This is a genomic window from Kitasatospora sp. NPDC018619 (genome assembly GCF_044391605.1).
In the GTDB taxonomy this organism is placed as follows: Bacteria; Actinomycetota; Actinomycetes; order Streptomycetales; family Streptomycetaceae; genus Kitasatospora.
The window spans coordinates 121,130-176,225 of record NZ_JBISAI010000007.1; the positions used below are offsets into that span (position 1 = coordinate 121,130).

Genomic DNA, 55,096 nt, shown 5'->3' on the forward strand with positions numbered 1-55,096 from the left:
CCGCAGCGCCGGGTCCCGCCCTCGGGGGGGTCCGCCGCGCGGTGCCGCGGGGGCGGGGGGGGGGGGGCCCCCCCGCCCCCGGGGGGGGGGGGGGGGGGGGGGGGGCGCCCCCCCCGGCCGGGGGCGGTGCGGCCGGTCAGCCCAGCAGTGCGGGCAGTTCGGCGATCGAGCCGAGGACGTGGGTGGCGCCGTCGGCCCGCAGCCGGGCCTCGTCGTGGGCGCCGGTGAGGACGCCCGCCACGACGGAGGCGCCGGCCCGGGTGCCGGACAGCATGTCGTAGCCGGTGTCGCCGGCCACGGCGATCTGGCGCACGGAGTCGGTGCCGGTGCGCAGCAGCGCGGTGAGCACCATGTCGGGGTACGGCCGGCCGCGGCCGGCGTCGGCGGGGCAGAGCGTGAGGTCGGCGACGGACTGCCAGCCGAGGGCGTCCAGGATGCGGTCCTGGGTGGTCCGGGAGAACCCGGTGGTGAGGACCACCGTACGGCCCCGGCCGCGCAGTTCGGCGATCGCCTCGGCGGCGCCGGGCAGGGCGGCGCAGTGGCCGGCGCCGACCAGGTCGTCGTAGGCGGCCTCGAAGGCGGCGTTGGCCAGCCGGGCCTTCTCCTCCTCGCCGAACAGGTGCCGGAAGACGGAGATCTTGGACTCGCCCATGGTGGCCCGGACGTGGGCCAGCATCGGGTCGAACTCCGGGCTGCCGGCCTCGACGCCGAGCTTCGCGGCGGCCGCGGTGAAGGCCTGCTCGACCAGGCCGTCGTCGGCCACGGTGGTGCCGGCCATGTCGAGCACGACCAGGCGGATGTCGGTAGTCACAACAACGTTCCTTACAGGTTGGCGAGTTCGGCGGTGGTCTCGGCGATGGCGGGCGAGCAGGTCATGCCGCGGCCGCCGGGGCCGGTGACCAGCCAGACGCCGTCGCGCACGCGCTCGCGGTGGACGACGCGGGTGGAGTCGACGCACTGCGCGTACACCCCGGCCCAGCGGCGGCGGATCCTCGGCACCGGGCGGCCGAGCAGCTCCTCGACGACGCCCACCAGGTGGTCGTACGGGTCCTCGACGACGTCGAAGCCGAAGGGCTGGTCGTACTCGTGGGTGTCGCCGATGGTCAGGCCGCCGTCGCGGCGCTGGACCATCAGCAGCTGCATCCGGTGCTCGGCGGCGACGGGCGGCTGCGGCTGGGTCTCGCGCAGCCGGTCCAGGGCGGTGCCGGCGAAGGCGGGGTAGTAGCGGAAGCTGTCGCCGTCGGCGACGGAGGTGGTGAGGGTCTCGCCGAGCGGGTCGGTCTGCATCATCTGGAGCCGCACCCGGCGGACCGGCAGGGCGGGGGCCAGTTCGCGGACCAGGCCGCCGAGCCAGGCGCCGGTGCACAGGACCACCAGGTCGCCGGTGTGGACGTCGCCGTGGTCGTCGCGGACGGCGTTCTCGCCGACGACCTCGCGCACCTCGCGTCCGGGCAGGAAGGTGTACCGGCCGGTGGACTCCAGGTACGCGCGCAGCGCGGGCTGGGCGGTGCGCGGTTCGACGGCGGCGTCGCGCTCGCACCACAGGGCGCCGAGCAGCTTGCCGCGCAGGGCCGGGTTGGCGGCGCGGGTCTCGTCCGGGTCGAGCAGCCGGTACCCGCGGGCGGCGGCGTCCGGCAGGGTCAGGGCCTGCTCGGCGACGGCGAGTTCGGCCTCGGTGCGGATGGCGGTGAGCGATCCGTTGGCGCGGAAGCCGAGGTCCGGGACGCGGGCGCCGATGGACTCCCACAGCTCCCGGGCCCGCAGCGCGGTGTCCAGTTCCTCGCCCTGGGCCCGGCCGCTGACCCAGACCAGGCCGAAGTTGCGCACCGAGGCGCCGCGGGCCTCGGTCTCGCGCTCCAGGTGGACGACCTCGTGGCCGCGCTGGACTGCCTGCCAGGCGTGCATGCTGCCGAGCACGCCTGCTCCTACGACGATGACTCTCATGCGTCCAGGCTGGTGCGCCCAGGTGTCCGCGGGGCGTCGGGCTGCCGTCCCGCAGATGAACCACCCGGGAAGTTGTACAGACAACCCGACCGTCCCTCCTCTGCCGCGGCCCCACGTCAGGGGCGCACCACCCGCGCCCGCAGGTAGTTGCGCCGCCCGAAGTTCGGCTCGTCCACCGCCGTCAGCTCCTCCACCTGGAACCGGTACAGCGCCGCCGCCCCGCCCCCGGTGAGGAACTGCCGCCGGACCTCCTCGTCCTGCGCGAAGGCCGGGTAGCGCCCCTGGTAGGCGGCCAGCGCCGCCTCGGCCTGCCGGCCCCAGGCCTCGCCCGCGCTGCCGGTCAGCTGGAGCCCGCGCAACTGCTCGCCGAAGACCGGCGGCGGCAGGAAGACGGTGGCGGCGGCCCGGGCCTCCTCGGCCAGGTGGTGGCTGTGCCGGGTGGAGCGCTCGCTGACGAAGTAGAGGACGAGGTCCTCGTCGTACGCGAAGAAGGCCAGGTTGGCGTGCGGGCCGTGCTCGTGGCCGGCGGTGGCGAGGGTGAGCACCATCGCCTCGGCCAGCAGCCCCTCGACGCCCTTGTACAGCAGGTCGCCCGGCCAGTCCCCCTGCGTGATGTCGAGTCGGTACGGCATTCGGCACTCCCTCCGCTGGCACGCCCGGCGCCCGCGCGCCCGAGCACGACTGAGCCGGGCGGGCGCCCCCTTGTGACAGGCCCCACGCCCGGCTCACATGCTCCACCCGCCGTCCGAAACCGGACAAGGGGCGGGGCGGCTCCGGCCCGGCCGCGGCCGGTGCGCCCGCGAGGAGGCGCCGGGACGCGGCTACGCCGAGTAGCCGTGGTGCGCCAGCGGCCGCGACCGCCCCGGCCCGAGCAGCGGCCGCAGCGCGCCCGCCCGCATCCGGTCCACCAGCGGCCCGCAGCGCCCGGCGAGCGGCGCCAGCACCACCGCGACCAGCAGGCCGACCAGCGCGCCCACCGCCACGTCGTGCGGGTAGTGCACGCCCACCCAGACCCGGGAGGCGGCCATCAGCACCGCGAACAGGCCCGCCACCCAGCCGAGCCGCCGGTTCACGAACCAGAGCGAGGCCGCCGCGGCGAAGGCGATCACCGAGTGGTTGCTCGGGAAGGACCAGTCCCCGGTGCCCGGGCAGGTCTCCAGTGCGACGCTGCCGGGGATCTGCGCGCACGGCCGCAGCTCCTCGACCGCGCCCTTGAACACCGAGTTGACGGCGTACGCGACGACCACGACGACCGGCGAGGCGAGCACCCGCGCCATCGCGGCCGGCTCCGCGCCGCGCGCCCGCCACCAGGCGTAGAGCATGAAGACCGCGAACAGCCCGAGGCCGAGCGCCGACCAGACCTTGACCAGCTCGTCCAGCCAGTGCGGCGCCGCCTGCGCCCAGCCGTTGACCCGGGTGTACAACCCGCCGTCGATTCCGCTGCCGTCGTACACGGCGAGCACCCGGGAGGACATCACGTGTCACCTCCGTGACGTCGCGCCTTACGGGCGCGGAACAGTTCGAGAACAATGGGGAACACGGAGACAACTACTACCAGACCGATGATCGGCAGCAGGTATCCGTCGATGCCGGGCACGGAGGACCCGAGCCCGTACCCGGCGAGCACCACGCCCACCGTCCAGACCGCGCCTCCGAGCACCTGCCAGAGGGTGAACGAGCGCACCGGCACGTCGAGCACGCCGCAGAGCGGATTCAGCACCGTTCGGACCACCGGGATGAACCGGGCGAGCACGATCGCCTTGCCGTGGCCGTACCGGGCGAGCAGTTCCTCGGCCCGCGCCACGCCCTCCAGCAGGCTCCTGCGCCTGCTCCGGGCCAGCAGCGCCCGGCCGCCGCGCCGGCCGACGAGGTAGCCGACCTGGGCCCCGCCGAGCGCGCCGGCCAGGGCCGCGGGCAGCACCTGCCACAGCTCCAGCTGCGGGCCCCCGGTGGCGCCGGGCACGCAGAGCAGTCCGGCGGTGAACAGCAGCGAGTCGCCGGGCAGGAAGAAGCCCACCAGCAGGCCGGTCTCGGCGAACAGCACCACGGCGATGCCGAGCGCGCCGAAGGCGGCGAGCAGTGAGGACGCGTCCAGCGGGTTCACCGCGAGGTGAACGGCCGGATCGGCGGGGAACTGGAGCAAGGCCGACGGACCTCCCGTACGTTGGAGGGCGGTCCGCACCCGGGACCCGCCCCGTCCGTCTACAGTTACGTAGACGGTCTACATGACTGTAGACGATACTTGGAGGAAGCGCCGCCATGCCCGACGTACCGTCCGCCCGCCGGCCCGCCGGGGAGTTGGAGGCCGAGGTGCTCGCCGCCCTGTGGTCCGCCCGGCAGCCGATGACGCCGCAGGACGTCCAGGCCGCGCTCGGCGGGGACCTCGCCCGCACCACCATCGCGACGATCCTGGCCCGGCTCTTCGACAAGGGCACGGTCGAGCGCACCCGGGCCGGCCGCGCCTACGCCTACACCCCGACCGTCCAGGACACCGCCGGGCTCGCCGCCCGCCGGATGCACACCGAGCTCGGCCGCGAGGCCGACCGCTCCACCGTGCTGGCCCGCTTCGTCTCCGACCTCTCCGCCGAGGACGAGCAGCTGCTGCGCGACCTGCTCGGCGACGGCGGCCCCGGGCCGCAGGCCCCGGGAGCGGCGGGCCGATGATCCTCGCCGTCTGGGTCCCCCTGGTGCTGCCCTTCCTGGCCGCTCCGCTGGCCCGCCGCCTCGCCGAGGCGCTGGCGCCGCGGGCCGCCGCCTGGCTGCTGGCCGGCAGCGCCGCCGTCCTGGCCGGCGGCACCCTCTGCTCACTCGGCCTGCTGGCCGCCGCCGGGCTGCTCCAGCTCCCGCCGGTCGCCGCCCTCGGCCACCTCTCGCTGCCCTGGCTCACCGCGGCCGCCCCCGACGCCCCGTTCGCCGCCGCGCTGGCCGCCCTGGCGCTGCTCGCGCTCGCCGCGCTGGCCGTGCGCACCGCCCGCCGGCGGCTGCACGAGCTGCGCACCGCCCGGGCCGCGCTCCCGGCCCCCCGCCACCGCACGGGGCCGCGCGACGGGCGCCGTACGGACCGGCCCGGCGCCCGCCGTCCGTCCAGCGCCCCCTCCCCTGACCGGCATCCGGACATGCGCCTCCCGCGCGCCTCCGTGCGCCGGTCACGCCCCTGGGCCTGGCCGAGCGCCCTGCACCGGCCCACCGCCCTGCACTGGCGCACCGCCCTGCACCGGCCCACCGCCCTGCACTGGCGCACCGCCCTGCGCCGCCCCGCCGCCCTGCTCCGCCCCGCCGACCACCCGCTCACCGTCCTGGACGACGACCGCGCCGACGCCTTCGCCCTGCCCGGCCGCCTGCGCCGCCCCGGCCGACCGGGCGAGCCGGGCCGGATCGTGGTCACCTCCGGCATGCTGCGCGCCCTCAGCGGCCCCGAGCGCTCCGCCCTGCTCGCCCACGAACGGGCCCATCTGACCGCCCGCCACCACCTCTTCCTCGCACTCGCCGAGCACGCCGCCGACGTCCACCCGGCGCTCCGCCCGCTGCGCGCACCCCTCGGGTACCACCTGGAGCGCTGGGCCGACGAGGTGGCGGCGGCCCGGGTCGGCGACCGCGCCGTCACCGCCCGCGCGGTCGGCCGGGCCGCCCTGGCCGCGAGCCGTTCCCCCTGGCCGGCCCGCCCCCGGTTGGTCGCTGCCGCCCACTCCGGCCCGGTCCCGCGCCGGGTCGCCGCGCTGCTCCACCCTCGCCCCTCCGCCTCCCCCGGCACCTGGCTGCGGGCCGCCGCCGTGGCCCTGGCCGCCTGCCTGGCGCTGAGCGCCGGCACCGCCCTGGAGGCCACCGCCGACCTGCACCACACCGTGGAGGCCGCCCAGCAGGGCTCCGCCGCCCGGCGCTGACCGGGCCCGCTGCCGGCCGCACCCCAGTGCCCTCCCCGCCGGGCCCCCAGGGGCCCGGGGGCACGGCCGGAGCCCGGCCCGCGGTTTCGTACCGCCGGGTATGCGGACTTGCCCGACCCCGTCCCCAGCGGCCCACCGCCCCCGTACGCTTTCGTCAGCGCGTCGGCCCCGGCGCGTCCTCGAACGGCGGCGAGGAGCGAGGCGAGTGCGGCAGACCGGACGGCAGTCCCGACGACCAGAGCGCCGCACCCCGCCGACCGCGGCGGAGCTGGCGAGGGTCCACGAGCGCACCCTCGCCGACGCCGCCGCCCGGGAACTGGCCGCCCCCGCCCTCGCCGAGGAGGCCGGCGGCCCCGGCCTGCTCGACCCCCGCCCCGAGATCGGCGACTCCTGGGCCCGGCTGCGCCGCCTCGGACTCGACCCCGACACCGGCGCCGCCGCCGCCCTGCTCGGCCCCGGCGAAATCGAACAGCGCCGCCGCAGCAGCGGGCTCGACGCCGTCCTGCCGGTGCTCCGGGAGACCCTGCTGGGGCCGGGCGGCGCCGCCCCGCTGCTGCTGGCCGTCGCCGACGCCGAGGGCCACGTGCTCTGGCAGGAGGGCGAGCGCCGCCTGCGCCGCAGCGCCGACCGGATCGGCTTCATCACCGGCGCCCGCTGGATCGAGGAGAGCGTCGGCACCAACGGCATCGCGGTCGCGCTGCGCGCCCGTCGCCCGATGCACGTCCACTCCGCCGAGCACTACCTGCGCAGCCACCACGCCTGGACCTGCGTGGCCGCACCGGTGCGCGACCCGGGGACGGGGCAGCTGGTCGGCGCCATCAACCTGAGCGGCCCGGCGCACACCGTCCGCCCCTACCTGCTCCAGCTCGCCGCCACCGCCGCCCGGCTCGCCGAGACCGAACTGCGCGCCCGCCGGCTGGAGGCCCTGCACCAGCTGCGCGCCCTGGCCGCCCCGCTGCTCGCCCGGGTCGGCGGCCCGGCGCTGGTGGTGGACGCGGCCGGCTGGACCGCCGCCGCGGCCGGCCTGCCGCCGCCCAGCCGGCTGCGGGTGCCCAGCGAGGGCTGGAACCCGGCCGGCGTGCACTGGGTGCCCGGCCTCGGCGAGTGCGCCCTGGAGCCGCTCGCCGACGGCTGGCTGGTGCGCCCGGTCCGGCCGCCCGAGGAGGGCTCCGGCACGGTGAGCGCCGAACAGGCCGAGGGCGCCCACCTCCGGCTCGACCTGCGCCGCCCGGACCGCCCCGAGCTGTCCGTCCGGGGCGCGGCCGACAGCTGGTCGCACCCGCTCAGCCCGCGCCACGCCGAACTGCTGCTGCTGCTCGCCACCGGGCGCGAGGGCAGCACCGCCGCCCAGCTCGCCGAGGCGCTGTTCGGCGACGCGGGCCGGACGGTGACGGTCCGCGCCGAGCTGTCCCGGCTGCGCCGCTACCTCGGCGGGCTGCTGGCCCACCGGCCGTACCGGATCGCCGAGTCGGTGCTGGTCACGGTGGAGGGGCCCGAGGACCCGTACGACCTGCTGCCCGCCTCCTCGGCCCCGGCCGTCCGACGGCTGCGGGCCGCGCTGGCCGCGGGCACGGTTCGGCTGCCCGGGGCTCCGCCGCCCCCGCCGCCGCGCGCGGACGGGCCGCCGGAGCGCCGCTGACGGCCGTCCGGGCGGGGCGCGCCGGCCGGGCGCTCAGCCCTCGGCGAGCAGCGCGGCCAGTTCGGCGTCGGTGGGGCCGCAGCGGCGCTCCTGGTCCTCGGAGACCAGCGCGTAGGTGCGGTCCAGCCAGGCCTGCACCCGCGGCTTGGAGGCCTCCAGCAGCGCGCTGCCGTGCGGGGATTCGAGCGCCAGGTGCAACGTCGAGCCGTGGCAGGGGCAGTACGCCGGCCACAGTTTGACGTCGCCCTGGCCGCTGAGCGCGCGCAGGCCGTCGCGCAGCAGCTCGCGCGAGAACACCCAGTCGGCCTCGTCCGGCCGTCCCAGATGGAAGGTCAGCAGCACCTCGTACGGGCGCGCGGCCGTGAACCGGAAGCGGGTGCGCACCTCGCCGACCATGTCCTCGCCCAGCGAGATCCGCAGGGTCAGCACCTCCTCCACCGCCGCCGGAGCGGCGGTGGAGCCGTCCCCATCGCCGCCCGTGGGGGTGGCGGCGAGGGGTGCACTTGAGGCTGCGGACAGCGGGTCGGGCGGCATGACGGTCTCTCCGGGACGGCGTGGGATGCCCTCAGCGTGCGCCACCCCCGGTATGCCGGGCAAGGGTTGCAAGGGGGTTGCAACAGCCCCCGTCCAGGACAACCGCCCCCTGCCGCGCCAGTCGGACGGAACGTCAACTTCCGCGTGGCTGGCGGATGTCCACGACGTGGATGGCAGCCGGCCGGCATGCGGTCGCCCGCTGGTAGGCTCTCCCCTCTTCTCCCCGTGCGGGCCCGCGCGGGACCGGCCCGCCACGGCCGGAGCCGGGCCCGGCGGCGGCGCGTGGGAGAATACGGCGACGCGACGGCGGCTTCGGGGAGGGAGGGGTCCGGTGGCTGTGCGCGAGGACACCGGGCGGGACGAGCGCTACGAGCCCGCACGGCAGGGGCGGCACGGGCGGCCGCGCCCGTTCGGCGGCCGGTTGCGGCTGCCCACCCTGCGCTTCTCCGGCGCCGCGATGGCGATGTCCACCGTGGTCGGCATCAGCATCGCCACCACCCTGCTGCTCAACGAGCAGCAGGGGATCGGCCGCCGGGCCGGCGTCGCCCGGGTCGGCACCACCCCGCCGCCCACCACGGACGCCACAGACGAGGCCGAGGCGGTCTCCACGCGGACCCCGACCGACGAACCGTCGTCCGCCCCCGCCGCGGGGCGGCCCTCGGCGCACCCCTCCGTGCACCGCCCGGCGCACCCGACCGTCGCCGCCACTCCGCCCGCTCCCCGGCCCCCGGGCCCGGGCGTGCCGCAGACCGGCGGCCAGGCCTCGGCCGGCCGGGACGCCCCGGCCCCCGGCACCCAGCTCGCCGGCACCGAGGCCGGTGTCCCGGCCCCGGCCGGCCCCTCGCCCTCCCCGTCCGGCTCCGGCCGGCCCGCGTCCGCCAAGCAGCCCGGCTACGGGACGGCCGCCACCGGGCAGTCGCCGAACACCCCCGGGCTGGGGGCGGACGGACCGGGCCGCCCGGTGCCGCCCCCCGCGGCCCTCCCGGACCCCGACGACGCCACCGACGTCTCCCCCGACACCGACCAGGCGGACGACGCGGACGGCGCGGACGACAGCGCGGACACCGACCGCGCGCTCGCCGGCTCCGGCGGGGTCTCGCCGCTGGGCCGCGACGGCCTGCGCCACCGGCTGGCCCTCGCGACGACCGAGCCGGTCACCGCGTTCCAGGCCGAGTTCCGGCTCGTCCCGGGCGAGTCGGCCGCCGGCCCCGGCAGCGCCTGGACCGACCTGCCCGGCGCCGTGGTGACCGTCCAGCAGGAGCGCGGGACCCTCGTCTACCGCTTCACCACCCCGCCCGGCACCGACGTGCGCCCCGGCCACTACACCTTCGGCGTCCGCGGCGTCCGTCCGGCGGCCGACCCGTCCGCGGCGCGCAAGCCCGCCCCGGCGGAGAGCTGGAGCGTCTCGGCCTTCGCCCTCGACCGCCCCCGCGCGGTCGCCGCGCTCGGCGGCTTCTGCCCGCTGCCGGCCGTCCCCGCCGAGCCCTCGGCGGCCGGCGCACCGCTGACCGCGCCGGGGCCCGCGTCGCCGCGGTCGGCGCCAGCCACCACCGCCGCCACCGCCCCGGCCTTCGCGGCACGCTGACCGGCCGTCGGCCGGGGTACGGCGGCCGTCCGCCCCGCCTGCCGTACCCGTCCGACGGGCCGGCAGCCGGGCCCGCCCGAGGGGCGCGTCCCCGCACCCCCGTTCGTTACTGTGGGCAGCACCCGGCCCGGCGCCCCCGACGGCCCGGCCGGGCCGTCGTTCCGCACCCGAGGAGGAGTCCGTGTCCACCGTCCTGACCCAAGGCGGCAACGCACCGCTGACCGCCGCGCGAGTGACCGTCGAGGTCACCGCGCCCAAGGCGCTGGACGTCTCCGGCCTGTTGCTGACCGAAGCCGGGAAGGTCCGCACGGACGACGACTTCGTCTTCTTCAACGCCCCGCACGGCCCCGGCGTCAGCCACCGCCCGGCCACCGCGGGCGCCCCCGACGCGATCACCGTCGACACCCGGGCCGTGCCGGCCGGCATCACCAAGATCGTGGTCACCGCGAGCCCCGCCGACCAGGTCTCCACCTTCGCCGGAACGGAGCCCACCGCCACCGTCCGCGACACCGACACCGGCGAGGTGCTGGTCACCTTCACCCCGCCCCGGCTGGGCCTGGAGACCGCGCTCATCGTGGTCGAGGTCTACCGGCGGGGCGACGCCTGGAAGGTGCGCGCGGTCGGCCAGGGCTACGCCGACGGCCTCGCGGGCATCGCCACCGACTTCGGCGTCACCGTCGACGACTCCCCGGCCCCCAACCCGGCCACGCCCTCCGCGGCCACCCCGGCCCCGGCGGACCGGACCGTCCACCTCCCGGCCCCGCCGCCTGTACCGCCCGCGCCGCCTGTACCGCCCGCGCCCCCCGTCCCGCCGGCCGCCCCGCCCGCGCCCCCCACCCCGCCGGCCGCCCCGGTCGACCCCCGGATCGCGCTCGCCGCCGGCCAGCCCACCACCGCCGCGGCCCCGGCCCCGGCTGCCCAGGCCCCGGCCGCTCCGGCCGCCCCCGCCAAGGTGACCCTGGACAAGGGCCGGGTCAACCTGGTCAAGGGCAGCTCGGTCTCCCTGGTCAAGAACGGCCGCCCGTTCCTCTCCTCCGTCCGGATGGCCCTCGGCTGGAAGTCCGCCGCCCGCGGCCGCGACATCGACCTGGACGCCTCCTGCCTCGCCTTCGACGCCCGGCACCGGCGGCTGGAGACGGCCTGGTTCATGAAGCTGAACGTCTTCAACGGCGCGATCTCCCACTCCGGCGACAACCTGGTCGGCGGCGAGGGCGGCGACGACGAGGTGATCACCGTCCACCTGGAGGGCCTGCCGGCCGAGGTCCACGCGCTGGTCTTCGTCGTCAACTCCTTCTCCGGCCAGAAGTTCACCGACGTCCGCGACGCCTACTGCCGCCTGCTGGACGCCCGGACGGAGGAGGAACTGGTCCGCTTCGACCTCACCAACTCCGAGGCCCGCACCGGGGTGATGATGTGCAAGCTGGTCCGCGAGCCGGGCGGAGTCTGGGAGATGACGGCACTCGGCGAGTACGTCGACGGCAAGACCGCGCGGGCGATGGTCGAGCCCGCCGCCGCGACGCTCTGACCCCCGGCGTCACCTTCACGCCCACGGAATCACCCTCCTGAGGCATCAAGTCGTCCACGAAGCGGCTCGATTGACTCTCAGGGGGGTGAACCTCACTCTCCACCCGCACCCCGAGGAGGAGAGCCGTGCCACGCTTCCTGTCCCGCCTCGCCGTCGCCGGCACCGCCACCGTGCTCGCCGCCGGGCTGATCACCCCGACCGCCGCCCACGCCGCCACCCGCCCGGGCGACCGCACCGGCACCCTGCGCTGGACGGCCCTCGGCGACTCCTACACCGCCGGGGTCATCGAGGCCACCGGCGCCGAGACCGCGCCCCGCGACGGCTGCGCCCGCACCGTCGGCTCCTACCCCGAGGTCATCCGCCGCGACCTCGGCTCCCTGGTCGACCTGCGCAACGCCAGTTGCAGCGGCGCCACCACCGACGGCGTCGACACGAGCTCCCAGGCCCCGCTCGGCCGCCCGCTCCCCCCGCTCGGCACCGACCCGAACGGCCCCTACCCGGCCGTCCCGCCGCAGATCGACGCCGTCGACCCGGCCACCGGCCTGGTCACCCTCGGCATCGGCGGCAACGACCTCGGCTTCGCCGAGATCCTCAAGAGCTGCATCGAGCTCGGCGCCCTCCAGCTCGGCCAGGGCACGCCCTGCAAGGACAAGTTCGACGCCACCCTGCCCGACCGCTTCGCCCGGCTGCGCAACAGCTACGACCGGGTGCTGAACGCCCTGCACGCCAAGGCGCCGTCCGCCCGGGTCGTCACCGTCGGCTACCCGCACCTCTTCCCCGAGACCGCCGAGCTCTGCCAGTACGGCAACCCCCTGCAGTTCGCCACCTTCACCACCGGCGACCTCCGCTGGGCCCGCACCGCGATCGTGGAGCCGCTCAACGCGCTCGTCGCCCGGGCCACCGCCGCCCACGGCGACACCTTCGTGGACCTCTACCCCGCCAGCGCCGGCCACAGCGTCTGCGACGCCGACCACTGGCTGGACGGTGTCCTGACCAGCGTCCTGCCCCTCGAGTACGCCGTGGTGCACCCCAACGCCGCCGGCCAGGCCCACACCGCGGCCCTGGTCGAGAACGCCCTCCTCGGCGGCTGACCCGTGACGGCCCGTCCCGTCGGCCCCCGGCCCCTCCCCCGGTCGCGGCACACGCCGAAAACCGGTGGTCCGTGCACGCCTCGGGCCCCATCCTGGTCCGATGCCCATCGAGATCCGTGACGCCCTCCCCGAGGACTGGCCGGCCGTCTGGCCGTTCTTCCGCACCGTCGTCGCCGCCGGCGAGACCCTCCCCTACCCCCTGGACATGGACTCGGACCTGGGCCGGGAGTGGTGGATGCTCCCCGCCCCGAACCGCACCGTGGTCGCGGTGGCCGAGGACGGGCGGATCCTCGGCACCGCCAACATGACCCGCAACCGCCCCGGCAACGGCTCGCACGTGGCCAGCGCCACCTACCTGGTCGACCCGGCCCACCACGGCCGGGGCATCGGGCGGGCCCTGGTCGAGCACTCCCTCGACTGGGCCCGCCGCAGCGGCTACCGCGCCATGCAGTTCAACGCGGTGGTCGCCACCAACCACCACGCCGTGAGGCTCTACGAGTCGCTCGGCTTCGCGATCGTCGGCACCGTCCCCGAGGCCTTCCGCCACCCGGTGGACGGCTACGTCGGCCTGCACGTGATGCACCGGCCGCTGTAGCCGTCCTACTCCTCGATCGCCCCGCCGATCCGCCGCAGGTGCTGCCGGAAGCTGTACCCCGGGTCGGCGGCGCGCCGCTCCAGGTACTCGTCGAAGGCGGTCTGCCGGCGCAGCGTGTCCCCGGCCGCGATCCGCCCGGCCTGCGCGCGCTCGGTCCGGGCGATCGAGCCGGCCGTCTCCAGCACCTCGGCGACCCGCTCGCCGGGCACGAACAGCACGCCGTCCGGGTCGGCGAACACCACGTCCTCGGCACTCACCGGGTGCGGTCCGAACTTCGCCGTCAGCAGCGCCTCCGGCTCCCGGCCGTCCAGCCGCACCGGGCCGAGCGGCAGCGCCCCGTAGCTGAACACCGGCAGCCCGATCTCCCGCAGCTCGGGGGTGTCCCGATGCAGCCCCCACACCACGATCCCGGCCACCCCGGCGGCCCGCGCCTCCAGCACGGCGAGGTCCCCGATGCAGGCCTCGTCCGTCCGCCCGCCGTTGTCGACCACCAGCACGTCCCCGTCCCGGGCCGCCCCGTACGCCTCCAGGAAGACGTCCACGCTCCCGTAGTGCCGCACCGGCAGCACCCGCCCCGCGACCCGGCTCCCCGCGACCACCGCGCCCACCCCGGTCGGCGCCACCCGCAGCCCCACCCCGAGCCGCACGCAGGCGTCCGCCACCAACGGCGTGGACAGTTCCGCGAATTCCCTCAGCATCCCAACTCCTCTCGCCAACAGCCCAGTTCAGCAGGTCAGGATCCTATGCCGGGCCTTAAACTCACACCATCGAGTGAAAGTCCGCCGTATACGGCACAGCACCCCTGATCAGCGAATAGCGTGACGGTCCTCTGAAGGAGGGGCATCATGAGTGCTGTGGCGCATGAGCAACCGATCACGGGCTCCCCATCGCAGGCCGACATCCTGCTGGAGAGCTTCCTGAGCCTGCACTCCCCCGAAGGCTTCCGAGCCGAGCTCATCGAGGGAGAGATCATCGTGGCACCACCGCCGGACGGCGATCACGAGGACTACATCAATCACGTGCTCAAGCAGGTGATCCGGCGTTCCAAGACCGACATGAGTGTCTCCGGCGGCAAGGGCCTGCGTCTCGTGAGTGGCGGTCTCTGCCCGAAGAACCACGTCATCCCGGACGTCACGTTCGCGCCCGAGGCACTCCGCCTCTTCCGAGGCGCCCCGTCCTGGATGGAACCGGACGGCGTGGCCATGGTCGCCGAGATCACGTCCACCAAGCCCGATCAGGACCGGATCACCAAGCGGCACTGCTACGCCCGGGCCGGCATCCCCCTGTACCTCCTCGTCGACCGTGACAAGTCCCAGGTCAGCCTCTTCGGCAAGCCGCACCGCGAGGAGTACACCGAGGTCCACCTGGCCGCCTTCGGTGAACCGCTCGCCCTGCCCGAACCGTTCGGCTTCGACCTCGACACGAAGCCCTTCCTCTAGCGCCCGGAACGCGCGACGGCCCGCACCCCCCGTCAGGGGTGCGGGCCGTGGTCCGTGGGCGCCGGGTCAGCCGCGGGTGGCCATGGCGCGCAGGAAGAAGGCCAGGTTGGCCGGGCGCTCGGCGAGGCGGCGCATGAAGTAGCCGTACCACTCCTGGCCGTACGGGAGGTAGACCCGCATCGTGTTGCCCTCGCCGGCGAGGCGCAGCTGCTCCTCGGGGCGGATGCCGAACAGCATCTGGTACTCGAAGGAGTCCCGCTTGCGGCCGTTCCACTGGGCCAGCTGGCCGGCGATCTTGATCATGTTCGGGTCGTGCGAGGCGACCATCGGGTAGCCCTCGCCCGCCATCAGGACCTTCAGGGCCCGGACGTACGCGAGGTCGACCTCGTGCTTGCCCTGGAAGGCGACCGACTCGGGCTCCTTGTAGGCGCCCTTGCAGATCCGCACGCGCGAGCCCGCGCCGGACAGGTCGCGGCAGTCGGCCTCGGTGCGGCGCAGGTAGGCCTGGAGCACGACGCCCAGCCAGGGGAAGTCCGCCCGCAGCTCCCGCGCGATGGCGAGGGTGGAGTCGGTGGTGGTGTGGTCCTCCATGTCGAGGGTCACCGTGGTGCCCGCGTCGGCGGCGGCCTCGCAGATGCGGCGGGCGTTCTCCAGCGCGATCTTCTCGCCGTCCACCGGGAGGAACTGGCCGACGGCCGACAGCTTGACCGAGACCTCGGCGCCGGCCGCGAGGCCGGTCTCCTTGAGGGCCTTGAGCAGGTGCTCGTAGGCCTCGGCGGTGCCGGCGGCCTGGGCCGCGTCCTGGGTGTCCTCGCCGAGGTGGTCGAGGGTGACCTTGCGACCGGTGGCGATCAGGTCGTCGGTGGCGGTGACGGCGTCGTCGAGGACGTCGCCGGCGACGAAGCGCTCGACTATCGCGTGGGTCGGCGGGAACTTCTCGACCACGGTGCGGACCTGCGGGGACCGGGAGGCCGCGAGAAGGGCGGAACGGAGCATCGTGACTCCTGGAGCTGGTGTTTCCAAGGGTGGCAGGAGGGCCGGGGCGGCGGTACGGGGGTGGGTGGCCGCCGCCCCGGCGGGGCGGCGCCCGGCTGCGGGACCGGGCGTCGCCGGTGACCGGTGGCTACGGGAGGAGCCGTGCGATCACGGGCACGGGGCTGGTCAGCCCATGTGCGGGTAGCGGTAGTCCGTCGGCGGGACGAAGGTCTCCTTGATCGAGCGGGTCGAGGTCCAGCGCGCCAGGTTCTGCTTGGCGCCGGCCTTGTCGTTGGTGCCCGAGGCCCGGCCGCCGCCGAAGGGCTGCTGGCCGACGACGGCGCCGGTCGGCTTGTCGTTGATGTAGAAGTTGCCGGCCGCGAAGCGCAGCTTGTGCATCGCGTCCTGGGCCGCGGCGCGGTCCTGGGAGATGATCGAGCCGGTCAGGCCGTAGGCCGACACCGACTCCATCTGCGCCAGCATCTCCTCGTACTTCTCGTCCTCGTAGACGTACACGGCCAGGATCGGGCCGAAGTACTCGTCCTTGAAGTACTCGCTGGACGGGTCCTGGCAGACCAGGACGGTCGGGCGGACGAAGTAGCCGACCGAGTCGTCGTAGGTGCCGCCGGCCAGGACCTCGACCTGCGGGTCGGCCTGGGCGCGGTCGATCGCGGCCTTGTTCTTCGCGAAGGAGCGCTCGTCGATGACGGCCGACATGAAGTTGGACAGGTCGGTGACGTCGCCCATGGTGAGGCCCTCGACCTCGGCGGCGAACTCGTCCTTGAGGCCGGCCCAGATCGACGCCGGGACGTAGGCCCGCGACAGCGCCGAGCACTTCTGGCCCTGGAACTCGAAGGCGCCGCGGGTCATCGCGGTCTTGAGGACCTTCGGGTCGGCGGACGGGTGGGCGACCAGGAAGTCCTTGCCGCCGGTCTCGCCGACGATCCGCGGGTAGGTGCGGTAGCCGGAGATGTTGTTGCCGACCTCGCGCCACAGGTGCTGGAAGGTGGCGGTGGAGCCGGTGAAGTGGATGCCGGCCAGCGCGGGGTGCTTGAGCGCGACCTCGGAGACGGCCAGGCCGTCGCCGGTCACCATGTTGATGACGCCCTTGGGCAGGCCGGCCTCCTCCAGCAGCTGCATCAGCAGGTGCGCGGAGTACTGCTGGGTCGGGGACGGCTTCCACAGCACCACGTTGCCCATCAGCGCGGGCGCGGTCGGCAGGTTGCCGGCGATCGCGGTGAAGTTGAACGGGGTGATCGCGTAGACGAAGCCCTCCAGCGGGCGGTGGTCGCTGCGGTTCCACACGCCGTCCGAGGAGATCGGCTGCTCGGCCATGATCTGGCGGGCGAAGTGCACGTTGAAGCGCAGGAAGTCGACCAGCTCGCAGGGGGTGTCGATCTCGGCCTGCTGGGCGGTCTTGGACTGGCCGAGCATGGTGGCGGCGGCCAGGGTCTCGCGCCAGGGGCCGGCCAGCAGGTCGGCGGCCTTGAGGAAGATCGCGGCGCGGGAGTCGAAGGAGAGCGCCTGCCAGGCCGGGGCAGCGGCCAGGGCAGCGTCGATGGCGTCCTGCGCGTCGGCCTGGGTGGCGTTGCGCAGGGTGCCGAGCCGAGCCGCGTGGTTGTGCGGCTGGACGACGTGGATCTCGGTGCCGCCGCCCATCCGGCGCTCACCGTTGATCGTCATGGTCAGCTGGACCGGCTCCTGGCCGCCCAGCTCCTTCAGCTTGGCCTCCAGACGGGCCCGTTCCGGGCTCCCGGGGGCGTAGCTGTGGACCGGCTCGTTCACCGGCGCGGGGACCTGGGTCACAGCGTCCATAGAGCGCACGCTCTCCTTCGTTCATTGCGGGGGGATTGCCGGCGCGGGTTGCACGCCGACCACAGCACGAACGCTATTCCTGGCCACCGGGCCACATGATTGGCCGCGCGGCTAAATTCCCCCGTACGGCGTTGTCCGGCCCGACGAACGTGGTCACGCCACGGTCACGAACCGCCTCGTCACGCCCCACCGTTCACACCACCTTGTGCCACCCCGCGCCCCCGGGCTCGCGCCCCACGGCGCCGGCCACCGGCTCGCACTCCGGCGCCCGCCCTCCGACGAGGGCGCGGAAGGCGCGCCCCGGGCACCGGAGGCCCGCCCGGGGCCACCCGCGCCCTGCCGTCCGGCGACGGGGCCGCACACTGTCCGCCCGGCTAAAATCGAGCGCGCAACGTCGTCCGGACGGATGAGGGAGGACCGGCGTGACCACCCCCGGCCTGCCGCTCCGCCAGCTCCTGATGTCCCTCGGCGAGCCGCTGGTCGAGCTCCAGGCCGCCCCGCTGGGCCTGGACGTCCCGGTGCGCGACGTCGCCATCCTCGACCCGGAGGACCCGCCGACCGCCGCCGCCGGCGAGCTGGTGCTCGCGATCGGTGCCCGCGGCCGCGCAGCCCTGCCCGCCCTGCGCGCGGCGGGCCGTGCCGGAGCCGCCGCCGTGGCCGTCAAGCTGGACGGCCCCGGCCAGGCCGACGCGCTGCGCGAGGCCGCCACCGACGCGGGCGTCGCCCTGCTCTCGGTGCGCCGCGAGACCCGCTGGGAGCACCTCGACTCGCTGGCCCGGGCGATCATCGCCGGCCCGGACGCCCCGGACGCCCCCGGCGCCCCCGAGCCCAACGCCGGCGACCTCTTCTCCCTCGCCCAGACCGTCGCCGTGCTCACCAACGGCATCGTCTCGATCGAGGACACCTCCAGCCGGGTGCTGGCCTACTCCCGCTCCTCCGACTCCGACGAGGTCGACGACCTGCGCCGGCTGTCCATCCTCGGCTGGCAGGGCCCGGAGCCGTACCTGTCCAAGCTCCGCGAGTGGGGCATCTTCCAGCACCTGCGCAGCTCGGACACCCCGATCGCGGTCGAGCCCCACCCCGAGCTGGGCCTGCGCCGCCGCCTGGCGGTCGGCATCCGGGCCGGGGCGCAGCCGCTCGGCACCATCTGGGTCCAGGAGGGCTCCCAGCCGCTGGCCCCGCTGGCCGAGCAGGCCCTGGTGGGCGCCGCCCGGGTCGCGGCCGCCCAGTTGGTGCGCCGCCGCCGGGAGCTGTCCGCCGACGTCCGGCTCACCCGGACGCTGCTCACCGGCCTGCTGGAGGGCTCCACCGGCCCCCAGTCGCTCGCCACCCACCTCGGCCTGGACCTGCGCCGCCCGGCCACCGTGCTGGCCTACAGCGCGCGCACCACCGACGCGCTGCACCGCTCCGACGTCACCGGCCTGATCTCGGTGCACACCGCCGCCCGGCACCGCACCGCGCTGCTCGCCCCGATCGACTCCCGGGTGTACGTGCTGCTGCCGGAGCTCCCGGCCGGGCTGCCGATGGCCACCGTGCGCGGCTGGGCCGCCGAGGTGGTTTCGGCCGCCCGGGACCACCTGGGCGTCCCGCTGCGCGCCGCGATCGGTTCGACCGTCGACGGCCTGGCCCACGTCCCCGAGTCCCGCGCGCAGGCGGACCGCATCCTGGACGCGATGGGCCGCGGCGGGGTCGGCCTGGAGGTCGCGGCGCTGATCGACGTCCAGGCGGAGGTGCTGGTCAGCGAGGTGCTCGCGCTGCTCCAGGAGCGCACCGGGCTGCGCGACCCCCGGCTGACCGCGCTCACCGAGTACGACCGCCGGCACGGCACCCGGCTCGCCGAGTCGGTGCTGGCCTGGCTGGACGCGCTGGGCGAGGTCCGGGTGGCCGCGGACGCCCTGCACATCCACCCCAACACCCTGCGCTACCGGGTGCGCCGTGCCGAGCAGCTGACCGGCATCGACCTCGCCCAGCCGCAGCAGCGCCTGCTGGCGATGCTGCAACTGCGGCTGCCCGCGGACGAGTGGTCCGCGGACAGCCGCAGGTCGCCGGACGGGCCGGATCAGGCGCCGTAGCCCTGGCCGCGCTTGTGCTCGTTCAGCCGGCGCCACGGGCCGCTGATGGCCAGCTGGATCCCCGGGGTCTGGATGTTGGCGAACAGGGTCCTGCCGTCGTCCGAGAAGGTCACCCCGGTGAACTCGCTGAACTCGGGCTTCTCGGCGGAGCCGATGTTCAGCTCGTTGCGGGCGATCGGGAAGACCAGGCCGTCCTCGGTGGCGCCGAACAGGTGCGAGATGCCGTCGCCGTCCTCGGCGATCACGATGCCGCCGTACGGCGAGACGGTGATGTTGTCCGGGCCGTCGAAGTTGTCGTGGTCGCCCCAGACGTCGTTGTTGACGCCCAGCAGCACCTTCAGCGTGATGGTGCGGCGGTTCGGGTTGTAGAACCAGACCTGGCCGTCGTGCTGGACCGGGCTCTCCGAGCGGGCGTAGCTGGAGACGAAGTAGAAGCCGCCGTCACCCCACCACATGCCCTCCAGCTTGCGGGCGCGGGTGACCTCGCCCTCCTTGAACTGCTTGCGCACCGAGACGGTCCTGGCGTCGCGGTCCTGGACCTTGACCCAGTCCACGCCGTAGGTGGTGCCGACCTTGGTGGCGCGGGACAGGTCGTCGACGAACTTGCCCTGCGCGTCGAAGACCTTGAAGGCCTCCAGCACGCCGGCGTCGGCCTCCAGCTTGCGCAGCTTGTAGCGGCCGTGCTTGAAGCCCGCCGGCGGGGTCCAGCGGAACAGCAGGCCGTTCGGGTTCGAGGCGTCCTCGGTCAGGTAGACGTGGCCCTTCTTCGGGTCCACCACGACGGCCTCGTGCGCGTACCGGCCGAAGGCCTTGATCGGCTGCGGGTCGCGGTTGTAGTCGTCGTCGAAGGGGTCGACCTCGAAGACGTAGCCGTGGTCCTTGGTGAAGCCGTTCTTGCCGGCCTTGTCCTCGGTCTCCTCGCCGGACAGCCAGGTGCCCCACGGGGTCACGCCGCCGGCGCAGTTGGTGGCGGTGCCGGCGATGCCGACCCACTGCTCGACCGAGCCGTCCCGCTTGGCGTGCACGATGGTGCAGCCGCCGGCCGCGCCCGGGTCGTAGACGTGGCCCTCGATCAGCGGCACCGGGTGCGGCCAGTTGGCGCGGGCGCCGGCCAGCTCGTGGTTGACGACCATGAGGTTGCCGCCGCGCTCGTCCTCGAACGCGGAGGTGCCGTCGTGGTTGCTCGGGGTGAACTCCCCGGTGCGCAGCTTGGTGACGCCGGCCCGGTTGAGGACCTTGTACGAGAAGCCCTTCGGCAGGGACAGCAGGCCGGCCGGGTCCTGGACCAGCGGGCCGTAGCCGACGGCGGTGCCGGCGGCCGAGTTGGTCCCGGCGGCCGAGGCGGCCGGGGCCTCGCCGCCGACCGGGGCGGCGATCGCGCCCGGGGCGCTGGCCAGCGCCTCCGCGCTGCCGGCGATCAGCACGCCGGCCCCGACGAGGGTGGAACGGTTGACGAAGTCCCGGCGGGACAGCGACATGGCAGCAACTCCTGAGATGGGCTGAGCGTCGGTGCGGGATGCCGACGCCCAGCAGGCTCCGCCGGACGGGTGAACCCGGAATGACGCCCACCTCACGCCCAGGCGGCGTTTTGCTGACCGATGACCTTCGTATGACCTCTGCTTTACCAGCGCCCCCGCCGCGCCCGCGCCGTTGCCCCGCGCCGTTGCCCCGCGCCCTCGTCCCGCGCCTCGGCCCGTGCGTCGGACCGTCAGCGCCGCGCCGCCCGCCACTGCTCCCAGGCCGACAGCCAGCGCTGCTCGGCCAGCCGCTGCTCCTCCCAGACCCCCGCCCCGCCGCCGCCCGGCCGCTCCCGCCACAGCTGCTCCCAGGCCCGCTGCGCCGGCAGGCTCGCCACCTCGCTCGCGAACACCGTGTACCGGACGACCTCCTCGACGGCCGCCTCCCCCTCGGGGGTGCCGACCAGCCAGTGGGTCTGCTGGGACAGCCGGTTGACGTGGTTCACCATCGAGGCCACCGCCGCGGTGGCCTCCGCCCGGGTCTCGGTGGCCAGCCTCATCTGCTGGCGCACCGCCGTCTCCCAGCGCACCGCGCCGGCCTCGCCGCGCAGCCCGCGCGGCAGCCTCGGCGTGCGCCCCACCCGCACCTGGGCCTCGATCGCGGCGGACTCGGCGACGGCCTGCGCGATCAGCGCCCGGTGCGCCTCCATCCCGACGGCGGGCGGCAGTTCGCGCTCCTCGACCGGCACGTGCCGGGCCCGCCGGGCGGCCAGCTCGCGCAGCAGCTCGGTGCGGCCGCGCAGACAGCGCTCGAAGTCGCCGATCCGGCCGAGCTCCACCGCGCCGGGGGCGACCCCGCGCCCGCACAGCGTCACGGTCAGCCCGCCGACCCTCAGCCGCCCGGCCCACACCGGCTCCGGGCCGGCCGCCGCCGGGGCGCCGGGCTCCGGCACCGGGCGGTCCTCGTGCACCTCGATCGGGCAGGGCTCGCCGTCCACCGTGATCCACGCACGCAGCGCCCGTACCCGGCCGGGCCCGTCGCCCTCGTCGACGCCCGTCTGCTCGTAGACGCGGTCCCGCTCGTCCTCGACGAGGTCCTCCAACTCGGGCAGCGGCTCGCCCAGTTCGGCACCCGGCCGGTAGGTGCGCACGGTCAGGTACGGGCCGGCCGCCGAGCGCCAGTCGCCGCACTGGACCTCGACCCAGCGCAGTTCGCCGCCGGAGGTCTCGAAGGCCGCCAGCGCCTCACCGGTCGGCGCCCCGCCGGCCCCGTCGGCCCCGTCGGCCGAATCCCGGCCGGCCCCGGCTCCTCCGGCCGCCGCCCGGCCGGCCCCGTCGGCCGCACCGGCCACGCCGTACACCGGGAAGTCGGCCGCCGCCAGCGTCCGGCGGGAGAACTCCTCCTGGTCGACGGGCCGCTCCAGCGGCCGCTCGGCGGGCCGGCCGGCGAACCGGCCCTCCCGGACCGGCCGGTCCGGAGCCGGGGCGGCCCCCGGGGCCCCGGTGTTCCGCTTCTGGTGCATGCCGCCGCTCTCCCGCACCATCCTGTGCCGCACCCCCGAGTCCTCGCACCCGCACCGCTGACGCCACCTTACGTGCCCACAGCTGCCGGGTCATCAGCTCGGCCGCCGGACGGGGGCGGTGGCCGTGTCAGCGGGCCCGGTTGTCAGCCGCCCTCCCTACCCTGGCGGCATGACAGCACAGAACGACGCGGCGCAGGCCGCCGCCCGCCCCGGCGAGGACGCCTTCCCCGCCCGGATCAGCATCGTCACCCTCGGGGTGGCCGACCTCGACCGCAGCGCCCGCTTCTACGAGGCGCTCGGCTGGCAGCGCTCCGCCGCCTCCAGCCCGGAGATCGTCTGGTTCCGCACCGCCGACTCGGTGCTCGGCCTCTTCCCCGCCGACGAACTGGCCGCCGACGCGGGCGTGCCCGCCACCGGCGAGCCGTCCTTCCGCGGCGTCACCCTCGCGGTGAACCTGGAGTCCCCCGCGCTGGTGGACGCCGCGCTGCGGACGGCCGTCGAGGCCGGCGCCGTGGTGGTCAAGCCGCCCGTCCCCACCGACTGGGGCGGCTACTCCGGCTACTTCGAGGACCCGGACGGCCACCTCTGGGAGCTGGCCCACAACCCGTTCTTCCCCTTCGCCGAGGACGGCTCGCTGGACCTCCCCTAGGGCGTGTCCGCAGACTCCCGTTCAGTTCTTGGAGCGCGCCTTGAAGGCCGCCTTGCGGGCCTCCTTGGCCAGCGCCCGGTCCGGGTGCAGCTCCCCGATCGCCTCCAGGACGTCCGCCGTGTACGGGTGGTCGACCCGCCACAGCTCGCCGAACCACCCGGCCGGATCGCCGTTCACCGGCAGGTCGGCGATCAGTTCGCGCAGCAGTTCGGCGTCCCCGCCGTTGTCCAGCAGCTGGGCGGCGAAGGTGTCGACCACCGTCCACAGCGCCATCGCCCGGTCGGGCACCGGCACGTCGGCCGCCCCCTGCGCGGCCAGCCAGGCCCGCACCGCGCCGCCCAGCTCGGGGTCGTCCACGACCTCCCGGGCGGCCGGCTCCGCGGCCGGGCCCAGCAGGTTGAGCGCCGAGACGCAGAGCATCCGGCGCAGCGGGCCGTAGCCGTCGGAGCCGCGCGCCGCCGCGAGCAGCTCGCGCGCCGCCGCCACCGGCTCCCGCTCCGCCGTCCACACCCGCAGCTCCTCCTCCGGCAGCACGTTGGCCGACTCGCACACGCCGCGCAGCAGTTCGACCGCGTCGCCCCGGGCGAGGTCGCCGACCAGCGGCGCGTCGTAGCCGTCCTCCAGCAGCCACTGCCGGATGCCGTACTGGCCGAGCGGGGTGAGCCGGACCAGCCCGAAGCGGGCCGACTCCTCCTCGTCCAGCGGCTCCTCGCCGACCACGGCGGGCTCCTCGCCGTCCTCCTCGTCGAACAGCTCCGGGTCGATCGGGCGGTAGTCCAGCAGGCCGAGCTCGGCGAGGTCGCCCAGCATCGGGTCCAGCGCGACCATCACGTCCGTGATGTCGCCGAGCAGCTCCTCGCTGGGCTCCTCGCCCTCCGGGACCACCAGCAGCGCTGCCAGCACGCCCAGCGGCACGGTCTCGTTGCCGGGCTCGGCGAAGGCGGTGGTCTCGTAGAGCACCTGGAGGGCCTCGTCCAGCAGTTCGGCGGCCTCGTCGCGGGCCTCCTCGACCTCGGAGAGCCCGTCCTCGTCCTCCTCGGCCTCGCCGGCCGCCTGCGCCTCGCCCTCGCCCCCCTCGGCGACGGAGTCCGCCTCGGGGACGGAGTCCAGCTCGGGGACGGAGTCCGCCTCGACGGCCAGCTCCCGGACGATCCCGGCGGCGGTCAGCCACAGCTCCAGGACGGTCTCCGGGTCCCCCTGCTCGGCGGGCTCCAGGTCCGGGCCCGGGACGGCGACGTGCTCGCCCTCCGCGGTCGTGCCGAGCTCCACCAGGTCCAGGTCGCAGGCGAGCGACCAGGCGCGCAGCGCCTCGACCTCGGCCTCCTCGGGCACCTCGCCCTCGGCCGGGGCCAGGCCCAGCAGCCGGGCCGCGGGGGCCCGGTCGGCCTCGACCAGGTCGCCGAACTCGTCGACCGCCCGGTGCGGGGCGGCCCAGCGGGCCAGCGCCAGCGCGTACCCGAACATCGGTACGGCCTTCGCCTGCGCGGCCAGCTCCTGCTCGGCGGGCAGCTTGACCGGCGGGACGAGGACGGCGGCGTCGTCCAGGTCCTCGTCGTCCAGCCCGTGCGCGGCGAACGCCCCGTAGAGGTCCTGGAGCTCCAGGTCGGCGGGCAGCACCGGCTCGGCCGTGCCCTCCCCCGCCGGAGTCCCGGTGTTCTTGCGACGTCGTCCGGCCATCGTTGTGCGCTCTCCCTCAGCCAGCGGTCAGCCCAACAGCGCCGCGTACCGATCCACCACCTCAGCGTATAGGTCGGGCACCCCCGACGCCCCGCCGTGGGGGGCGCCCCCAGGGGCGCGCGCCGTGGGCGTGCGCCTACCCCTTATCCTTCGCTCTGGTACCGCGCACACCCCGCGCGGGCCACCGGGGCAACGAAGCCCACCGCCCTCCGCCCGACCCCGGGCCGGAGGGGCCCTCTTCAGCTCACCTCGCCCCACCAGGGAGCCCGTACCCGCGGCCACACCACAGCGCCTCCGGACGGGCACGCCGGCACACCCCGCCGACCCCGGTGGTGCCCGGCCACAGGAGACCCCTGCCATGGCGGACCTCTCCCCCGCCGGCTCCGGCCTGCGCACCGCGCAGCTCGACGGACGCCGACTGTCGGAGGCCCTGCTCCCCCTGGAGCTCGCACCGCGCGCCCAGCTCCAGCTCGCCGCGATCAGCCGCTGGAACGCGCTGCGCGGCGTCCGCGTCGGCCTGGTGGCCGCCGCCCTGCTGCTCATGCTGATCGGCGCCAACCTGGCCACGCCGATCTACTCGCTCCTCCAGCAGCGCCTCGGCCTCGGACCGCTCGACACCACGATCCTGTTCGCGATCTACGTCTTCGCCCTGGTCCCGGTGCTCGCCGTGGTCGGCCACTGGTCCGACCACCTCGGCCGCCGCGCCCTGATCCTGCCCGCCGTCGCGCTGTCCGCCGTCGGCGACGTCGTCTTCGCCACCTCCGGCAGCTTCTGGCAGCTCGCCGCCGGCCGCGCCGTCCAGGGCGTCGCCGTCGGCCTGTCCACCGGCGCCGCGGGGGCCGCCCTGGGCGACCTGCTGCCCGACCGGCCGACCCTGGCCGCCAAGATCACCCTGGCCTGTTCCGCGGGCGGCGTCGCACTCGGCCCGATCGTCGGCGCCCTGCTGGCCGGCGGCTCCGACCCGCTGCTGACGCCCTTCCTGCTGCACGCCGTCGCCCTGGTGGCGCTCTGCGTGCCGCTGGCCCTGGTGCACCCCCGGATGCCGGGGCGCAGCCGCCCGCCGGCCTCCCCGCCCCGGATCACCACCCCGGCCCACCTGCGCCCGCAGCGCCTGCGCCTGCCGCGCACCGGCCGCCGCCAGTTCCTGCTCGCCGCCACCGCCGGCTTCATCTCCTACGCGGTCTTCGGCGTCTACCTCTCCCTGGCCCCGGCCTTCGCCGCCACGCTGCTGCACACCGACTCCAAGCTGGTCGGCGCGGTGGTGGCCGCCCTCCTGCTCGGCTCCTCGGCCGCCACCCAGCTGGTCGTCCCGCCGACCTCGGACCGCGTGGTGACCGCCCTCGGCATGACCGGCCTGGCCACCGGCCTCGGCCTGGTGGTGGCGGCCGGGTACACCGGCACCCCCGCGCTGCTCTTCATCGGCAGCATCCTCGGCGGAGTCTCCCAGGGCGTGGCCTTCCGCTCCCTGTTCACCTCAGCCGTGGCCGCCATGAACCCGGAACGCCGGGGCTCCGAACTGAGCGCCCTGTGGGTCATCGTCTACCTCGGCAGCTCCGCCCCCATCATCGCCCTCGGCGCCCTCGTCCAGCGCTACGGCCTCCTCCCCTCCGTCAGCGGCTTCACCGCCCTCGCCGCCCTCCTCTGCGCCGCCCTCGCCATCGCCGTCGCCCGCAAGCCCCGCCCGACGGCCTGACCGGCCCACACGAACGCCGCTGCCCGGGGCCCCTCCACACAGGCCCCGGGCAGCGGCGTTTCCGCCATCGGGTGAAACCCGCGCCTCATCCGCTTGGTTGGGCAGCTCTGCCGCCGTTCCCCACCAACCACCCCCCACCCGCCAGGCGGCGGGTGGCCGCCCCCACCCTCTTCTCGGGGCCCGAGCGCTCGGTGCGATCCGGCGTTACAGAGACGCGAGTACAGCAGCTCGCTGAGCGAGTTCGGGGGCGCCGGGGATTCCGCGCCTGCTGTAGACGGCCATCGTTGAGCGCACCGTTTTCAGCTCCTTCTGGTTTCGGCCGGATGCCACGCCGTCCATGAGGTCCAGGCACTGGTTCCAGAGGATCACGGCCTCCTCGTGGCGGTGTTGGGCGGCGACAGACTTGGCGAGGTTCGCGATGGTCAGGCCGCGAACCCGTTGGTAGGTCCCCGGGACGCGGTCTTCCAGCGCCGCACGGTAGTGCCGTTCGGCTGCTCGGTGGTCCTTCATCTCGGTCAGGGTCTTGCCGGTGTGCGATGCCACGGTGGCCGCGACCGGGCCGGAGGCTGCGGCGTAGGAGGAGACGCCGTCATCGCCGGTGAGCATGGCGTCCTCGGCGGCCAGGAGCGCTCCGGCGGCTTCCTTGGTCTGGCCGCTCGCTCCGTACGCCCGGGCGGCGGTCACCAGCAGGAGCGCCTCCGTCTTGCGATCGACCTTCCCCTGGGCCCGTGACAGCGCGGCCTCGGCCAGTTCGACGCAGTGTGTGGTCTGGTTCAGGTCGAGGGACTGGTGGGTGAGGGCTCGCATCATCCAGGCCCCGTGGCCTGCGGGGTCGGACTCGCGGGCGAGCTGGTAGGCGAGGAGGTAGAACCTCTGGGCGGCGCCCTCGCGGCCGAGGTCGTGGCACTTCCATCCCACCAGGGTCGCCAGCTCGGAAGCCGCCCCGTACGCACTCCGCCGGACCTCCTCCGACGGGAACGCGGCCTGGAGCATCGGCACGACGGCATCCACCAGGTAGGACGACACGGTGGACAGCCCGTAGCCGCCGCCCAGCTTCTCGTCGGCGGTCCTGAACATCTCGGTTAGCTGTCGGAGGGTGGAAACCTCTTCGGCTCCGGTCCTACGCCCACCCTTCGCGGTGCGCAGGGTGTCACCCGCTTGCCCAACACTCTCTCAGGCCCGCATGCCGCCGTCGACCGGGAGCACCGCCCCGGTCACGTAGGAGGCGCGGTCGCTCAGGAGCCAGGCGGCGGCCTGGGCGATCTCGGCCGGGTCGGCCGCACGGCGCAGCGGGGTGCGCGCGTTGAGCTGGTCGATGACGCCGGGTGAGTGGTCGTTCCACGCACGCACCATCTCGGTCAGTGTGGTGCCGGGAGCGATGGCGTTGACGCGGATGCCCTCCGGGCCGTAGGTGATGGCGGCCGACTCGGTGAGGCTGTTGACCGCCCGCTTCATCGCGCCGTAGGCGGGCAGCGCGGGATTGCCCATCAGGCTGCCGACGGACGAGTTGTTGACGATCGCACCCGTGCCGGCGGTGGCCCGGATGGCGGCGACCTCGGCGGACATGGCCAGCCACGGGCCCTTGAGGTTCACGGCGTAGAGGTGGTCGAGATCCGCCTCGGACACGTGGTCCACCGGGGCAGGCGGCATGCTGGTGGCCGCGTTGTTGAAGGCGACGTCGAGCCGGCCGTACAGGTCGACTGCGCGGTCGACGGCGGCACGGACACTGGCCCCGTCGGCCAGGTCGCACACCGCGTACTCGGCGGTGCCGCCGGCCGCCCGGACTTCCTCGGTCACCGCCTTGAGCTGGTCCTGGGTGCGGGCCACGAGCAACACCCGGGCGCCCTCCCGGGCGAACAGGCGCGCCGCGGCGGCGCCGATACCGCGACCGGCACCGGTGATGAGGGCGACTTTGCCGGCCAGCAGGCCTCCGGCGGTCGGGGTGGAGGTGTCGGTGGTCTGTACGTTGTTCATGGCAGTAAGCCTGCGTCCGGCCGCGGGGCTGTTCCAGGCACCAGCGGTACCTGGATCGGCCCGCGGCACCCGCGCACACTGGGTGGCATGGACAGACGAGAGCTGGCCGGCTTCCTGCGCAGCAGGCGTGAGCGCATCGCCCCTGCCGACGTGGGTCTGCCCGTCGGGCCGCGCCGCCGCACCCCGGGACTGCGCCGCGAGGAGGTGGCGCAACTGGCCTTCATCTCGACCGAGTACTACACCCGGCTGGAGCAGGCACGGGGCCCGCGTCCGTCTCGCGAGGTGATCGCCGGTCTGGCCCGGGCCCTGCGCCTGTCGGACGCCGAGGGCGACCACCTGCACCATCTCGCCGGCGCCCCGCCCGGTCCGTCGGCCGGGCCCTCACGCGAAGTACGGCAGAGCATCCTGGACCTGCTGCGGCGGCTGCCGCACGCCGCGGCGATCGTGCTGTCCGCGACCTACGAGGTGATCGCCTGGAACGACCTGGCGGCAGCTCTCCTGGAGGACTTCTCCGCGCTGTCCCGGCGCGAGCGCAACCTCGTGCGCCGTGCCTTTCTCGCACCGCGATCGCGGGAGCGGATGCCGTACGACCCGTCCGACGAGGAGGCGTTCGCCCGCGCCGCGGCCCGGCACCTGCGTGCCACCGCCGCCCGCTATCCGGACGATCCCGAGGTAGCCGGGCTGGTGGACGACCTCCTCGCCGGCAGCGCGGAGTTCGCACGACTGTGGGCCGCCCATGACGTACGCGCCGAGCCCACCTTGCGCAAGACCGTCCACCACCCGCTGATCGGCCCCATCACCGTCAACTGCGACGTCCTCGACATCACCGACCGGGACCAACAAGTCGTCATCTACACGGCCGAGCCCGGCTCTCCCGCGGAGGAGGCGCTACGGCTGCTGTCGGTGATCGGCACACAGCGCATGGACGTGCCCGGCTGAGAAAGTGTTGGGCAAGCGGGTGACTACTGGTTGTTGAGGTCGTCGGCGAGGCGGCGGGCTGCTTCGGTCTCGATGGGGCCGTGCGGTTCGACCTCCTCGCCGGCGAGGCGGGCGAAAGCGCCGCTGCCCGGGACTTCCGAAGAAGTCCCGGGCAGCGGCGTTCGTACCGGCCGTCCGTCAGACGTTGAACCCCAGCGCCCGGAGCTGGTCGCGGCCGTCGTCGGTGATCTTGTCCGGGCCCCACGGCGGCATCCAGACCCAGTTGATCCGCAGGTCCTGCACCAGCCCGTCGGTGGCGGTCTTGGCCTGGTCCTCGATGACGTCCGTCAGCGGGCAGGCCGCCGAGGTGAGCGTCATGTCGATGGTGGCCACGTCGGACTCGTCGATGTGGATGCCGTAGATCAGGCCCAGGTTGACGACGTCGATCCCCAGCTCGGGGTCGACGACGTCCATCAGGGCCTCGGTCAGGTCCTCGACCGAGACCGTGCCGGCGGTGGTGCCGACGATGACCGTGCCGGTCTGCTGCTCCGCAGCGGGGGCCTCGGCGCCGGCGGTGGTGGCTTCGTCGCTCATGGTCTTGTCCTCCTCTGCGGGTTCAGTCGTTCACGGCGGGGTTCTGGGCGAGCGCCTGGGCGGTGGCGTCCTTCCAGGCCATCCAGCTGAGCAGCGCGCACTTGACCCGCGCCGGGTACTTGGAGACGCCGGCGAACGCGACCGCGTCCTCCAGCACCTCCTCGTCGCCCTCGCCCTGCCCCTTGCTCTGCATCAGCTCCAGGAAGGCCTCCTGGACCGCCTGCGCCTCGCCCACGGTCTTGCCGACCACCAGGTCGTTCAGCACCGAGGCGCTCGCCTGGCTGATCGAACAGCCCTGCGACTCGTACGAGACGTCGGTGACGGTGGCGCCGTCGAGCTTCACCCGCAGGGTGATCTCGTCGCCGCACGTCGGGTTGACGTGGTGCACCTCGGCGTCGCCGTCCCGCAGCCCCTTGCCGTGCGGGTTGCGGTAGTGGTCCAGGATGATGTCCTGGTACATCGAGTCGAGCTTCATGGTCGTCCTGCCCCGTCCCGTCAGCCGAAGAAGTTCCGGACGTGGTGCAGGCCGTCGATCAGTGCGTCGACCTCGCCCGGCGTCGAGTACAGATAGAACGACGCCCGCGTGGTCGCCGGAATTCCGTACCGCAGGCACACCGGCCGCGCGCAGTGGTGGCCGACGCGCACGGCGATGCCCTGCTCGTCCAGCACCTGGCCCACGTCGTGCGGGTGGATGTCGCCGAGGGTGAAGGAGATCGCCGCACCGCGGTCCACGGCCGTGCGCGGGCCGATGATCCGCAGGTCCGGGACCTCCAGCAGCCGCTCGACGGCGTACCCGGTGATCGCGTGCTCGTGCGCCGCGATCTTCTCCATGCCGACGTCCTGGAGGTAGTCGATGGCCGCGCCGAGCCCGACCGCCTGGGCGATCGGCGGGGTGCCGGCCTCGAACTTGTGGGGTGCCGGGGCGTAGGTGGACGAGCCCATGGTGACGGTCTCGATCATCTCGCCGCCGCCCAGGAACGGCGGGAGGTCCTCCAGCAGCTCGTGCCGGCCCCAGAGCACGCCGATGCCGGTCGGCGCCAGCATCTTGTGGCCGGTGAAGGCGACGAAGTCGGCCTCCAGCGCCTGCACGTCCAGCACCATGTGCGGCGCGGCCTGCGAGGCGTCGACGACGACCAGAGCGCCGACCGACTGGGCCTTGCGGACGATCGCCTCGACCGGGTTGACGGTGCCCAGCAGGTTGGAGACCAGGGTGAAGGAGACCACCTTGGTCTTCTCGGTGATCAGCTCGTCGATGTTCGACAGGTCGAGCCGGCCCTCGTCGGTCAACCCGAACCACTTGAGCTTCGCACCGGTGCGCTGCGACAGCAGCTGCCACGGGACGATGTTGGAGTGGTGCTCCATCTCCGTGATGACGATCTCGGAGTCGGCGTCCACCCGGTACGGCTCCTCGGCCCAACCGAGCATGTTGGCGACGAGGTTGAGCGACTCCGAGGCGTTCTTGGTGAAGATCACCTCGTTGCGGCTCGGCGCGTTGACGAACGCCGCGACCTTGTCCCGGGCGCCCTCGTACAGCGCCGTGGCCTCCTCGGCGAGCACGTGCACGCCGCGGTGGACGTTGGCGTTGTGCCGCTCGTAGTAGGCGTTCAGGGCCTCCAGGACCTGGCGCGGCTTCTGGGAGGTCGCCGCGTTGTCCAGGTAGACCAGCGGCTTGTCGTCGTGCAGCAGGCGCTGGAGGACCGGGAAGTCCTTGCGGATCGCGTCGGTGTCGAGCAGTCCCGCGAACGGATGCGTCACTCGGACGCGCCCCCCTTCACATACGTCTCGTAGCCCTCTTCCTCCAGCTTGTCGGCCAGCTCGGCACCGCCGGACTCGACGATGCGGCCGCCCGCGAAGACGTGGACGTAGTCGGGCTTGATGTACCGCAGGATGCGGGTGTAGTGGGTCACCAGCAGGGTGCCGACCTCGCCGGTCGAGCGGACCCGGTTGATGCCCTCGGAGACGATCCGCAGCGCGTCGACGTCCAGACCGGAGTCGGTCTCGTCGAGGATCGCGATCTTCGGCTTGAGCAGCTCCAGCTGGAGGATCTCGTGGCGCTTCTTCTCACCGCCGGAGAAGCCCTCGTTGACGTTGCGCTCGGCGAAGGCCGGGTCCATCTGGAGGGCGGCCATCGCCTCCTTGACCTCCTTCACCCACAGCCGCAGCTTCGGGGCCTCGCCGCGGACGGCGGTGGCGGCGGTGCGCAGGAAGTTGCTGACCGAGACGCCGGGGACCTCGACCGGGTACTGCATGGCCAGGAAGACGCCGGCCTTGGCGCGCTCGTCGACGGACATCTCCAGGACGTCCTCGCCGTCCAGCAGCACCGAGCCGCCGGTGACGGTGTACTTCGGGTGGCCGGCCAGCGAGTAGGCCAGGGTGGACTTGCCGGAGCCGTTCGGGCCCATGATGGCGTGGGTCTCGCCCTGCTTCACGGTCAGGTCCACGCCCTTCAGGATCTCGCGCGGGCCGTTCTCGGCGTCCACGGAGACGTGCAGGTCGCGGATTTCAAGGGTTGCCATGTGTACTCAGGACTCCTGGTTGACGGAGACGAGCACATCGTCCCCTTCGATCTTTACGGGGTAGACAGCGACCGGCTTGGTGGCGGGCAGGCCGGAGGGCTTGCCGGTGCGCAGGTCGAAGCTGGAGCCGTGCAGCCAGCACTCGATCATGCAGTCCTCGACCTCGCCCTCGGAGAGCGAGACGTTCGCGTGCGAGCAGGTGTCGTTGATCGCGAACACCCCCTCGTCGGTGCGGACGACGGAGACCGGCACGCCGTTGAGGTCCACGCGCTTGGGAACGTCCTCCTGGAGGTCGCTCAGCGCGCAGGCACGGAGGAAGGTCATCGGGCTCAGACCGCCGATTCCAGCTCGGCGTCGATCTTCTCCATGAGCTGCTCCTGGATCTCGGCCACGCCGATCTGCTGGAGCAGCTCGGCGAAGAAGCCGCGCACCACCAGGCGGCGGGCCTCGTCGGCCGGGATGCCGCGGGCCATCAGGTAGAACAGCTGCTCGTCGTCGAAGCGGCCGGTCGCGGAGGCGTGGCCGGCGCCGACGATCTCGCCGGTCTCGATCTCCAGGTTCGGGATGGAGTCGACCCGGGCGCCGTCGGTGAGCACCAGGTTGCGGTTGAGCTCGTAGGTGTCGGTGCCCAGCGCGGCGGCGCGGATCAGCACGTCGCCGACCCAGACGGCGTGCGCGTCCTGGCCCTGGAGCGCGCCCTTGTACGCCACGTTGGAGCGGCAGTGCGGGGTGTCGTGGTCGACGACCAGCCGGTGCTCCAGGTGCTGGCCGGCGTCGGCGAAGTACAGGCCGAACAGCTCGGCCTCGCCGCCGGGGCCCGCGTAGTTGACGCGCGGGTGCAGCCGGACGAGGTCGCCCCCGAAGGTGACGACCACGGACTTGTACGAGGCGTCGCGGCCGACCAGCGCGTTGTGCTGGGCGACGTGCACGGCGTCGCGCTCCCAGTCCTGGACGGAGACGAAGGTGAGCTTCGCGCCGTCGCCGACCAGCAGCTCGACGTTGGCGGCCCGGGTGCCGCTGCCCTCGTGGTTGAGCACCACGACGGCCTCGGCGAACGGCTTGACGTCGACCACCACGTGGGCGAAGCGGACGCCGCCCTCGCCGCGCACGTCGATCCTCACCGGCTCGGTGAGCACCGCGTCCTGGGGGACGGTGACGACGAGCGCCTGGTCGAACGCGCTGAACGCCTGCGCGGCGACCCGGTCGACGGGCGTGCCGGCCTTGCCCAGGCGCGCGTCGTCGCGGCCGACGGTCTCGGCGGTGACGCCGGCCGGCAGCGTGAACTCGACCTTGTCCTCGCCGCGGTCGGTCTGGGCCGCGGTGCCGTCGTGCAGGCCGCCGAGGCGGTGCAGCGGGGTGAACCGCCAGTCCTCCTCGCGGCCGGTGGGCACCGGGAAGTCGTTCACGTCGAAGGACGGCTTGACCGCGACGCGCGCGTCGATCGGCTGCTGGACCGCGGTGCGGCCGGTGCCGGGGCCGGCGAGCTGCGCGCCCGCGCCGGCGGTGCCGACCTCGATCGAACCGGCGGTGGTGGAGCCGGTGGTGTTCTGGACGTCAGCCATGGCTGTCGTAGTGCTCTCTTCCTCGAAAAGCTCGAAAAGTCGGTGGGCGGCCTGCGCTCGGCGTCAGCCGACCGCACCCTCCATCTGCAGCTCGATCAGCCGGTTGAGCTCCAGCGCGTACTCCATCGGCAGCTCGCGCGCGATCGGCTCGACGAAGCCGCGCACGATCATCGCCATCGCCTCGGTCTCGGTCAGGCCGCGGCTCATCAGGTAGAACAGCTGGTCCTCGCTGACCTTGGAGACGGTCGCCTCGTGGCCCATGGACACGTCGTCCTCGCGGACGTCCACGTACGGGTAGGTGTCCGAGCGGGAGACGGTGTCGACCAGCAGTGCGTCGCAGAGCACGTTGGACTTGGCGCCGTGCGAGCCCTCCCCGATCTCGATCAGACCGCGGTAGGAGGTCCGGCCGCCGCCGCGCGCCACCGACTTGGAGACGATGTGCGAGGAGGTGTTGGGCGCCATGTGCACCATCTTGGCGCCGGCGTCCTGGTGCTGGCCCTCGCCCGCGAAGGCGATCGACAGCGTCTCGCCCTTGGCGTGCTCGCCCATCAGGTAGACGGCCGGGTACTTCATGGTGACCTTGGAGCCGATGTTGCCGTCGACCCACTCCATGGTCGCGCCCTCGTACGCCACGGCGCGCTTGGTGACCAGGTTGTAGACGTTGTTCGACCAGTTCTGGATGGTCGTGTAGCGGCAGCGGCCGCCCTTCTTGACGATGATCTCCACGACCGCGGAGTGCAGCGAGTCGGAGGAGTAGATCGGCGCGGTGCAGCCCTCGACGTAGTGGACGTAGGCGTCCTCGTCGACGATGATCAGCGTCCGCTCGAACTGGCCCATGTTCTCGGTGTTGATCCGGAAGTAGGCCTGGAGCGGGATGTCCACGTGCACGCCCTTCGGCACGTAGATGAACGAGCCGCCGGACCACACGGCCGTGTTCAGCGCGGCGAACTTGTTGTCGCCGGCCGGGATCACGGTGCCGAAGTACTCCTTGAACAGCTCCGGGTGCTCGCGCAGCGCGGTGTCGGTGTCCAGGAAGATGACGCCCTGCTCCTCCAGGTCCTCGCGGATCTGGTGGTAGACGACCTCGGACTCGTACTGCGCGGCGACACCGGCGACCAGGCGCTGCTTCTCCGCCTCCGGGATGCCCAGCTTGTCGTACGTCGCCTTGATGTCCGCCGGCAGGTCCTCCCAGGACTCGGCCTGCTTCTCGGTGGAGCGGACGAAGTACTTGATGTTGTCGAAGTCGATGCCAGTGAGGTCGGAGCCCCAGGTCGGCATGGGCTTCTTGGCGAACAGCTTCAGGCCCTTGAGACGCAGGTTGAGCATCCACTCGGACTCGTTCTTCTTCGCGGAGATGTCGCGGACGACCTCCTCGCTGAGCCCGCGCTTGGCCGCGGCACCGGCGGCGTCCGGGTCGGCCCAGCCGTACTCGTAGGTGCCCAGGCCCTCGAGCTCCGGGTGCGAAACGGTGTCAGTCATGCGAGCTTCCTAACGCGCGGACGCAGAATCTTCGGTGGACGTACCGGCAGTCGGCACCGCATCGGAGCCGCGGCCCGACGGCAGCCGGGCGGGCGACGATGCGGCACCGGATGCCGGCACATAGGTGGTGCAGACCCCGTCGCCGTGGGCGATCGTGGCCAGCCGTTGCACATGGGTACCCAGGAGCCGGGAGAAGACCTCGGTCTCCGCCTCGCAGAGCTGCGGGAACTGCTCGGCGATGTGCGCGACCGGGCAGTGGTGCTGGCAGAGCTGGGCGCCCGCCGGGGCCGTGGCCGCGGCCGACGGGACACGCCGCACCGTGGCAGCGTACCCGTCCGCGCTCAGGGCCTGGGCCAGCGCCTCGGTGCGCTCGCCGGCGGCGGCCAGCCGCAGGGCCTCCAGGTACTTCTCGGCCTGCTTGCCGAACCGGGCGCGGGCGAAGGCGGCGACCGCCTCCTCGCCCGCCTTGCCGCCGCCCACCGAGTCCGCGATCCAGCGCAGCGCGTCGGCGGCGAGCTGGTCGTACGCCTGGTAGAAGGCGTCCCGGCCGGCGTCGGTGAGCGCGAAGACCTTGGCCGGGCGGCCCCGGCCGCGGCTGCCGTAGACCCGCTGTTCGCGGGACTCGACCAGGCCGGCGGCGGCGAGCCCGTCGAGGTGGCGGCGGACGGCGGCGGCGGTCAGGCCGAGCCGGTTCGCCAGGTCGGCGGCGGAGGAGGGGCCGTGGTCAAGGATGGACCGCGCGACCCGGTCCCGGGTGGCGCGGTGGCCCTCCAGCAGCACCTCGGCCGCCGTCACGGGCACGTCACAGGAGGAGGCCGACTCGGCCTCCTGCTGCTGGGCGTGCTCGCGCATGTTTTTCACAACACCAGTGTTGCGTAATTCCTTCCGCCGGGACAAGCCGTGACCCACGCCTCACCGGTGGCATCTGTCACGCAGGCAAGCCTTACCTGACCTGGGAAAACGATCATCGGACCGGGAGGGAACGGCCACCGCCCCGGGGAGGACGGCCACCGAGCCGCCGTCCGGCCCGGGTGTCGGGCCCTCTTAGACTCGCCGGTATGCACTCCGAACCCGCGGTCCAGATCGCCGGGCTGGTCAAACGCTACGGCGACAAGCTCGCGGTGGACGGCCTCGACCTCACCATCCCGGCGGGCGCGATCACCGCCGTCCTCGGCCCCAACGGCGCCGGCAAGACCACCACCATCGAGACCTGCGAGGGCTACCGCCGCCCCGACGCCGGCACCGTCCGCGTCCTGGGCCTGGACCCGGTCGCCCGGAGCGAGGAGCTGCGGCCCCGGATCGGCGTCATGCTGCAGTCCGGCGGCGTGTACGCGGGCGCGCGCGCCGTCGAGATGCTGCGGCACACCGCCAGGCTGCACGCCCACCCGCTGGACGTGGACGCCCTGGTCGAACGCCTCGGGCTCGGCTCCTGCGGCCGCACCACCTACCGGCGGCTGTCCGGCGGCCAGCAGCAGCGCCTCGCCCTGGCGATGGCCGTGGTCGGCCGCCCCGAGCTGGTCTTCCTGGACGAGCCCACCGCGGGCCTCGACCCGCAGGCCCGCCGCGCCACCTGGGAGCTGGTCCGCGACCTGCGCCGGGACGGCGTCACCGTGGTCGTCACCACCCACCACATGGACGAGGCCGAGCAGCTCGCCGACCGCGTCGCCGTCGTGGACCGCGGCCGGGTGATCGCCCACGGCACCACCGAGGAGCTGTGCCGCGGCGGCGCCGAGGGCGCGCTGCACTTCGACGGCCCGCCCGGGCTCGACCTCGGCCCGCTGCTCAAGGAGCTGCCCGCGGGCGCCACCGCCGCCGAGACCGCCCCCGGCAGCTACCGCGTCGAGGCGCCCGTCGACCCGGCGCTGGTCGCCGCGGTCACCGGCTGGTGCGCGGCCTGCGGCATCCTGCCCGAACGGCTGTCCGTCCAGCGCCGCAGCCTGGAGGACGTCTTCCTCGACCTGACCGGACGGGAGCTGCGCTCATGACCGCCACGGACTACTCCCCCAGGCCCGGCGCCGCGCCCGTCGGCCGGATGCTGCTCGCCCAGACGGCGTTCGAGACCCGGATGCTGCTGCGCAACGGCGAGCAGCTGCTGCTCACCGTGGTCATCCCGACCGTGCTGCTGGTGCTGTTCTCCGCGGTGGACATCGTCGCCGTCGAGGGCCCCGGCAAGCGGGTCGACTTCCTGGCGCCCGGCCTGCTCGCGCTGGCCGTGATGTCCACCGCCTTCACCGGCCAGGCCATCGCCACCGGCTTCGAGCGCCGCTACGGCGTGCTGAAGCGGCTCGGTGCCAGCCCGCTGCCGCGCTGGGCGCTGCTGACCGCCAAGACCGGCTGCGTCCTGGTGACGGAGGCGCTGCAGGTCGCGCTGCTGTCGGTGATCGCGCTGGCCCTCGGCTGGTCCCCGCACGGGAACCCGCTGACCGTCGCCGCGCTGCTGGTCCTCGGCACCGCCGCCTTCTCCGGGCTGGGCCTGCTGATGGCCGGCACCCTGAAGGCGGAGGCCACCCTGGCCGGCGCCAACCTGGTGTTCGTCCTGCTGCTGCTGGCCGGCGGGGTGGTCGTGCCGCTGAGCCGGTTCCCCGACGGCGTGCGCTCGGTGCTGGAACTGCTGCCGATCTCGGCGCTCTCGGACGGCCTGCGCTCGGTGCTCCAGGCCGGTGCCGGGGTGCCCTGGGCGGACCTCGGCGTCCTGGCCGGCTGGTCGGTGCTCGGCCTGGCCGCCGCCGCCCGCTTCTTCCGCTGGGAGTAGCGCCGCCCGGACACCCGCGACGCCCCCGGCCTGCGCAGGCCGGGGGCGTCGCGTCTTCGGTCCTACGGGCGTCAGCTCTCGCTGCTGCCGCCGCGGCGCTTGCGGGCGAGCAGCACGAGCGCGCCGCCGACCAGCAGCACGCCGCCGCCGGCCGCCGCGATCATCGGGGTCGCGTCGCTGCTACCGGTCTGCGCGAGCGCCGGCGCGCTGGGGGTCGGCGACGGGACGGGGGTCCTGCTCGGGGTGGGCGTGGCCGAGGGCGACGTGCTCGGGGTCGGCGTGGCCGGCGGGGTGGGGGTCGGGGTCGGCGTCTTGGTGGGCGTCGGGGTCGGAGTCGGAGTCGGAGTCGGGGTCGGCGTCTTGGTGGGCGTCGGGGTCGGGGTCGGCGTGTGGCACGGCTCGATGGTCTTGGTCTCGTTGATGTTCCAGCCCTTCTCGTTCGGGTTCTCCGTGGTGGTGACCACCAGGTTCGCCTTGATCGGGGCGTTGTGGTCCTTCACCGGGAAGGCGCCGTGGAACTCCGCGGGGAAGGCCTTCGCGTCCAGGACCTTCTCGCCGTCGATGGTGAGGCTGACGGTGTTCTTCACGTCGGCCTTGGGGCTGTAGTTGATCAGATCGATCACGATCTTGTCGCAGGTCACCGTCCAACTCGGCACGTGCGCCGAGGCGTTGGTGGCCAGCGCCAGAGGCAGGAGAAAACCGGCCGCAGCCGTGCCGGCGAGTGCCGTCGCGCCGATCGCGAAGTGCCGCTGCTGTCGCGCCATTACTTTGATCCCCTCCGAACGGTCTTGTGCAGCAGGCGTGTTGAGTGGTTCGCGGTGGCCCGCTACGACTGTCCGGGGGACTCTACCGGCACTCCCGCACCCCGCCACACCCCGCCGTACGACCGGATATCGACTGTCCGTCCGTCTTCCGATGTGCTCGCCCAGCCCATCACAGGCGCCACCTCGCAGAACGCGGATTCGGCAAACCCGAGAGGACCCGAATGGACTTCGTCATCTTCAAGACAGAACGGAGCCCTCGGTGATCAGGTTCAATCACCGAGGGCTCCGATTCAGTCAGCCGACGAACTTCAGGCCTTCTTGGCCGCCTTGCGCCGCGCGGCCACCACGATGGCGCCGCCGGCCGCGAGCACGACCGCGCCGCCGATCGCCAGCGGCAGCACCGGGCCGGAGCCGGTGTGCGCCAGGTTGCCGCCCGCGTCCGGCCGGGCGGACGGGCTGCCCGAGGCCGTCGGGGCGGCGCTCGCGGCACTGGCCGACGCGCTGGGCGAGCCGCTCGCGCCGGGCTTGCCGCCGGTCGGGGCGGACGGGCTGCCCGAGGGGCTCGCCGAACCGCTCGGCGAGGCCGAGGTGCTCGGCGTGGCCGAGGGCGAGCCGCCGGGCACGGTCGGCGGCACCGTCGGGGTGCCGGACGGCGTCGGGGTGGTGCCGGGCAGGCAGCCGGTGAAGGGGTACTGGTGCGTCTCCGCGCCGCCCTTGCCGGTCAGCGAGGCGGCGATCACCGAGCCGTTGACCGGGCCGCCGCTGCCGAGGTCGAAGGCGGCGTTCGGCGCGAGCACGGTGCCGGCCCAGGCCGCCTGGCTGTTCTTGACCACCTTGGTGGCGGTCGGGAAGTTCCAGAGCAGCTTGGCCCGGACCGCCCCGCCCGCGGCGCTCTGGAGCTTGTCGTCCAGCACGAAGGCCTTCTTGCCCTCGTCCCACAGGTGGAAGCCGGTCGTCCCGGCCGCCGCCATGTCGTACGAGCCGCCGGTCACGTTGACCACCGTCACCGAGCCGGCCGGCACCTTGACGAAGACGTCCTTGGCGCCCTGGAGCTTCGCCGCGTCGAGGGTGAAGCTGTTGTACTTCGCGTCCCCGCCGGTGAGGGTGAGCTTGCCGCCCTCGGCCTGGACGGTGGCGCCGGCGGTCTGCGGGACGGCGGCCAGCGCGGTGGCGGCGGCGCGCAGCTTGGCGAACTCGGCCTTGAAGTCGATCGGCGAGGGGCCCTGGGCGACGGCGCCCTGGTGGGCCTGGACCACGGCGCCGTCGGCCTTGGCGCCGTAGACGCCGTTGCCCTTCATGACCTGGGTGTTGTGGCCGGTGATCCGGCCCGCCACGACCAGGGCGTTCTTGCCGGGCAGGGCGTCCACCTCGGCCGGGGTGAGCTCCTGGCCGACCGAGAAGCCGCCGGTGAAGTCGGCGTTGCCGCCGACCGCGACCGCGCCCTCGGCGTCGGGGGTGTGGGTGTCGTCGCCCTCGATGAACTCGCCGTACAGGTTGGCGACCCCGAGGCCGCGGCACTCCTGGTCGGCGCCGACGGCCTGGGCGGCCGGCGCGACGAGGCCGGCCAGGGCGAGCGAGCCGCCGACCGCGAGCGCGGCGGCGGAAATGGGTATGCGCATGTGCAGGTCTCCGCTTGCGTGCGGGCATGAAAAGGGGGGAGGGGGCCCGAAATGGTATGGACCAACCTGCACTCTTTCGGCCAAACGGGTGAATGGTCAAGACCAATGCAGCCCCTGCCCGAACCATCCGCTTTCGTCCGCGTGTCGCACCCCCGCGTGTCGCCGCCCGCCGGCCTCCGCCCTCCCCGTTCCACAGCCGTGCCCCGCCCCAAGATCGCCTGTAAGGCCGCCTACGATTGACCCGTGCCTAACCCCTTCTCCCTGCTCGCCGAGCGCTGGCAGCCATCCGCCGCGATGGTCCGGCGCGCCACGTTCGCCGCGCTGGTGATGAGCGTGGTGATCGTCGTCACCGGCGGCGCCGTCCGCCTCACCGCCTCCGGCCTCGGCTGTACGACCTGGCCCCGCTGCACCGACGAGAGCCTGACGCCCACCGCCGAGATGGGCTTCCACGGCGTCGTCGAGTTCACCAACCGGATGCTCACCTACGTGCTGAGCGCCGCCGTCGGCTGGGCGATCCTGGCCGCCCGCTGCCACCGGCCCTGGCGGCGCACCATGACGAAGCTCGGCTGGGCGCAGTTCTGGCTGGTGATGAGCAACGCCGTGCTCGGCGGCATCACCGTGCTGACCGGCCTCAACCCGTACACCGTGGCGCTGCACATGATCGCCGCGATGGCGCTGGTCTGGGTCGCGCTGCTGATGTGGGAGCGGTCCAAGGAGGGCGACGGCCCGGCGGTGCTCGCGGTGGCCCGCCCGATCCACCAGCTCTCGTACGTTCTGGTCACGGTGATCGGCCTGCTGGTCGCGGCCGGCACCCTGGTGACCGGCGCCGGCCACCACCCGGGCACGCCGAAGGACAACAAGATCGTCCCGCGGATCCCGATCGACTACGACAGGCTCGCGCAGTTCCACGCCGACCTCGCCTTCGTCTCGGTCGGCCTGGCCATCGCGGTGATCTTCGTCTTCGCCGCCGTCAAGGCCCCGCAGCCCGCAAGGGCCCGGGCCAGGGAACTGCTCGCGGTGCTCCTGCTCCAGGGCGTGCTCGGCTTCGTCCAGTACTTCACCGACGCCCCCGAGCTGATGGTCGGCCTCCACATGCTGCTCGCCGCCCTGACCTGGATCGCGGCGCTCCGTGTCCCCCTCGCCCTGCGCACCCGCGCGGTCGAGGAGCCCCCCGTCGACACGCCGGCCCCACGGGCCCCCGAGACCGCCGCCGTCTGACGCCCGCCGCCGAAGGCCCCCGTCCGAGGCGGACGGGGGCCTTCGGCATGTCACAGCAGACGTCGGCCGTCGTGGGTGCGGATGCTCGGCGCCGCGTCGTCCCGCAGCGCGTTCAGGACGCGCACGGCGTAGACCTCGGCCCTCCGGTCGGACACCTCGGCCGGCGTGAGCCAGTCGACTTCAAGCGACTCATCCGAGACCCGCGCCTCTCCGGCCTCCGGTCGGCAGCGGAAGACAAGGGCGACGATCCCCCGACTCACGTTCTTGTAGACGCCGGTCAGCCGCTCCACCTCGACCTCGACGCCGGTCTCCTCCCACACCTCCCGGCTCACGCCGTCCTCAAGGGCCTCGTCCCGCTCCAGCGCGCCACCCGACGGCTCCCAGGTCCCGTTGTCAGCCCGGCGGATCGCCAGCACCCGCCCGTCCTCGCGCACCACCACCCCCGCGACGGACACCGCGTGGAGCGGCGTTGACCGGGATCTCATGCGCGCGCCGCCGGACGGGACAGATCGAGGACCATCACGTCGTGGCGAGCCGCGCCCTCCCACGGGATCGCCGACCCGACGCGCCGGTAGCCCCATGCCCGGTAGCACGCCTGGGCCGCGGCCGCCTCCGGTCGCGCGTTCAGCATCACCCGGGCGTTGCCGATGCCGTCGACGAGGACGCGGTGCATGCGGGTGGCGATCCCCTTACGGCGCCACCGAGGCCGGACCGCCAGCTCGAAGAGGCCGAACGTGCGCCTCCCGTCCTCATGCCGGAGCTCCTCGGGCACGGGATCGAGCAGGGTGTCCCACCATCCGGTGCTCGCCGACAGCGGGTAGCCGTACGCCATGCCCACAACGGTGTCGCCGTCGAAGGCGATCGCCGCCCGGAACCCCCGGCGACGCGCCTGCGAGCGGAACCGGCGGAAAGCCCGCTCCACGTCGGCCGGCCCCTCGCCGTAGGGAGGCTCCGCAAACGCCTCCGCGAAGACGTCCTTCAACCGGCCCTCCAACTCGGCCGCCTGCCCACCGTCCAGGAGCCGGACTGCCACCGTCACACCGTCCTCGCGCACCACCACCCCCGCGACGGACACCGGGTGGAGCGGCGGTGTCCCCGGTTCGTGTGGATCTCGTCCCGCCGTACCGCGCATCACGTGGCCGGCTTCGAACGGCTGCCGAGGGTGGGGCGGAGCACGTCGAGGACATGGGTCCAGCTGTACTGGTCGCGCGCTCCGCCGGACTTGGGCCGGTGGGGGACGGAGTCACCGACCAGGACGCCCATCGAGCGCAGTCGGGCCAGGCTCTCCGAATAGGCCGGGTGGGCTGCCAGGGCGGAGTTGACGTAGGGCTGGACGACAACGGGAACGCCCAGGCCGTACGTCTCGCAGAGGATGCCGAGCGCGAGTGTGTCAGCGATCCCGAGAGCCCACTTGTTGATGGTGTTGAACGTGGCGGAGACGACCGCGACGGCATCGGCCTCCGGCATCGGCCGAGTACTGCCGGGCGTACGCCAGGCCGAACGGACGGGATAGCCGGTCTGGGCCTCGATGGCTTCCTGGTCGAGGAAGCCGAGCGCGTTGGGAGTGGCGATCACCCCGACCCTCCACCCCTCGGCGTGGGCGGCGGTGATGAGTTCGCCCACGCCGTCAGCGACGCCCGAGGCGCAGACGATGACGTAGAGGAACGGCTGATGGGGCCCGGTCAAACCTGAACTCCTGTTCGCAGGAACACATCTCGCCACCTTCGGCGAGTATCGTCCCATCGGCTGCTACGAACGGAGAACCAGTATGCCCAGGCACATCTCCGAGCACACGGGCGAACGCATCGCCCAGTACCGCAAGCTCCGCCATCTGACCCAGCGGGAACTCGCGGCTCGCGCCCACATCTCCTACAGCATGCTGACCAAGGTCGAACAGGGGGCCAAGCCCGCCACACCCACCGTGATCGCCGCTGTCGCCCGGGCGCTGTTCGTCCAGACCGTCGACCTCACCGGTCAGCCGTACATGACCGAGTTGCAACAGGACGAACTCGATGTGCTGATCCAGCCGATCCGTGAAGCACTCGATCTGTACGACCTCGGCGCCGATTCCGAGATCGCCCCCCGCTCGGCGGGCGAACTGCACTCCGAGTCGGAGCAGTTGTGCGCCCGGATCCGCGAGACCCGCATCAAGGACGCTGCCCGGGCGCTTCCGGCTCTGATGATCGAGGCCACAACGGCCGCGCACCTGGCACCCTCCGAGAAGGCGTGGCAGGTGCTGGCGAGCACCTACCGCACGGCCTATGACGTCACCACGAAGTTGGGCTACAGCGATCTCAGTGTCGTGGCTCTGGACCGCATGGCATGGGCCGCCGAGCGCGCGTCCGATCCGGTGGTCGCCGGAGTTCGCCAGTATCTGCGATCGCTGATCTACCTTCGAGCGGGCCAGTACGACATCGGGAAGCGACTCGTCGGGGTCGGCATGGGCACCCTCGAACAAGCCGACAGCAGCCGGATCCGGGACGTCGCGGTGGGGCAACTGCACCTCGGCGCCGCCATGTTGGCCGCGCGATCCGGGGACGGCGACGCGGCAGCCGAGCACATCGCGGACGCGGCACGGATCGCGGAGGCCACCGGCGAGGCCATGCGGGTGCACTGGCTGTCGTTCGGACCGACGAACGTCGCCGTGCACCGGGTGGCTACTCTGGCCGAGCAGTACCGGTACGCAGAAGCCGTCCGAGCCGCCGATCAGGTCCGGATCCCCGCACAGTGGCCTGCCTCGCGGGCCTCAGCACACATCGCGGAGGTAGCGCGGGCGCAGCTGTGGATCGGGCGCTTGGACGCGTCGTTGAAGTCGTTGCAGCGCGCAAGGGAGCTGGCACCACAACAGATGCGCTACCACCCGATGGTGCGCGAGACCGTCGCCGGGCTCGTCTCGGCTCGCCGCTCGATGCCGGACACCCTCACGAACCTGGCGCACTGGGCGGGCATCTGATTATCACTCTTTGAAGGTGGACTATCACCAGAGAGTGATAGTCCACCCCTTCCCCTGTGGCGATGCTCTCCGTAACGAGACCGCTACGCCAAGGAGAAGCACTGATGACCCTCCTCTCGAACGCTGTGAGAGGCGACGCCGTACTTCAGCAGGCCCCCGACGCGAGCGCCCGTCTCCGTGCCGCACCGGGGACCATCCGCCTGCCGTACCGGCCCGAGTCGGTGGGCGTTGCTCGGCGCTTCGTCTGCGCGCAGCTGCGGGAGTGGGGGCTGGACGATCTGGTGGACGACTCCGCCGTGATCGTCAGCGAGTTGGTCACCAACTCCTTCAAGACCGGCTGCCAGACCCGCATGCTCGTGGCAGTCCGCCGCCCGAGCGACCGAATCGTCCGCATCCTCGTCGGTGACGGCTCCCGCTCGATGCCCGTGATGGTCCAAGCCGGGCCCGACTCCACGTCCGGTCGGGGCCTCTCGATGGTCCACCGACTCACCCGTGGCCGCTGGGGCGTCACGCTCCTCCCGTCCGGGAAGGTCGTCCATGCCGACCTCACGACGCCCCCGTCGATCTCCGCGTGAACCGGCGACTGCCGGAAGCGAGTCACGGCTCCGATGGCGCATCGCGGCCGTCCACCCCTGACCCCGCCCGATCCCCCTCAACGTCCGAAAGCCCGACCTCCATGCACCTCGCCACACTCGCCCGCCACGCCCTCACCCGCGGCCACACCCCCGCCGCCACCTACGCCCTCCTCGCCCGCCTCGGCCACCAGCCCCGCCCCGTCGCCCAAGCCGTCTGCCTCGCCCTCTCCATCCCCCTCGCCGAAACCACCCGCCGCCTCGACGACTGCCACGACGCCCTCCTCGCCGACCACCACCCCGGCGACGAGACCGACACCGGCGAACTCCTCGAAGCCCTCGGCGTCTTCGACGTCCCCAAGCAGCTCACCCCCACAGAACGCACCGTCGTCGCCCTCCTCACCACCGCCATCGACGCCCACGGCGGTCTCCGCCCCGGCCACCACCACGGCCTCCAGCGCTGGTTCACCACCGGCAACCTCACCACCGCCTACTTCTCCCTCACCACCACCGACCCCCTGCCCCGCACCGGCGACCCCACCGCCTACTGGACCACCCTCGTCCAGGCCGGCGAACTCCTCACCACCACCCCCAACCCCGACCCCCGCCTCCGCTACGCCCTCACCCACTGCCGCGAGCGCGCGGCCCGCGCCACCCGGCCCACCTGACCTCCGGCCCCGCCCGGAGCCTCCGCCCGCGCACACAACGACGGCCCGGCCCCCCGCCAGGGGGACCGGGCCGCTCGCCGCGTCCGAGCCGGATCAGCCGCCGAGCTGGATCCCGGCCATCCGCTTCCACTCGTACTCGCCGGTCTTCACCCGGAGGCCCAGCTCGCCCTCGAAGTCGTCGTGCAGGGTCAGCCCCGCCAGCTCCGCGGCCCGGCGCCCGACGGCGTAGCTGGGAGCCACCTGGTCGCCCCAGGCGCCGTCCGCGCCCACCACGACGATCCGGGTGGCGACGGCGCCGACGTACTCGACGACCGCGTCGCCACCGCCCCCGTGCTCGCGGGCGAAGCTGGTCAGGTTCTTGGCGATGCGCTTGGCGCGGCGCTCGGTACGGGCGTCCGGCGCGGCGGCGGTGGCGGTCTCTGCGCTGCTCATGCCCGCATGCTACCCACCGGTAGGCGACCTGGCGACGGGAGCGCCCTGTGCACCGGGCCACATACTGGAGGAGTGACGTTCACAGGCTGGCCGGCCGAGGCGCTCGACTTCTACGCGCACCTGGAGGCCGACAACTCCAAGGCCTTCTGGCAGGCCCACCGGGCGCAGTACGACGAGGCCGTGCGGGCCCCGATGGAGGAGCTGCTCGGCGAGCTGGAGCCCGAGTTCGGCCCGGGGAAGGTCTTCCGCCCCAACCGCGACATCCGGTTCAGCGCGGACAAGACCCCTTACAAGACCCACATCGGCGCCCACCTGGAGTCCGGCGGCTACATCCAGCTCTCCGCCGACGGCCTGGCCTGCGCCAACGGCATGTACCGGCTCGCCCCCGACCAGCTGGAGCGCTACCGCGCCGCCGTGGCCGAGGACGTCACCGGCGCCGAGCTGGAGCGGGTGATCACCCGGGTGGAGCAGGCCGGCCCGCGGGTGCACGGCCGCGACTCCCTCAAGTCGGCCCCGCGCGGCTACCCCGGCGACCACCCCAGGATCGGGCTGCTGCGCCACAAGGGCCTGGTGGCCTGGCAGGACTGGGCGCCCGCGAAGTGGCTGGGCACCCGCGCCGCGTACACCCGGATCACCGGCTTCCTGCACGCCTCCCGGCCGCTGCGCGACTGGCTGGACGGCCACGTCGGCCCCTCCGGGCTGCCCGCCCGCTGAGAACGGGAAGAGCCCCGGTCCTCCCGGACCGGGGCTCCTGCGCGCGCACGGCAAGCGCTACTTCACGAACGGGTCGATCGCGCAGACCACCATCAGCAGCGACAGGTAGGTGATCGACCAGTGGAACAGCCGCATCTCCTTGAGCTTCGCGCCCACGATCCCGGCCTTGGCCCGCCCGTACAGCGCGTGGGCCTCGCGCAGCCAGGCCCCGCCCAGCAGCACCGCGGCGACGGGGTACAGCCAGCTCATGTGCCCCAGCGGCCAGAGCGCCAGCGAGACCGCCACCATCACCCAGGAGTAGACGACGACCTGCTTGCCGACCGCCACGTTGCCCTTGATCACCGGCAGCATCGGCACGCCGGCCCGCTCGTAGTCGTCGCGGACCTTCATCGACAGCACCCAGGTGTGCGGCGGCGTCCAGAAGAACACCACCAGGAACAGCACCACGGCGGCCCAGGACACCGAGTTCGTCACCGAGGACCAGCCGACCAGCACCGGCATGCAGCCGGCGATGCCGCCCCAGACGATGTTCTGCGAGGTGCGCCGCTTGAGCCCCAGCGTGTAGACGAACACGTAGAACAGCAGCGCGCCCAGCGCCAGCCAGGCGGAGAGCCAGTTGACCCCGACGCCCAGCAGCAGCGTCGAGACGACCGCGAGCACGACGCCGAACACCAGCGCCTCGCGCGGCGACACCATCCCGGTGACGATCGGGCGACGCTCGGTGCGCGACATGACCGCGTCGATGTCCCGGTCGATGTACATGTTGAGGGCGTTGGCGCCGCCGGCCGACAGGTAGCCGCCGACGACGACCTTCAGCACCAGCCACAGGTTCGGCACGCCCTGCTGGGCCAGGAACATCACCGGCACGGTGCTCATCAGCAGCAGCTCGATGATCCGCGGCTTGGTCAGTGCGACGAACGCGCCGACACGGGCCCCGAACGGCCGGTGCGCAGGAGTCGCCCCGGTGACCCCGGCGGGACGGGTTTCGACGGCGGTCACTAACACCCCAACTGAAGATGAATCCTCGCAGGCGTCCACAGGAACGAAGGGTCCCGAATCGTCCGCTCTGCGCGTACCACGACACCATAGACGCTCCATATATCGCATCCGGCTCCGGGGTCCCCCGGCGAGGCGGAACGCACACCCCCGGGTGAACCGCCCGCACGGGGCTCCGGCAGGCCCCGCGACCCGCCCGCGACCGGCCCGCAACTCGTCCTGCCCACCGGAGCGGCACCCCGGGATGATTCGGGAGATTCTGGGAAAAAGCCATCCGCACCCCGCCCAAGGGAATCTGCATGCGGAATTGCCGGTTGTCCCAGCACGGAGGGTGAGTGGCGGCCCGGACGGTAGGCTCGCTCGAGAAGCGGGATCTACCCTCCGTGACCGGCACCACCCAGCGTCGGGACCACAGCGCCGTGGCCGACCCGGTCCCCATTCACGGGGTCACTCTTCACAATGGAAGGAGCCCTGAGACAGGGTGAGCACTGCGCCGACGAACGCATTCGAGTGGACCGATCTGGACGAGCGCACGGTTGACACCGCGCGCGTCCTGGCCATGGACGCCGTCCAGAAGGTCGGTAACGGACACCCCGGGACGGCGATGTCCCTGGCCCCGGCCGCGTACCTGATCTTCCAGCGGTTCCTGCGCCACGACCCGACCGACCCGTCGTGGGTCGGGCGCGACCGCTTCGTCCTCTCCCCCGGGCACACCAGCCTGACCCTCTACACCCAGCTCTACCTCTCCGGCTACGGCCTGGAGCTGGACGACCTCAAGGCCTTCCGCGTCGCGGGCAGCCGCACCCCCGGCCACCCCGAGCACGGCCACACCGCCGGCGTGGAGACCACCACCGGCCCGCTCGGCCAGGGCATCGCCAACGCGGTCGGCATGGCGATGGCCGCCCGCTACGAGCGCGGCCTGTTCGACCCGGACGCCCCGGCGGGCGAGTCCCCCTTCGACCACACCGTCTGGGCCATCGTCTCCGACGGCGACCTGGAGGAGGGCGTCTCCGCCGAGGCCTCGTCGCTGGCCGGCCACCAGAAGCTGGGCAACCTGGTCGCCGTCTACGACGACAACCACATCTCGATCGAGGGCGACACCGAGACGGCCTTCTCCGAGGACGTCCTCAAGCGCTACGAGGCGTACGGCTGGCACGTCCAGCGGGTGGCCCCGAAGTCCAACGGCGACATCGACGTGGCCGCCCTCGCCGAGGCGCTGGACGCGGCCAGGGCCGAGACCTCCCGCCCGTCGTTCATCGCGATGCGCACGATCATCGCCTGGCCGGCCCCGGACGCCCAGAACACCGCCAAGGCGCACGGCTCCGCGCTCGGCGCCGCCGAGATCGCCGCCACCAAGAAGGTCCTGGGCTTCGACCCGGAGAAGACCTTCGAGGTGAGCGACCAGGTCATCGAGCACGCCCGCCAGGTCATCCAGCGCGGCAAGGCCGCCCGCGACCAGTGGCAGCGGTCCTTCGACGCCTGGCGCGCCGCCGATCCGCAGCGCGCCGCCGAGTTCGACCGCATCGAGGCCGGCGAGCTGCCCGAGGGCTGGAAGAAGGCCGTCCCCTCCTTCCCGGCCGGCAAGGACGTCGCCACCCGCAAGGCCTCCGGCGACACCCTCAAGGCGCTCGGCGCGGTGATCCCGGAGCTGTGGGGCGGCTCGGCCGACCTCGCCGAGTCCAACCTCACCACCATCGACGAGGACAGCTCCTTCCTGCCCGAGGGCAACCCGCTGAAGTCGGCCAGCCCGTACGGCCGGACGATCCACTTCGGCATCCGCGAGCACGCCATGGGCTCGACCATGAACGGCATCGCCCTGCACGGGAACACCCGCGTCTACGGCGGCACCTTCCTCGTCTTCGCCGACTACATGCGCCCGGCCGTCCGCCTGGCCGCGCTGATGAAGCTGCCGGTCACCTACGTCTGGACGCACGACTCGATCGGCCTCGGCGAGGACGGCCCGACCCACCAGCCGGTCGAGCACCTGGCCTCGCTGCGCGCCATCCCGGGCCTGGCCGTCGTCCGCCCGGCCGACGCCAACGAGACCGCCGTGGCCTGGCGCACCATCGTCGAGCGCCACACCAGCCACCCCGGCCCGGTCGGCCTGGCCCTGACCCGCCAGGGCGTCCCGACCTTCGACCGCGAGGTCTTCGGCTCCGCCGAGGGCACCGCGAAGGGCGGCTACGTCCTGGCCGAGGCCTCCACCGGCAACCCGCAGGTGATCCTGCTGGGCACCGGCTCCGAGGTGCAGCTGGCCGTCAAGGCCCGCGAGGTGCTGGAGGCCGAGGGCATCGCCACCCGGGTGGTCTCGATGCCGTCCTTCGAGTGGTTCCAGGAGCAGGACCAGGCCTACCGCGACAGCGTGCTGCCGCCGTCCGTCAAGGCCCGCGTCTCGGTCGAGGCCGGCATCGCCCAGGGCTGGCGCGAGCTGGTCGGCGACCACGGCCGGATCGTCTCGCTGGAGCACTTCGGCGCCTCCGCCGACTACAAGGTGCTGTTCGAGGAGTTCGGCATCACCGCCGAGCGCGTGGTGGCCGAGGCCCACAACGCCCTGCGCTCCCTCGAGGCCGTCAGCCGCTAGTGCGGCCCCGGGCCGCGCGCCCGCCCGCACGCGGGCGCGCGGCCCCCTCCCACCACCCCACGCATTCACGAAGAACAAAGGGACTGAAGCACCATGACTGACGCACTGAAGCGCCTCAGCGACGAAGGCGTTGCGATCTGGCTGGACGACCTCAGCCGCAAGCGGCTGAACTCCGGCAACCTGGCCGAACTGGTGCAGAACAAGCACGTGGTGGGCGTGACCACCAACCCGACCATCTTCCAGAAGGCGATCGCCGGCTCCGGGGACCACTCCTACGACGGCCAGCTGCGCGACCTCGCCGTCCGCAAGGTCACCACCGAGGAGGCGATCCGCATGATCACCACCTCCGACGTGCGCGACGCCGCCGACGTGCTGCGCCCGGTCTACGACGCCTCCAACGGCCGCGACGGCCGGGTCTCCATCGAGGTCGACCCGCGCCTGGCGCACGGGACCGCCGCCACCGTGGCCGAGGCCAAGCAGCTGTGGTGGCTGGTCGACCGCCCGAACGTCTTCATCAAGATCCCCGCCACCAGGGCCGGCCTGCCCGCGATCAGCGAGGTCATCGGCAAGGGCATCAGCGTCAACGTCACGCTGATCTTCTCGCTGGAGCGCTACAAGGCCGTCATCGACGCCTACCTGACCGGCCTGGAGGCCGCCAAGGCGAAGGGCCTGGACCTCTCCCAGATCGAGTCGGTCGCCTCCTTCTTCGTCTCCCGCGTGGACACCGAGATCGACAAGCGCCTGGACAAGATCGGCGGCGACGCCCGGAACCTGCGCTCCAAGGCCGCGCTGGCCAACGCCCGCCTCGCCTACCAGGCGTACGAGGAGGTCTTCGGCAGCGTCGACGGCAAGACCGCCGGCAGCGCCCGCTGGACGGCCCTGGAGGCCGCCGGCGCCAAGCCGCAGCGCCCGCTGTGGGCCTCCACCGGGGTGAAGGACCCGGCCCTGCCGGACACCCTGTACGTCACCGAGCTGGTCGCCCCCGGCACCGTCAACACGATGCCCGAGGCCACCCTGGACGCCACCGGCGACCACGGCGTGGTGACCGGCAACACCATCGTCCCCAACTACGCCGACGCGAAGGCCGTGCTGGACGCGATCGCCGCCGCCGGCGTGGACTACGACGACGTCGTCCAGGTCCTGGAGGACGAGGGCGTCGAGAAGTTCGAGCAGTCCTGGAAGGAACTGCTCGACACCGTCACCGCCTCGCTCGCCTCCTTCGCCGACGAGAAGTGACCCCTGCTCACAGCCAGCACACGAAAGCGGAGCCCATCACGTGAGCACTGATTTCCCCGAGTTGACATCGGAATCGGACGGGGCCGACCTCCCGCCCGCCCCCGTCAACCCGCTTCGCGACCCCTCCGACCGACGGCTCCCGCGCATCGCGGGGCCGTCCGGCCTGGTCATCTTCGGGGTCACCGGCGACCTGTCCCGCAAGAAGCTGATGCCGGCCATCTACGACCTGGCCAACCGCGGTCTGCTGCCGCCGGGCTTCTCCCTCATCGGCTTCGCCCGCCGCGAGTGGGACAACGAGGACTTCGCCCAGGAGGTCCACGACGCGGTCAAGGAACACGCCCGCACCCCGTTCCGGGAGGAGGTCTGGCAGCAGCTCGCCAAGGGCATGCGGTTCGTCCACGGCACCTTCGACGACGACGACGCCTTCGACAAGCTGCGCGAGACCATCCAGGAGCTGGACCAGGCCCAGGGCACCGGCGGGAACTTCGCCTTCTACCTGTCCGTCCCGCCGAAGTTCTTCCCCACCGTCGTCCAGCAGCTCAAGAAGCACGGCCTGGCCGACCCGCCGCAGGGCTCCTGGCGCCGCGCGGTCATCGAGAAGCCCTTCGGCCACGACCTGGAGAGCGCGCAGGAGCTCAACAAGGTCGTCCACGAGGTCTTCCCCCGGGACGAGGTCTTCCGGATCGACCACTACCTGGGCAAGGAGACGGTCCAGAACATCCTGGCGCTGCGCTTCGCGAACCAGATGTTCGAGCCGATCTGGAACCGGTCGTACGTCGACCACGTGCAGATCACCATGGCCGAGGACATCGGCATCGGCGGCCGGGCCGGCTACTACGACGGCATCGGCTCCGCCCGTGACGTGATCCAGAACCACCTGCTCCAGCTGATGGCGCTCACCGCCATCGAGGAGCCCGCCTCCTTCCACCCGAAGGCGCTGGTGGCCGAGAAGCTCAAGGTGCTCAGCGCCGTCAAGCTCCCGACCGACCTCGGCCGGCACACCGTGCGCGGCCAGTACGCGACCGGCTGGCAGGGCGGCGAGGAGGTCGTCGGCTACCTGGACGAGGACGGGATCGACCCGGACTCCAAGACCGACACCTACGCGGCCATCAAGCTGGAGATCAACAACCGCCGCTGGGCGGGCGTCCCGTTCTACCTGCGCACCGGCAAGCGCCTGGGCCGGCGGGTCACCGAGATCGCCGTCGTCTTCCAGCGCGCCCCGTACCTGCCCTTCGACTCCTACGCGACCGAGGAGCTGGGGCAGAACGCCCTGGTCATCCGGGTCCAGCCGGACGAGGGCGTGACGGTGCGGTTCGGCTCCAAGGTGCCGGGCACCTCCTTCGAGGTGCGGGACGTCACGATGGACTTCGCCTACGGCGAGTCCTTCACCGAGTCCAGCCCGGAGGCCTACGAGCGGCTCATCCTCGACGTGCTGCTCGGCGACGCCAACCTGTTCCCGCGCCACCAGGAGGTCGAGCTCTCCTGGCAGATCCTCGACCCGATCGAGAAGTACTGGGACACCCACGGCAAGCCCGCCCAGTACGCGGCGGGGACCTGGGGCCCCGTCGAGGCGGACGAGATGCTCGCACGAGACGGCAGGAGCTGGCGCCGGCCATGAAGATCGACCTCACCAACACGACGTCCAGCAAGATCAACGCCGCGCTGATGGAGGCGCGCCGGGCCCGCGGTTCCGGCGCCGCCGGCATGGTGCTCACCCTGGTGATCGTGACCGACGAGGGCAGCGCCTACGACGCCCTCAAGGCCGCCAACGACGCCTCCCGCGAGCACCCGATGCGCACCCTCGCGGTGATCAAGCGCGCCGGGCGCTCGCCCCGGGCCCGCGCCGAGACCCGGCTGGACGCCGAGATCCTGGTCGGCTCGGACGCCGGCTCCGGCGAAACGGTCGTCCTGCGGATGCACGGCGAACTCGCCGCGCACGCCCAGTCGGTGGTCCTGCCGCTGCTGCTGCCGGACGCCCCGACCGTCGTCTGGTGGCCGGACAACGCCCCGGCGCACCCGGCGCAGGACCCGCTGGGCTCGCTGGCCCAGCGCCGGATCACCGACGCCGTCACCGCCGAGTCCCCGGTCGGCCAGCTCGCGCAGCGCGCCCAGAGCTACGCCCCCGGCGACACCGACCTCGCCTGGACCCGGATCACCGGCTGGCGCTCGATGCTGGCCGCCGCGCTGGACCAGCGGCCGTCCACCATCGTCTCCGCGGTGGTCGAGGGCGAGTCCTACAACCCCAGCGTCGAGCTGCTCGGCCTCTGGCTGACCAACCGGCTGAACGTGCCGGTCGAGCGGGTCGTCACGGCCGGCCCCGGCATCACCGCGGTGCGCCTGCGCACCACGGACGGGGACATCACCCTGGACCGCCCGGACGGCCTGATGGGCACCCTGTGCATGCCCGGCTCGCCGGACCGCCAGGTGGCGCTCAAGCGCCGCGAGACCTCGGAGCTGATCGCCGAGGAGCTCCGCCGCCTGGACCCGGACGACATCTACGCGACGGCCGTGCGCACGCCCGTCGACCAGCTGCGCGAGCCGGCCAACGCCGAGACCGCGGCGGCCGAGAAGGTCGCCCGCGAGGTCGCGGAGGAGGCCGTCGAGGAGGCCGCCGAGGCGGCCGTGGCCAACCCGGACCGGGTGACCGCCGAGACGGCGGACCGCAAGCCCGCCCGGAAGGCCTCCGGCAAGCGCACCGGCAAGGACGGCGCATGACCAACGCGACCCCGCAGCTGGTCGTCCACCGGGACAAGGAGCTGATGGCCCAGGCCGCCGCGGCCCGGCTGATCACCCGGATCGTGGACGCCCAGGCCGCCCGCGGCAGCGCCTCGGTGGTGCTCACCGGCGGCCGCAACGGCAACGCCCTGCTGGCCGCGATCGCCGCCTCCCCGGCGCGCGACGCGGTCGACTGGGGCCGGCTGGACCTCTGGTGGGGCGACGAGCGCTTCCTGCCCGCCGCCGACCCGGAGCGCAACGCCGTCCAGGCCCGCGCCGAACTGCTGGACGCCGTCCCGCTCGACCCGGCGCGGGTGCACGAGATGCCCGCCTCGGACGGGGCGGACGGCTCGGACGTGGAGGCCGCCGCCGCCCGCTACGCCGAGGCGCTGGCGAAGGCGGCCGGCCCGGGCGACCGGCTCGGCGTCCCGGCCTTCGACGTGCTGCTGCTCGGCGTCGGCCCGGACACCCACGTGGCCTCGCTCTTCCCGGAGCACCCGGGCGTGCGGGAGGCCGAGCTGACCGTGGTCGGCGTGCGCGGGGCGCCCAAGCCCCCGCCGACCAGGGTCTCGCTCACCCTGCCGGCGATCCGCGCCGCCCGCGAGGTCTGGCTGCTGGCGGCCGGCGAGGACAAGGCTGGTGCGGTCGCGCTGGCCCTGTCCGGCCCCGGCGAGATCCAGGCGCCCGCCTCCGGCGCGTACGGCCGCAGCCGCACCCTGTGGCTGCTGGACCGCGCCGC

General features: G+C 73.5%; 53 protein-coding genes (1 of these 53 only partly in view). 24 read left to right on the plus strand and 29 right to left on the minus strand.

What is annotated here, in order from left to right; all coding sequences use genetic code 11:
* Window positions 1–136 precede the first annotated feature (136 nt).
* The 5 genes from ACH5AR_RS13185 to ACH5AR_RS13205 form a co-directional block, all read right to left on the minus strand.
* Window positions 137–778, minus strand: coding sequence for a phosphonatase-like hydrolase (locus tag ACH5AR_RS13185; RefSeq protein ID WP_396301665.1), 642 nt, complete (start codon window positions 776–778; stop codon window positions 137–139).
* A gap of 44 nt (window positions 779–822) precedes the next feature.
* A complete protein-coding gene (locus ACH5AR_RS13190) occupies window positions 823–1,944 on the minus strand; it encodes a TIGR03364 family FAD-dependent oxidoreductase (protein WP_396301475.1) in 1,122 nt (373 codons plus the stop codon).
* Window positions 1,945–2,060: 116 nt separating this feature from the next.
* Entirely contained in the window at window positions 2,061–2,576 is a 516-nt protein-coding gene (locus ACH5AR_RS13195; RefSeq protein ID WP_396301476.1) for a pyridoxamine 5'-phosphate oxidase family protein, read from the minus strand.
* Between the two features lie 189 nt (window positions 2,577–2,765).
* A complete protein-coding gene (locus tag ACH5AR_RS13200) occupies window positions 2,766–3,419 on the minus strand; it encodes a phosphatase PAP2 family protein (protein ID WP_396301477.1) in 654 nt (217 codons plus the stop codon).
* Window positions 3,419–4,087 carry a DedA family protein gene (locus tag ACH5AR_RS13205; RefSeq protein ID WP_396301478.1) on the minus strand — a complete coding sequence of 223 codons (669 nt, stop codon included), beginning with the start codon at window positions 4,085–4,087 and terminating at the stop codon, window positions 3,419–3,421. The genes ACH5AR_RS13200 and ACH5AR_RS13205 overlap by 1 nt, the downstream gene beginning before the upstream one ends.
* Before the next feature lie 116 nt (window positions 4,088–4,203).
* Between ACH5AR_RS13205 and ACH5AR_RS13210 the strand changes: the two genes are divergently transcribed.
* The 3 genes from ACH5AR_RS13210 to ACH5AR_RS13220 all read left to right on the plus strand — a co-directional run bounded on the left by ACH5AR_RS13210 (window position 4,204) and on the right by ACH5AR_RS13220 (window position 7,464).
* Window positions 4,204–4,608: a BlaI/MecI/CopY family transcriptional regulator gene (locus tag ACH5AR_RS13210; protein ID WP_396301479.1), complete on the plus strand. Its 405-nt coding sequence runs from the start codon at window positions 4,204–4,206 to the stop codon at window positions 4,606–4,608.
* Complete coding sequence (locus ACH5AR_RS13215) at window positions 4,605–5,825, plus strand: M48 family metalloprotease (protein ID WP_396301480.1); 1,221 nt, start codon at window positions 4,605–4,607, stop codon at window positions 5,823–5,825. The genes ACH5AR_RS13210 and ACH5AR_RS13215 overlap by 4 nt, the downstream gene beginning before the upstream one ends.
* A gap of 205 nt (window positions 5,826–6,030) precedes the next feature.
* Window positions 6,031–7,464 carry a GAF domain-containing protein gene (locus ACH5AR_RS13220; protein ID WP_396301481.1) on the plus strand — a complete coding sequence of 478 codons (1,434 nt, stop codon included), beginning with the start codon at window positions 6,031–6,033 and terminating at the stop codon, window positions 7,462–7,464.
* Between the two features lie 33 nt (window positions 7,465–7,497).
* Here ACH5AR_RS13220 and ACH5AR_RS13225 read toward each other — a convergent pair whose 3' ends face one another.
* Window positions 7,498–7,998, minus strand: coding sequence for an SsgA family sporulation/cell division regulator (locus ACH5AR_RS13225; RefSeq protein WP_396301482.1), 501 nt, complete (start codon window positions 7,996–7,998; stop codon window positions 7,498–7,500).
* 331 nt (window positions 7,999–8,329) lie between these two features.
* Here ACH5AR_RS13225 and ACH5AR_RS13230 point away from each other — a divergent pair, with 331 nt between their 5' ends.
* From ACH5AR_RS13230 to ACH5AR_RS13245, 4 genes are all read left to right on the plus strand, one after another.
* A complete protein-coding gene (locus ACH5AR_RS13230; RefSeq protein WP_396301483.1) occupies window positions 8,330–9,583 on the plus strand; it encodes a hypothetical protein in 1,254 nt (417 codons plus the stop codon).
* Window positions 9,584–9,776: 193 nt separating this feature from the next.
* Window positions 9,777–11,108: a TerD family protein gene (locus ACH5AR_RS13235; protein WP_396301666.1), complete on the plus strand. Its 1,332-nt coding sequence runs from the start codon at window positions 9,777–9,779 to the stop codon at window positions 11,106–11,108.
* A 125-nt stretch (window positions 11,109–11,233) separates the two neighbouring features.
* The gene (locus ACH5AR_RS13240) at window positions 11,234–12,199 is read left to right on the plus strand and encodes an SGNH/GDSL hydrolase family protein (RefSeq protein ID WP_396301484.1); all 966 of its coding nucleotides are present in this window, start codon (window positions 11,234–11,236) and stop codon (window positions 12,197–12,199) included.
* Window positions 12,200–12,305: 106 nt separating this feature from the next.
* A complete protein-coding gene (locus tag ACH5AR_RS13245; protein ID WP_396301667.1) occupies window positions 12,306–12,794 on the plus strand; it encodes a GNAT family N-acetyltransferase in 489 nt (162 codons plus the stop codon).
* A 5-nt stretch (window positions 12,795–12,799) separates the two neighbouring features.
* On the opposite strand, the gene ACH5AR_RS13250 is transcribed toward ACH5AR_RS13245, so the two are convergent.
* Window positions 12,800–13,492 (minus strand): RraA family protein, encoded by a 693-nt coding sequence (locus ACH5AR_RS13250; RefSeq protein WP_396301485.1) that lies wholly within the window; start codon window positions 13,490–13,492, stop codon window positions 12,800–12,802.
* 147 nt (window positions 13,493–13,639) lie between these two features.
* Here ACH5AR_RS13250 and ACH5AR_RS13255 point away from each other — a divergent pair, with 147 nt between their 5' ends.
* Window positions 13,640–14,233, plus strand: coding sequence for a Uma2 family endonuclease (locus ACH5AR_RS13255; RefSeq protein WP_396301486.1), 594 nt, complete (start codon window positions 13,640–13,642; stop codon window positions 14,231–14,233).
* A 66-nt stretch (window positions 14,234–14,299) separates the two neighbouring features.
* Here the strand turns inward: ACH5AR_RS13255 and ACH5AR_RS13260 are convergent, their stop codons facing one another.
* Both ACH5AR_RS13260 and pruA read right to left on the minus strand, forming a co-directional pair.
* Entirely contained in the window at window positions 14,300–15,229 is a 930-nt protein-coding gene (locus tag ACH5AR_RS13260) for a proline dehydrogenase family protein (protein ID WP_396301487.1), read from the minus strand.
* Between the two features lie 165 nt (window positions 15,230–15,394).
* Window positions 15,395–17,023: an L-glutamate gamma-semialdehyde dehydrogenase gene (gene pruA / locus ACH5AR_RS13265; protein WP_396301488.1), complete on the minus strand. Its 1,629-nt coding sequence runs from the start codon at window positions 17,021–17,023 to the stop codon at window positions 15,395–15,397.
* 422 nt (window positions 17,024–17,445) lie between these two features.
* On the opposite strand from pruA, the gene ACH5AR_RS13270 reads away from it, so the two are divergent.
* Window positions 17,446–19,095, plus strand: a complete 1,650-nt coding sequence (locus tag ACH5AR_RS13270) for a PucR family transcriptional regulator (protein ID WP_396301489.1) — start codon at window positions 17,446–17,448, stop codon at window positions 19,093–19,095.
* On the opposite strand, the gene ACH5AR_RS13275 is transcribed toward ACH5AR_RS13270, so the two are convergent.
* Both ACH5AR_RS13275 and ACH5AR_RS13280 read right to left on the minus strand, forming a co-directional pair.
* On the minus strand, window positions 19,083–20,573 hold the full coding sequence (locus tag ACH5AR_RS13275; protein WP_396301490.1) for an alkaline phosphatase PhoX: 1,491 nt from the start codon (window positions 20,571–20,573) through the stop codon (window positions 19,083–19,085). The two genes, ACH5AR_RS13270 and ACH5AR_RS13275, sit on opposite strands and share 13 nt — an antisense overlap.
* Window positions 20,574–20,803: 230 nt before the next feature.
* A complete protein-coding gene (locus ACH5AR_RS13280; RefSeq protein ID WP_396301491.1) occupies window positions 20,804–22,075 on the minus strand; it encodes a hypothetical protein in 1,272 nt (423 codons plus the stop codon).
* Between the two features lie 169 nt (window positions 22,076–22,244).
* Between ACH5AR_RS13280 and ACH5AR_RS13285 the strand changes: the two genes are divergently transcribed.
* Window positions 22,245–22,724 carry a VOC family protein gene (locus ACH5AR_RS13285; RefSeq protein ID WP_396301492.1) on the plus strand — a complete coding sequence of 160 codons (480 nt, stop codon included), beginning with the start codon at window positions 22,245–22,247 and terminating at the stop codon, window positions 22,722–22,724.
* Between the two features lie 21 nt (window positions 22,725–22,745).
* Here ACH5AR_RS13285 and ACH5AR_RS13290 read toward each other — a convergent pair whose 3' ends face one another.
* Entirely contained in the window at window positions 22,746–24,401 is a 1,656-nt protein-coding gene (locus ACH5AR_RS13290) for a hypothetical protein (protein ID WP_396301493.1), read from the minus strand.
* Between the two features lie 358 nt (window positions 24,402–24,759).
* Here ACH5AR_RS13290 and ACH5AR_RS13295 point away from each other — a divergent pair, with 358 nt between their 5' ends.
* On the plus strand, window positions 24,760–26,094 hold the full coding sequence (locus ACH5AR_RS13295) for an MFS transporter (protein ID WP_396301494.1): 1,335 nt from the start codon (window positions 24,760–24,762) through the stop codon (window positions 26,092–26,094).
* 204 nt (window positions 26,095–26,298) lie between these two features.
* Here ACH5AR_RS13295 and ACH5AR_RS13300 read toward each other — a convergent pair whose 3' ends face one another.
* Together ACH5AR_RS13300 and ACH5AR_RS13305 are read right to left on the minus strand one after the other, a co-directional pair.
* Complete coding sequence (locus ACH5AR_RS13300) at window positions 26,299–27,171, minus strand: hypothetical protein (RefSeq protein ID WP_396301495.1); 873 nt, start codon at window positions 27,169–27,171, stop codon at window positions 26,299–26,301.
* A 96-nt stretch (window positions 27,172–27,267) separates the two neighbouring features.
* Complete coding sequence (locus ACH5AR_RS13305; protein WP_396301496.1) at window positions 27,268–28,068, minus strand: SDR family NAD(P)-dependent oxidoreductase; 801 nt, start codon at window positions 28,066–28,068, stop codon at window positions 27,268–27,270.
* Window positions 28,069–28,155: 87 nt separating this feature from the next.
* Here ACH5AR_RS13305 and ACH5AR_RS13310 point away from each other — a divergent pair, with 87 nt between their 5' ends.
* Window positions 28,156–29,007, plus strand: coding sequence for a helix-turn-helix transcriptional regulator (locus ACH5AR_RS13310; protein ID WP_396301497.1), 852 nt, complete (start codon window positions 28,156–28,158; stop codon window positions 29,005–29,007).
* Between the two features lie 177 nt (window positions 29,008–29,184).
* Here the strand turns inward: ACH5AR_RS13310 and ACH5AR_RS13315 are convergent, their stop codons facing one another.
* From ACH5AR_RS13315 to ACH5AR_RS13350, 8 genes are all read right to left on the minus strand, one after another.
* The gene (locus tag ACH5AR_RS13315) at window positions 29,185–29,580 is read right to left on the minus strand and encodes a metal-sulfur cluster assembly factor (RefSeq protein ID WP_396301498.1); all 396 of its coding nucleotides are present in this window, start codon (window positions 29,578–29,580) and stop codon (window positions 29,185–29,187) included.
* 22 nt (window positions 29,581–29,602) lie between these two features.
* Window positions 29,603–30,055 (minus strand): Fe-S cluster assembly sulfur transfer protein SufU, encoded by a 453-nt coding sequence (gene sufU, locus ACH5AR_RS13320; protein WP_380548922.1) that lies wholly within the window; start codon window positions 30,053–30,055, stop codon window positions 29,603–29,605.
* Between the two features lie 20 nt (window positions 30,056–30,075).
* Window positions 30,076–31,335 (minus strand): cysteine desulfurase, encoded by a 1,260-nt coding sequence (locus tag ACH5AR_RS13325; protein WP_396301499.1) that lies wholly within the window; start codon window positions 31,333–31,335, stop codon window positions 30,076–30,078.
* Complete coding sequence (gene sufC / locus ACH5AR_RS13330; protein WP_396301500.1) at window positions 31,332–32,096, minus strand: Fe-S cluster assembly ATPase SufC; 765 nt, start codon at window positions 32,094–32,096, stop codon at window positions 31,332–31,334. The genes ACH5AR_RS13325 and sufC overlap by 4 nt, the downstream gene beginning before the upstream one ends.
* Window positions 32,097–32,102: 6 nt before the next feature.
* A complete protein-coding gene (locus ACH5AR_RS13335) occupies window positions 32,103–32,420 on the minus strand; it encodes a bifunctional 3-phenylpropionate/cinnamic acid dioxygenase ferredoxin subunit (protein ID WP_063349526.1) in 318 nt (105 codons plus the stop codon).
* A 5-nt stretch (window positions 32,421–32,425) separates the two neighbouring features.
* Complete coding sequence (gene sufD, locus ACH5AR_RS13340; protein WP_396301501.1) at window positions 32,426–33,658, minus strand: Fe-S cluster assembly protein SufD; 1,233 nt, start codon at window positions 33,656–33,658, stop codon at window positions 32,426–32,428.
* Window positions 33,659–33,721: 63 nt separating this feature from the next.
* Complete coding sequence (sufB, locus tag ACH5AR_RS13345; RefSeq protein WP_396301502.1) at window positions 33,722–35,137, minus strand: Fe-S cluster assembly protein SufB; 1,416 nt, start codon at window positions 35,135–35,137, stop codon at window positions 33,722–33,724.
* Between the two features lie 9 nt (window positions 35,138–35,146).
* Entirely contained in the window at window positions 35,147–35,989 is an 843-nt protein-coding gene (locus ACH5AR_RS13350; RefSeq protein ID WP_396301503.1) for a helix-turn-helix transcriptional regulator, read from the minus strand.
* Window positions 35,990–36,195: 206 nt separating this feature from the next.
* Here ACH5AR_RS13350 and ACH5AR_RS13355 point away from each other — a divergent pair, with 206 nt between their 5' ends.
* A complete protein-coding gene (locus ACH5AR_RS13355; protein WP_396301504.1) occupies window positions 36,196–37,122 on the plus strand; it encodes an ABC transporter ATP-binding protein in 927 nt (308 codons plus the stop codon).
* Window positions 37,119–37,889, plus strand: coding sequence for an ABC transporter permease (locus ACH5AR_RS13360; protein WP_396301505.1), 771 nt, complete (start codon window positions 37,119–37,121; stop codon window positions 37,887–37,889). Before ACH5AR_RS13355 ends, ACH5AR_RS13360 begins: the two co-directional genes overlap by 4 nt.
* A gap of 71 nt (window positions 37,890–37,960) precedes the next feature.
* Here the strand turns inward: ACH5AR_RS13360 and ACH5AR_RS13365 are convergent, their stop codons facing one another.
* Both ACH5AR_RS13365 and ACH5AR_RS13370 read right to left on the minus strand, forming a co-directional pair.
* Window positions 37,961–38,653 carry an LAETG motif-containing sortase-dependent surface protein gene (locus ACH5AR_RS13365; protein WP_396301506.1) on the minus strand — a complete coding sequence of 231 codons (693 nt, stop codon included), beginning with the start codon at window positions 38,651–38,653 and terminating at the stop codon, window positions 37,961–37,963.
* 308 nt (window positions 38,654–38,961) lie between these two features.
* Entirely contained in the window at window positions 38,962–40,272 is a 1,311-nt protein-coding gene (locus tag ACH5AR_RS13370; RefSeq protein WP_396301507.1) for a choice-of-anchor A family protein, read from the minus strand.
* A gap of 294 nt (window positions 40,273–40,566) precedes the next feature.
* On the opposite strand from ACH5AR_RS13370, the gene ACH5AR_RS13375 reads away from it, so the two are divergent.
* On the plus strand, window positions 40,567–41,490 hold the full coding sequence (locus ACH5AR_RS13375) for a heme A synthase (protein ID WP_396301668.1): 924 nt from the start codon (window positions 40,567–40,569) through the stop codon (window positions 41,488–41,490).
* Between the two features lie 50 nt (window positions 41,491–41,540).
* Here the strand turns inward: ACH5AR_RS13375 and ACH5AR_RS13380 are convergent, their stop codons facing one another.
* Genes ACH5AR_RS13380 through ACH5AR_RS13390 form a run of 3 tightly spaced genes read right to left on the minus strand, consistent with a single transcriptional unit; the run spans window position 41,541 to window position 43,176 of the window.
* Window positions 41,541–41,975, minus strand: coding sequence for an NUDIX domain-containing protein (locus ACH5AR_RS13380; RefSeq protein ID WP_396301508.1), 435 nt, complete (start codon window positions 41,973–41,975; stop codon window positions 41,541–41,543).
* Complete coding sequence (locus tag ACH5AR_RS13385; RefSeq protein WP_396301509.1) at window positions 41,972–42,565, minus strand: GNAT family N-acetyltransferase; 594 nt, start codon at window positions 42,563–42,565, stop codon at window positions 41,972–41,974. Before ACH5AR_RS13385 ends, ACH5AR_RS13380 begins: the two co-directional genes overlap by 4 nt.
* 56 nt (window positions 42,566–42,621) lie before the next feature.
* A complete protein-coding gene (locus tag ACH5AR_RS13390; protein ID WP_396301510.1) occupies window positions 42,622–43,176 on the minus strand; it encodes a flavoprotein in 555 nt (184 codons plus the stop codon).
* 82 nt (window positions 43,177–43,258) lie between these two features.
* On the opposite strand from ACH5AR_RS13390, the gene ACH5AR_RS13395 reads away from it, so the two are divergent.
* The 3 genes from ACH5AR_RS13395 (at window position 43,259) to ACH5AR_RS13405 (ending at window position 45,683) form a co-directional block, all read left to right on the plus strand.
* The gene (locus ACH5AR_RS13395; protein ID WP_396301511.1) at window positions 43,259–44,443 is read left to right on the plus strand and encodes a helix-turn-helix domain-containing protein; all 1,185 of its coding nucleotides are present in this window, start codon (window positions 43,259–43,261) and stop codon (window positions 44,441–44,443) included.
* A 104-nt stretch (window positions 44,444–44,547) separates the two neighbouring features.
* A complete protein-coding gene (locus ACH5AR_RS13400) occupies window positions 44,548–45,018 on the plus strand; it encodes an ATP-binding protein (RefSeq protein WP_396301512.1) in 471 nt (156 codons plus the stop codon).
* A gap of 101 nt (window positions 45,019–45,119) precedes the next feature.
* Window positions 45,120–45,683, plus strand: coding sequence for a hypothetical protein (locus tag ACH5AR_RS13405; protein ID WP_396301513.1), 564 nt, complete (start codon window positions 45,120–45,122; stop codon window positions 45,681–45,683).
* A 93-nt stretch (window positions 45,684–45,776) separates the two neighbouring features.
* Here ACH5AR_RS13405 and ACH5AR_RS13410 read toward each other — a convergent pair whose 3' ends face one another.
* A complete protein-coding gene (locus ACH5AR_RS13410) occupies window positions 45,777–46,115 on the minus strand; it encodes a hypothetical protein (RefSeq protein WP_396301514.1) in 339 nt (112 codons plus the stop codon).
* A gap of 72 nt (window positions 46,116–46,187) precedes the next feature.
* Here ACH5AR_RS13410 and ACH5AR_RS13415 point away from each other — a divergent pair, with 72 nt between their 5' ends.
* Complete coding sequence (locus tag ACH5AR_RS13415; protein WP_396301515.1) at window positions 46,188–46,829, plus strand: DUF2461 domain-containing protein; 642 nt, start codon at window positions 46,188–46,190, stop codon at window positions 46,827–46,829.
* Between the two features lie 57 nt (window positions 46,830–46,886).
* Here ACH5AR_RS13415 and ACH5AR_RS13420 read toward each other — a convergent pair whose 3' ends face one another.
* A complete protein-coding gene (locus tag ACH5AR_RS13420; RefSeq protein ID WP_396301516.1) occupies window positions 46,887–47,834 on the minus strand; it encodes a heme o synthase in 948 nt (315 codons plus the stop codon).
* A gap of 472 nt (window positions 47,835–48,306) precedes the next feature.
* Here ACH5AR_RS13420 and tkt point away from each other — a divergent pair, with 472 nt between their 5' ends.
* The 5 genes from tkt to pgl all read left to right on the plus strand — a co-directional run.
* A complete protein-coding gene (gene tkt, locus ACH5AR_RS13425) occupies window positions 48,307–50,406 on the plus strand; it encodes a transketolase (RefSeq protein ID WP_396301517.1) in 2,100 nt (699 codons plus the stop codon).
* A gap of 93 nt (window positions 50,407–50,499) precedes the next feature.
* Window positions 50,500–51,642 carry a transaldolase gene (gene tal / locus ACH5AR_RS13430; RefSeq protein WP_396301518.1) on the plus strand — a complete coding sequence of 381 codons (1,143 nt, stop codon included), beginning with the start codon at window positions 50,500–50,502 and terminating at the stop codon, window positions 51,640–51,642.
* 61 nt (window positions 51,643–51,703) lie between these two features.
* Window positions 51,704–53,260, plus strand: coding sequence for a glucose-6-phosphate dehydrogenase (gene zwf, locus ACH5AR_RS13435; protein WP_396301669.1), 1,557 nt, complete (start codon window positions 51,704–51,706; stop codon window positions 53,258–53,260).
* Window positions 53,257–54,357, plus strand: a complete 1,101-nt coding sequence (gene opcA, locus ACH5AR_RS13440) for a glucose-6-phosphate dehydrogenase assembly protein OpcA (RefSeq protein ID WP_396301519.1) — start codon at window positions 53,257–53,259, stop codon at window positions 54,355–54,357. The genes zwf and opcA overlap by 4 nt, the downstream gene beginning before the upstream one ends.
* A protein-coding gene (pgl, locus tag ACH5AR_RS13445; RefSeq protein WP_396301520.1) for a 6-phosphogluconolactonase crosses the window boundary here: on the plus strand, window positions 54,354–55,096 show its 5' portion. It continues 46 nt past the right edge of the window; the window shows 743 of its 789 coding nt (coding positions 1–743); its start codon is at window positions 54,354–54,356; its stop codon lies off the right edge, out of view. The genes opcA and pgl overlap by 4 nt, the downstream gene beginning before the upstream one ends.

Coding starts and splice junctions, on each gene's coding strand:
- ACH5AR_RS13190 (WP_396301475.1), bottom strand. CDS start 1,944: ATGAGAGTCATCGTCGTAGGAGCAGGCGTGCTCGGCAGCATGCACGCC.
- ACH5AR_RS13315 (WP_396301498.1), bottom strand. CDS start 29,580: ATGAGCGACGAAGCCACCACCGCCGGCGCCGAGGCCCCCGCTGCGGAG.
- sufC (WP_396301500.1), bottom strand. CDS start 32,096: ATGGCAACCCTTGAAATCCGCGACCTGCACGTCTCCGTGGACGCCGAG.
- ACH5AR_RS13380 (WP_396301508.1), bottom strand. CDS start 41,975: ATGAGATCCCGGTCAACGCCGCTCCACGCGGTGTCCGTCGCGGGGGTG.
- ACH5AR_RS13210 (WP_396301479.1), top strand. CDS start 4,204: ATGCCCGACGTACCGTCCGCCCGCCGGCCCGCCGGGGAGTTGGAGGCC.
- ACH5AR_RS13250 (WP_396301485.1), bottom strand. CDS start 13,492: ATGCTGAGGGAATTCGCGGAACTGTCCACGCCGTTGGTGGCGGACGCC.
- sufB (WP_396301502.1), bottom strand. CDS start 35,137: ATGACTGACACCGTTTCGCACCCGGAGCTCGAGGGCCTGGGCACCTAC.
- ACH5AR_RS13375 (WP_396301668.1), top strand. CDS start 40,567: ATGGTCCGGCGCGCCACGTTCGCCGCGCTGGTGATGAGCGTGGTGATC.
- ACH5AR_RS13260 (WP_396301487.1), bottom strand. CDS start 15,229: ATGCTCCGTTCCGCCCTTCTCGCGGCCTCCCGGTCCCCGCAGGTCCGC.
- ACH5AR_RS13355 (WP_396301504.1), top strand. CDS start 36,196: ATGCACTCCGAACCCGCGGTCCAGATCGCCGGGCTGGTCAAACGCTAC.
- ACH5AR_RS13280 (WP_396301491.1), bottom strand. CDS start 22,075: ATGCACCAGAAGCGGAACACCGGGGCCCCGGGGGCCGCCCCGGCTCCG.
- ACH5AR_RS13400 (WP_396301512.1), top strand. CDS start 44,548: ATGACCCTCCTCTCGAACGCTGTGAGAGGCGACGCCGTACTTCAGCAG.
- ACH5AR_RS13195 (WP_396301476.1), bottom strand. CDS start 2,576: ATGCCGTACCGACTCGACATCACGCAGGGGGACTGGCCGGGCGACCTG.
- ACH5AR_RS13395 (WP_396301511.1), top strand. CDS start 43,259: ATGCCCAGGCACATCTCCGAGCACACGGGCGAACGCATCGCCCAGTAC.
- ACH5AR_RS13200 (WP_396301477.1), bottom strand. CDS start 3,419: ATGTCCTCCCGGGTGCTCGCCGTGTACGACGGCAGCGGAATCGACGGC.
- ACH5AR_RS13255 (WP_396301486.1), top strand. CDS start 13,640: ATGAGTGCTGTGGCGCATGAGCAACCGATCACGGGCTCCCCATCGCAG.
- ACH5AR_RS13295 (WP_396301494.1), top strand. CDS start 24,760: ATGGCGGACCTCTCCCCCGCCGGCTCCGGCCTGCGCACCGCGCAGCTC.
- opcA (WP_396301519.1), top strand. CDS start 53,257: ATGAAGATCGACCTCACCAACACGACGTCCAGCAAGATCAACGCCGCG.
- ACH5AR_RS13350 (WP_396301503.1), bottom strand. CDS start 35,989: ATGCGCGAGCACGCCCAGCAGCAGGAGGCCGAGTCGGCCTCCTCCTGT.
- tal (WP_396301518.1), top strand. CDS start 50,500: ATGACTGACGCACTGAAGCGCCTCAGCGACGAAGGCGTTGCGATCTGG.
- sufD (WP_396301501.1), bottom strand. CDS start 33,658: ATGGCTGACGTCCAGAACACCACCGGCTCCACCACCGCCGGTTCGATC.
- ACH5AR_RS13225 (WP_396301482.1), bottom strand. CDS start 7,998: ATGCCGCCCGACCCGCTGTCCGCAGCCTCAAGTGCACCCCTCGCCGCC.
- sufU (WP_380548922.1), bottom strand. CDS start 30,055: ATGAAGCTCGACTCGATGTACCAGGACATCATCCTGGACCACTACCGC.
- ACH5AR_RS13285 (WP_396301492.1), top strand. CDS start 22,245: ATGACAGCACAGAACGACGCGGCGCAGGCCGCCGCCCGCCCCGGCGAG.
- ACH5AR_RS13335 (WP_063349526.1), bottom strand. CDS start 32,420: ATGACCTTCCTCCGTGCCTGCGCGCTGAGCGACCTCCAGGAGGACGTT.
- ACH5AR_RS13365 (WP_396301506.1), bottom strand. CDS start 38,653: ATGGCGCGACAGCAGCGGCACTTCGCGATCGGCGCGACGGCACTCGCC.
- ACH5AR_RS13185 (WP_396301665.1), bottom strand. CDS start 778: ATGGCCGGCACCACCGTGGCCGACGACGGCCTGGTCGAGCAGGCCTTC.
- ACH5AR_RS13275 (WP_396301490.1), bottom strand. CDS start 20,573: ATGTCGCTGTCCCGCCGGGACTTCGTCAACCGTTCCACCCTCGTCGGG.
- ACH5AR_RS13405 (WP_396301513.1), top strand. CDS start 45,120: ATGCACCTCGCCACACTCGCCCGCCACGCCCTCACCCGCGGCCACACC.
- ACH5AR_RS13290 (WP_396301493.1), bottom strand. CDS start 24,401: ATGGCCGGACGACGTCGCAAGAACACCGGGACTCCGGCGGGGGAGGGC.
- ACH5AR_RS13310 (WP_396301497.1), top strand. CDS start 28,156: ATGGACAGACGAGAGCTGGCCGGCTTCCTGCGCAGCAGGCGTGAGCGC.
- pruA (WP_396301488.1), bottom strand. CDS start 17,023: ATGGACGCTGTGACCCAGGTCCCCGCGCCGGTGAACGAGCCGGTCCAC.
- ACH5AR_RS13305 (WP_396301496.1), bottom strand. CDS start 28,068: ATGAACAACGTACAGACCACCGACACCTCCACCCCGACCGCCGGAGGC.
- ACH5AR_RS13370 (WP_396301507.1), bottom strand. CDS start 40,272: ATGCGCATACCCATTTCCGCCGCCGCGCTCGCGGTCGGCGGCTCGCTC.
- ACH5AR_RS13360 (WP_396301505.1), top strand. CDS start 37,119: ATGACCGCCACGGACTACTCCCCCAGGCCCGGCGCCGCGCCCGTCGGC.
- ACH5AR_RS13300 (WP_396301495.1), bottom strand. CDS start 27,171: ATGTTCAGGACCGCCGACGAGAAGCTGGGCGGCGGCTACGGGCTGTCC.
- ACH5AR_RS13410 (WP_396301514.1), bottom strand. CDS start 46,115: ATGAGCAGCGCAGAGACCGCCACCGCCGCCGCGCCGGACGCCCGTACC.
- ACH5AR_RS13215 (WP_396301480.1), top strand. CDS start 4,605: ATGATCCTCGCCGTCTGGGTCCCCCTGGTGCTGCCCTTCCTGGCCGCT.